General features: G+C 70.9%; 48 protein-coding genes (2 of these 48 only partly in view). 31 read left to right on the top strand and 17 right to left on the bottom strand.

Annotated elements, in window-relative coordinates; all coding sequences use genetic code 11:
* On the top strand, positions 1-745 hold the 3' portion of the coding sequence (gene trpC, locus N4G70_RS19915; RefSeq protein ID WP_261714017.1) for an indole-3-glycerol phosphate synthase TrpC. The gene continues 56 nt to the left of window position 1, outside the view; only the last 745 of its 801 coding nucleotides appear in the window; its start codon lies beyond the left edge, outside the window; it ends in the stop codon at positions 743-745.
* Positions 746-750: 5 nt separating this feature from the next.
* Here the strand turns inward: trpC and trpD are convergent, their stop codons facing one another.
* Positions 751-1,812 carry an anthranilate phosphoribosyltransferase gene (trpD, locus tag N4G70_RS19910; protein ID WP_261714016.1) on the bottom strand — a complete coding sequence of 354 codons (1,062 nt, stop codon included), beginning with the start codon at positions 1,810-1,812 and terminating at the stop codon, positions 751-753.
* A 124-nt stretch (positions 1,813-1,936) separates the two neighbouring features.
* On the opposite strand from trpD, the gene N4G70_RS19905 reads away from it, so the two are divergent.
* A complete protein-coding gene (locus N4G70_RS19905; protein ID WP_261714015.1) occupies positions 1,937-3,355 on the top strand; it encodes a PLP-dependent aminotransferase family protein in 1,419 nt (472 codons plus the stop codon).
* A 4-nt stretch (positions 3,356-3,359) separates the two neighbouring features.
* On the opposite strand, the gene N4G70_RS19900 is transcribed toward N4G70_RS19905, so the two are convergent.
* Both N4G70_RS19900 and N4G70_RS19895 read right to left on the bottom strand, forming a co-directional pair.
* Positions 3,360-3,962, bottom strand: a complete 603-nt coding sequence (locus tag N4G70_RS19900; protein ID WP_261714014.1) for an aminodeoxychorismate/anthranilate synthase component II — start codon at positions 3,960-3,962, stop codon at positions 3,360-3,362.
* On the bottom strand, positions 3,959-5,470 hold the full coding sequence (locus N4G70_RS19895) for an anthranilate synthase component I family protein (RefSeq protein ID WP_261714013.1): 1,512 nt from the start codon (positions 5,468-5,470) through the stop codon (positions 3,959-3,961). The genes N4G70_RS19900 and N4G70_RS19895 overlap by 4 nt, the downstream gene beginning before the upstream one ends.
* A gap of 278 nt (positions 5,471-5,748) precedes the next feature.
* On the opposite strand from N4G70_RS19895, the gene N4G70_RS19890 reads away from it, so the two are divergent.
* Complete coding sequence (locus N4G70_RS19890) at positions 5,749-7,152, top strand: class II 3-deoxy-7-phosphoheptulonate synthase (protein ID WP_261714012.1); 1,404 nt, start codon at positions 5,749-5,751, stop codon at positions 7,150-7,152.
* On the opposite strand, the gene N4G70_RS19885 is transcribed toward N4G70_RS19890, so the two are convergent.
* From N4G70_RS19885 to N4G70_RS19875, 3 genes are all read right to left on the bottom strand, one after another.
* On the bottom strand, positions 7,124-7,852 hold the full coding sequence (locus N4G70_RS19885; RefSeq protein WP_261714011.1) for a thioesterase II family protein: 729 nt from the start codon (positions 7,850-7,852) through the stop codon (positions 7,124-7,126). The genes N4G70_RS19890 and N4G70_RS19885 overlap by 29 nt on opposite strands.
* A 189-nt stretch (positions 7,853-8,041) precedes the next feature.
* The gene (locus N4G70_RS19880) at positions 8,042-8,239 is read right to left on the bottom strand and encodes a hypothetical protein (protein WP_261714010.1); all 198 of its coding nucleotides are present in this window, start codon (positions 8,237-8,239) and stop codon (positions 8,042-8,044) included.
* Between the two features lie 140 nt (positions 8,240-8,379).
* A complete protein-coding gene (locus N4G70_RS19875; RefSeq protein WP_261714009.1) occupies positions 8,380-9,387 on the bottom strand; it encodes an SMP-30/gluconolactonase/LRE family protein in 1,008 nt (335 codons plus the stop codon).
* 130 nt (positions 9,388-9,517) lie between these two features.
* Between N4G70_RS19875 and N4G70_RS19870 the strand changes: the two genes are divergently transcribed.
* The 9 genes from N4G70_RS19870 (at position 9,518) to N4G70_RS19830 (ending at position 18,859) form a co-directional block, all read left to right on the top strand.
* Positions 9,518-9,964: a MarR family winged helix-turn-helix transcriptional regulator gene (locus N4G70_RS19870; RefSeq protein ID WP_261714008.1), complete on the top strand. Its 447-nt coding sequence runs from the start codon at positions 9,518-9,520 to the stop codon at positions 9,962-9,964.
* 43 nt (positions 9,965-10,007) lie between these two features.
* A complete protein-coding gene (locus N4G70_RS19865) occupies positions 10,008-10,856 on the top strand; it encodes a carbon-nitrogen hydrolase family protein (RefSeq protein WP_261714007.1) in 849 nt (282 codons plus the stop codon).
* 106 nt (positions 10,857-10,962) lie between these two features.
* On the top strand, positions 10,963-12,219 hold the full coding sequence (locus N4G70_RS19860; RefSeq protein WP_261714006.1) for a DUF4190 domain-containing protein: 1,257 nt from the start codon (positions 10,963-10,965) through the stop codon (positions 12,217-12,219).
* A gap of 156 nt (positions 12,220-12,375) precedes the next feature.
* Entirely contained in the window at positions 12,376-13,128 is a 753-nt protein-coding gene (locus N4G70_RS19855; RefSeq protein ID WP_261714005.1) for a GntR family transcriptional regulator, read from the top strand.
* A 198-nt stretch (positions 13,129-13,326) separates the two neighbouring features.
* Complete coding sequence (locus tag N4G70_RS19850; RefSeq protein WP_261714004.1) at positions 13,327-13,509, top strand: SPOR domain-containing protein; 183 nt, start codon at positions 13,327-13,329, stop codon at positions 13,507-13,509.
* 88 nt (positions 13,510-13,597) lie between these two features.
* Positions 13,598-13,999, top strand: coding sequence for a (deoxy)nucleoside triphosphate pyrophosphohydrolase (locus N4G70_RS19845; protein WP_261714003.1), 402 nt, complete (start codon positions 13,598-13,600; stop codon positions 13,997-13,999).
* Between the two features lie 137 nt (positions 14,000-14,136).
* On the top strand, positions 14,137-14,541 hold the full coding sequence (locus N4G70_RS19840) for an ATP-binding protein (protein WP_261714002.1): 405 nt from the start codon (positions 14,137-14,139) through the stop codon (positions 14,539-14,541).
* Positions 14,542-14,707: 166 nt separating this feature from the next.
* On the top strand, positions 14,708-17,251 hold the full coding sequence (locus tag N4G70_RS19835) for a SpoIIE family protein phosphatase (RefSeq protein WP_261714001.1): 2,544 nt from the start codon (positions 14,708-14,710) through the stop codon (positions 17,249-17,251).
* 582 nt (positions 17,252-17,833) lie between these two features.
* The gene (locus N4G70_RS19830; RefSeq protein ID WP_399036112.1) at positions 17,834-18,859 is read left to right on the top strand and encodes a glycosyl hydrolase family 18 protein; all 1,026 of its coding nucleotides are present in this window, start codon (positions 17,834-17,836) and stop codon (positions 18,857-18,859) included.
* 7 nt (positions 18,860-18,866) lie between these two features.
* Here N4G70_RS19830 and N4G70_RS19825 read toward each other — a convergent pair whose 3' ends face one another.
* Genes N4G70_RS19825 through N4G70_RS19810 form a run of 4 tightly spaced genes read right to left on the bottom strand, consistent with a single transcriptional unit; the run spans position 18,867 to position 22,720 of the window.
* Positions 18,867-19,637, bottom strand: a complete 771-nt coding sequence (locus tag N4G70_RS19825; RefSeq protein ID WP_261714000.1) for a succinate dehydrogenase/fumarate reductase iron-sulfur subunit — start codon at positions 19,635-19,637, stop codon at positions 18,867-18,869.
* A complete protein-coding gene (locus tag N4G70_RS19820) occupies positions 19,634-21,562 on the bottom strand; it encodes a fumarate reductase/succinate dehydrogenase flavoprotein subunit (RefSeq protein ID WP_261713999.1) in 1,929 nt (642 codons plus the stop codon). The genes N4G70_RS19825 and N4G70_RS19820 overlap by 4 nt, the downstream gene beginning before the upstream one ends.
* A gap of 15 nt (positions 21,563-21,577) precedes the next feature.
* Entirely contained in the window at positions 21,578-22,408 is an 831-nt protein-coding gene (locus tag N4G70_RS19815; RefSeq protein ID WP_261713998.1) for a hypothetical protein, read from the bottom strand.
* Between the two features lie 18 nt (positions 22,409-22,426).
* Positions 22,427-22,720, bottom strand: coding sequence for a hypothetical protein (locus N4G70_RS19810; protein ID WP_261713997.1), 294 nt, complete (start codon positions 22,718-22,720; stop codon positions 22,427-22,429).
* A 319-nt stretch (positions 22,721-23,039) separates the two neighbouring features.
* On the opposite strand from N4G70_RS19810, the gene N4G70_RS19805 reads away from it, so the two are divergent.
* The 9 genes from N4G70_RS19805 to N4G70_RS19765 all read left to right on the top strand — a co-directional run bounded on the left by N4G70_RS19805 (position 23,040) and on the right by N4G70_RS19765 (position 35,925).
* Positions 23,040-25,382: an ABC transporter family substrate-binding protein gene (locus N4G70_RS19805; protein ID WP_261713996.1), complete on the top strand. Its 2,343-nt coding sequence runs from the start codon at positions 23,040-23,042 to the stop codon at positions 25,380-25,382.
* Positions 25,383-25,672: 290 nt separating this feature from the next.
* A complete protein-coding gene (gene typA / locus N4G70_RS19800) occupies positions 25,673-27,583 on the top strand; it encodes a translational GTPase TypA (RefSeq protein WP_261713995.1) in 1,911 nt (636 codons plus the stop codon).
* Positions 27,584-28,084: 501 nt separating this feature from the next.
* Positions 28,085-29,722 (top strand): ABC transporter substrate-binding protein, encoded by a 1,638-nt coding sequence (locus N4G70_RS19795; protein WP_261713994.1) that lies wholly within the window; start codon positions 28,085-28,087, stop codon positions 29,720-29,722.
* A 135-nt stretch (positions 29,723-29,857) separates the two neighbouring features.
* Positions 29,858-30,784: an ABC transporter permease gene (locus tag N4G70_RS19790; protein ID WP_261713993.1), complete on the top strand. Its 927-nt coding sequence runs from the start codon at positions 29,858-29,860 to the stop codon at positions 30,782-30,784.
* The gene (locus N4G70_RS19785) at positions 30,777-31,712 is read left to right on the top strand and encodes an ABC transporter permease (protein WP_261713992.1); all 936 of its coding nucleotides are present in this window, start codon (positions 30,777-30,779) and stop codon (positions 31,710-31,712) included. Before N4G70_RS19790 ends, N4G70_RS19785 begins: the two co-directional genes overlap by 8 nt.
* A 14-nt stretch (positions 31,713-31,726) precedes the next feature.
* Entirely contained in the window at positions 31,727-32,785 is a 1,059-nt protein-coding gene (locus N4G70_RS19780) for an ABC transporter ATP-binding protein (RefSeq protein WP_261713991.1), read from the top strand.
* Positions 32,778-33,926 carry an ABC transporter ATP-binding protein gene (locus N4G70_RS19775; RefSeq protein WP_261713990.1) on the top strand — a complete coding sequence of 383 codons (1,149 nt, stop codon included), beginning with the start codon at positions 32,778-32,780 and terminating at the stop codon, positions 33,924-33,926. The genes N4G70_RS19780 and N4G70_RS19775 overlap by 8 nt, the downstream gene beginning before the upstream one ends.
* Positions 33,927-34,193: 267 nt before the next feature.
* Positions 34,194-34,328: a hypothetical protein gene (locus N4G70_RS19770; RefSeq protein WP_261713989.1), complete on the top strand. Its 135-nt coding sequence runs from the start codon at positions 34,194-34,196 to the stop codon at positions 34,326-34,328.
* A gap of 106 nt (positions 34,329-34,434) precedes the next feature.
* Positions 34,435-35,925: an aKG-HExxH-type peptide beta-hydroxylase gene (locus N4G70_RS19765; protein ID WP_261713988.1), complete on the top strand. Its 1,491-nt coding sequence runs from the start codon at positions 34,435-34,437 to the stop codon at positions 35,923-35,925.
* A 27-nt stretch (positions 35,926-35,952) separates the two neighbouring features.
* On the opposite strand, the gene N4G70_RS19760 is transcribed toward N4G70_RS19765, so the two are convergent.
* Positions 35,953-39,231, bottom strand: a complete 3,279-nt coding sequence (locus N4G70_RS19760; RefSeq protein WP_261713987.1) for a BTAD domain-containing putative transcriptional regulator — start codon at positions 39,229-39,231, stop codon at positions 35,953-35,955.
* Positions 39,232-39,332: 101 nt separating this feature from the next.
* On the opposite strand from N4G70_RS19760, the gene N4G70_RS19755 reads away from it, so the two are divergent.
* The 6 genes from N4G70_RS19755 (at position 39,333) to N4G70_RS19730 (ending at position 45,772) form a co-directional block, all read left to right on the top strand.
* Positions 39,333-40,004 carry a response regulator transcription factor gene (locus N4G70_RS19755; protein WP_261713986.1) on the top strand — a complete coding sequence of 224 codons (672 nt, stop codon included), beginning with the start codon at positions 39,333-39,335 and terminating at the stop codon, positions 40,002-40,004.
* Positions 40,005-40,131: 127 nt separating this feature from the next.
* Positions 40,132-41,757: an ABC transporter substrate-binding protein gene (locus N4G70_RS19750; protein WP_261713985.1), complete on the top strand. Its 1,626-nt coding sequence runs from the start codon at positions 40,132-40,134 to the stop codon at positions 41,755-41,757.
* Between the two features lie 87 nt (positions 41,758-41,844).
* Positions 41,845-42,768, top strand: a complete 924-nt coding sequence (locus N4G70_RS19745; RefSeq protein WP_261713984.1) for an ABC transporter permease — start codon at positions 41,845-41,847, stop codon at positions 42,766-42,768.
* Positions 42,761-43,762: an ABC transporter permease gene (locus tag N4G70_RS19740; protein ID WP_261713983.1), complete on the top strand. Its 1,002-nt coding sequence runs from the start codon at positions 42,761-42,763 to the stop codon at positions 43,760-43,762. The genes N4G70_RS19745 and N4G70_RS19740 overlap by 8 nt, the downstream gene beginning before the upstream one ends.
* A gap of 11 nt (positions 43,763-43,773) precedes the next feature.
* Positions 43,774-44,748 carry an ABC transporter ATP-binding protein gene (locus tag N4G70_RS19735; RefSeq protein ID WP_261713982.1) on the top strand — a complete coding sequence of 325 codons (975 nt, stop codon included), beginning with the start codon at positions 43,774-43,776 and terminating at the stop codon, positions 44,746-44,748.
* The gene (locus N4G70_RS19730; protein WP_261713981.1) at positions 44,741-45,772 is read left to right on the top strand and encodes an ABC transporter ATP-binding protein; all 1,032 of its coding nucleotides are present in this window, start codon (positions 44,741-44,743) and stop codon (positions 45,770-45,772) included. Before N4G70_RS19735 ends, N4G70_RS19730 begins: the two co-directional genes overlap by 8 nt.
* 419 nt (positions 45,773-46,191) lie before the next feature.
* On the opposite strand, the gene N4G70_RS19725 is transcribed toward N4G70_RS19730, so the two are convergent.
* From N4G70_RS19725 to N4G70_RS19700, 6 genes are all read right to left on the bottom strand, one after another.
* Positions 46,192-47,322, bottom strand: a complete 1,131-nt coding sequence (locus tag N4G70_RS19725; protein ID WP_261713980.1) for an ABC transporter ATP-binding protein — start codon at positions 47,320-47,322, stop codon at positions 46,192-46,194.
* A 20-nt stretch (positions 47,323-47,342) separates the two neighbouring features.
* The gene (locus N4G70_RS19720) at positions 47,343-48,410 is read right to left on the bottom strand and encodes an ABC transporter ATP-binding protein (protein WP_261713979.1); all 1,068 of its coding nucleotides are present in this window, start codon (positions 48,408-48,410) and stop codon (positions 47,343-47,345) included.
* Positions 48,411-48,438: 28 nt separating this feature from the next.
* Positions 48,439-49,416, bottom strand: coding sequence for an ABC transporter permease (locus N4G70_RS19715; RefSeq protein WP_261713978.1), 978 nt, complete (start codon positions 49,414-49,416; stop codon positions 48,439-48,441).
* Positions 49,417-49,485: 69 nt separating this feature from the next.
* The gene (locus N4G70_RS19710) at positions 49,486-51,267 is read right to left on the bottom strand and encodes an ABC transporter substrate-binding protein (protein ID WP_261713977.1); all 1,782 of its coding nucleotides are present in this window, start codon (positions 51,265-51,267) and stop codon (positions 49,486-49,488) included.
* A 29-nt stretch (positions 51,268-51,296) separates the two neighbouring features.
* The gene (locus N4G70_RS19705; RefSeq protein ID WP_261713976.1) at positions 51,297-52,334 is read right to left on the bottom strand and encodes an ABC transporter permease; all 1,038 of its coding nucleotides are present in this window, start codon (positions 52,332-52,334) and stop codon (positions 51,297-51,299) included.
* Between the two features lie 364 nt (positions 52,335-52,698).
* The gene (locus N4G70_RS19700) at positions 52,699-54,858 is read right to left on the bottom strand and encodes a prolyl oligopeptidase family serine peptidase (protein ID WP_261713975.1); all 2,160 of its coding nucleotides are present in this window, start codon (positions 54,856-54,858) and stop codon (positions 52,699-52,701) included.
* A gap of 191 nt (positions 54,859-55,049) precedes the next feature.
* On the opposite strand from N4G70_RS19700, the gene N4G70_RS19695 reads away from it, so the two are divergent.
* From N4G70_RS19695 to N4G70_RS19680, 4 genes are all read left to right on the top strand, one after another.
* Positions 55,050-55,244, top strand: a complete 195-nt coding sequence (locus N4G70_RS19695) for a hypothetical protein (RefSeq protein ID WP_120721566.1) — start codon at positions 55,050-55,052, stop codon at positions 55,242-55,244.
* Positions 55,245-55,327: 83 nt separating this feature from the next.
* Entirely contained in the window at positions 55,328-56,215 is an 888-nt protein-coding gene (gene mshB / locus N4G70_RS19690; protein WP_261713974.1) for an N-acetyl-1-D-myo-inositol-2-amino-2-deoxy-alpha-D-glucopyranoside deacetylase, read from the top strand.
* 14 nt (positions 56,216-56,229) lie between these two features.
* Complete coding sequence (locus N4G70_RS19685) at positions 56,230-56,619, top strand: DUF6113 family protein (protein WP_261713973.1); 390 nt, start codon at positions 56,230-56,232, stop codon at positions 56,617-56,619.
* 168 nt (positions 56,620-56,787) lie between these two features.
* Positions 56,788-57,671: the start of a hypothetical protein gene (locus tag N4G70_RS19680; protein WP_261713972.1), read on the top strand. It continues 1,183 nt past the right edge of the window; the window shows 884 of its 2,067 coding nt (coding positions 1-884); it begins with the start codon at positions 56,788-56,790; its stop codon lies beyond the right edge, outside the window.

Below are 57,671 nucleotides of genomic sequence, written 5' to 3'. Positions count from 1 at the left end.
ACTCCGCCTACCGCTGGGCGAGTTGAGACGGCGGGCGGAGGCGGCCGGTCCTGCAAGGGACTGTGCGGCGCTGCTGCGCGGGACCGATGGCGTACGGGTCGTGGCGGAGGTGAAGCGGGCGAGCCCCTCCAAGGGCGCGCTCGCCGAGGTCGCGGACCCGGCCGCGCTCGCCCGCGCCTATCAGGCGGGCGGGGCCGCCGCGATCAGCGTGCTGACCGAGGGGCGCCGCTTCGGCGGCTCGCTCGACGACCTGGACGCGGTCGTCGCGCACGTCCACGTACCCCTGCTGCGCAAGGACTTCGTCGTCGACCCCTACCAGGTGTGGGAGGCGCGGGCGCACGGCGCGGAGCTCGTGCTGCTCGTCGTCGCCGCCCTGGAGCAGCCCGCCCTGACCGCGCTGCACGCCCTGGCCCTCGACATCGGGCTCACCCCGCTGGTGGAGGTGCACGACGCCTTCGAGGTGGCGCGGGCGCTGCGGGCCGGGGCGCGGGTCGTCGGCGTCAACGCCCGCGACCTGCGCACCCTCGACGTGGACCGCTCCACCTTCGCGCGGCTCGCCCCGGCCCTCCCCGAGGACGTGGTGCGGGTCGCCGAGTCCGGTGTCCGGGGCCCCGCCGATGTGCTCGCGTACGCCTCCCACGGGGCAGACGCCGTCCTGGTCGGCGAGGCGGCGGTGACCGGCGCCGACCCGAGCGCGACGGTCGCCGCGCTGGTGGCGGCGGGCCGGACCGCTCCCGCCGCCTGACCCGATCAGCCGCCCTGGGCCGCGTACTTGGCGGTCACCGAAGTCCACCGTTCCAACAGGGCCGCCGCGGCCCCCGAGTCGATCGCCTCGGCGGCCTCGGCCACGCCCTCGGCGAGCCGCCCCGCGACGGGGCGCCCGCTGGGGCGCAGGGCCGCGAGACCCGCCGCCGCCGAGAGCAGCACCGCGTCCCTGACCGGCCCGCGCGCCCCGTCGAAGACCTCCCGGGCCACCCGCGCGTTGTGCGCCCGGTCCCCGCCGCGCAGGGCGTCGGGGGAGGCGTACGCGATACCGAGGTCGCGCGGGTCGAACGACTCGCGCCGCACCCCGGACCCGACGACCGACCAGATGGTGGAGGTAGTGGTGACCGTCAGTTCGTCCATCCCGTCGTCGCCCCGGAAGACCAGCGCCGACACCTCGCGGCGGGCCAGCACCTCGGCGAGCAGCGGCGCCAGCCGGAGGTCCGCGACACCGACGGCCTGCGCGGTCGGGTCGGCGGGGTGCGCGATCGGACCCAGCGCGTTGAAGACGGTACGGATGCCCAGCTCGCGGCGCGGCGCGGCGGCGTGCCGCATCGCCGGGTGGAACAGCGAGGCGAAGCAGAAGGTGATGCCGGTCTCCTCGGCGACGGTGGCGACCACCTCGGGTTCCAGGTCGAGGGCCACCCCGAGCTCCTCCAGGACATCGGCGGAGCCGCAGGCGGAGGAGGCCGAACGGTTGCCGTGCTTGACCACCCGGGCTCCCGCGGCGGCCGCCACGACCGCCGACATGGTGGACACATTGACGCTGTTCGAGCCGTCGCCCCCCGTCCCGACGATGTCGAGGGTGGGACCGGCCACCTCCAGCGGCACCGCGTGGCGGCGCATGGAGCCCACCAGGCCCTCGATCTCGCCGACGCTCTCGCCCTTGGCGCGCAGCGCCACCAGAAAAGCGGCCAGGCGCGCGGGACCGACACTTCCCGACATCACCTGGTCCATGGCCCAGGCGCATTCCTCGGTGCTCAAATCCCTTCGTTCCAGAAGCGAGTTCAGTAATTCCGGCCAGGTACGGCCCTGCGGCTCGGCAGTCACGGGGAATCTCCTCGAACGGCGCCAGTGGACGGGTACACGACCCATTCTGTGCGGCGTGCACAGCGCCTTCCAGACCACTGGCCGACCACTCATACGGTCCAATCGGTGAAGGGGGGCGGGGCCGATGGCCCTGCACATGGCGGTGGAAGTGGTCCGGGACTCGTCGCATTCCCTGACCTCGCAGATCCAGGAATTCATCAAACGCGAAATAGCGCAGGGAATTCTGCACCCCGGCACCCGGCTGCCGTCCAGCCGCCGGCTCGCCGACGACCTCGACGTGTCCCGCAGCGTGGTCGTGGAGGCGTACGGCCAACTCGTCGCCGAGGGCTATCTGGAGGCGCTCCAGGGCGCCGGCACCCGCGTCGTACGCCATCTCGGCGCCGAGCAGCCCGTGGTGCCGGCGCTCCTCGAAGAGCCCGGACGGGGCGGCCCGCGCGAGGCGGCGCCGGCCCACCCGGTCCGCTGGGACCTGCGGCCCAGCGGCGGCAACCTCCCGGCCTTCCCCCGGCGCGAGTGGCTCGGCTGCTACCAGCGGGTCCTGCACCGGGCGGGACCCGCCGAGCACGACTACCCCTCGCTCGTCGGCGAGGCCGACCTGCGGCTCGAACTCGCGCGCTGGCTGGGCCGGTTGAGAGGGGTGTGCTCCTCGCCCGACCGGCTCATGGTGGTCGCGGGCTTCGCGCAGACGCTCGGTCTGATGTGCGCGGTGCTGCCAAGGATCGGCATCGACGCGCTCGCCGTCGAGGACCCGGGCCACCCCGGCCAGCGGCAGTTCGTGCGCGAGAGCGGGCTGCGGGCCGTGCCGGTACGGGTCGACGCCGAGGGCATCGACGTCGCGGCCCTCGCCGCGTCCGGCGCCCGCGCCGTCCTGGTCACCCCCGGCCACCAGTTCCCGACCGGTGTCACGCTCTCGGTGCGCCGCCGCGAGGCGCTGGCCCGCTGGGCCCGCGACACCGACGGCTGGATCATCGAGGACGACTACGACGGCGGCCTGTGGTACGAACGCGGCGCCCGGCCGCTCGCGTTGCAGCGCACCGACCCCGAGCGGGTCGTCTACGCCGGGACCGCCAGCAAATCCCTCGCGCCGGGGCTGCGCCTGGGCTGGCTCGCGGCGCCCCCGCCGATGCTCGACCTGCTGCTGCGGGCCCGCGCCCGACAGGACCTCGGCACCGAGACCCTCACCCAGCTCGCCTTCGCCGAACTCCTGCGCACCGGCCTCTTCGACCGCCATCTGCGCCGCCTCAACTCCCTGGGCCGCAGCCGCCGGGAGGCCCTGGAGGAGGCGGTGCGCAGACATCTGCCCGGGGCCGCCGTGCTCGGCAGGGGCGCCGGCCTGCACGCCTACCTCCAACTGCCCCGGGGCACCGACGAGGCGGCCCTGGTGGCCCGGGCCGGGCGCCGCTCCGTGCTGGTGCGCGGCGCCGCGCCCTTCCACGCCGGGCCCGGCCGCAGCGCCCCCGCCCTGGTGGTCGGCCACGCCCACCTGCCGCGCTCCGGGGTGGCCGAGGCCGTACGGGAGCTGGCGCTGGCCGCCCGCAGGTGACGGTTCAGGCCCGTACGAGCGGCCGCTCGGAGCGCCAACCGGCCGCGCCGCAAAGGAAGTTGTCCAGCATGGCGAGGCCGCCGGTGGTGGTGATGGACTCCGGGTGGAACTGCACGCCCTCGACCGGCAGGGCGCGGTGGCGCAGGCCCATCAGATAGCCGTGGTCGACGGCGACGGCCGTGGACACCAGCTCTTCGGGCAGCGGCTCCGCGACGATCAGCGAGTGGTAGCGGGTCACCTCCAGGGTGTGCCCGAGCCCCTCGAAGAGGCCGCCGCCGTCGTGCCGCACGGTGCTGGTGCGGCCGTGCATCACCTGGTCGGCGACCTCGATCCGGCCACCGTGCGCCAGCGCGATCGCCTGGTGGCCCAGACACACCCCGAGCAGCGGGACCCGCCCGGCGAACCGGTGCACCAGCTCCACATGGCCGGAGCGCGCGGGGTGGCCGGGTCCGGGGCCGAGCACCACCGCATCCGGCGCCCGGGCGGCGAGCTCGTCGGGGGTGTGCGTGTGGGACCGCACGACCTCCGTGTCCGCCCCCAGGGTGCGCAGATACTGGTCGATGATGTGCACGAAACTGTCGTAGGCGTCGATCAGAAGCACCTTCATGACGACAGCTCCTCACCGGTGAGCGCCCAGTAGGCGGCCCCCATCTTCGCCAGCGTCTCGCGCCACTCCGACTCGGGCTCCGACTGGGCCACCATGCCCGCCGAACTCTGGGTGGAGTACGTCCGGCCGTCGTACTCGACGGTGCGGATGGTCAGCGCGAGCTCGCTCCAGCCCCGTACGTCCACCAGGCCCACCGCGCCCGCGTAACTGCCCCGGCGCTCCTGCTCCAGGGTGTCGATGATCTCCATGGCGCGGACCTTGGGGGCGCCCGTCATCGTGCCGGCCGGGAAGGTGGCGCGCAGCGCCCGCCAGGTGTCGACGCCCGCTTCGAGACGGCCCGAGACCGTCGAGACGAGGTGGAAGACATGGGAGTACGTCTCCACCGCCATCAGCCGGTCCACCGGCTGGGTGCTGGGCCGGGTCACCCGCCCGATGTCGTTGCGGCACAGGTCGACCAGCATGATGTGCTCGGCCTGCTCCTTGGTGCTGGCCCGCATCTCCTTGACGCGGCGCTGGTTCTCCTCGTCGTCCGGGCCGCGCCGGGCGGTGCCGGCGATCGGCCGCATCGTGATCTCGTCGCCCTCGATCCGGTAGAACAGCTCGGGGCTCGCCCCGATGAGGGTGCGCCCGGCGCGCGGCATCAGATACATGTACGGCGAGGGGTTGCGGGCGCGCAGCCGCCGGTAGACGTCCACCGGCTCCAACGCGGTGCGCACGTCGATGCGGTGGCCGATCTGGATCTGGTAGATGTCGCCGACCCTGATGTGCTCGAGACAGCGCTCGGCCCAGCCGAGGAAGGTCTCGCGGCTCACGCTGTCGCGCACGGAGCTCGGCGCGGGCGCCTCGGGCACCGGGACCTGGGCGCCGTCGCGTCGCGCGCCCCAGGCGTGGCCCGCGGCGAGGGAGACGTCCGCGCGTCGCGGCACGTCCACGAACGCCCGGCTCTGTGCGGCCAGTTGACGCACCCCGCCGCCGACCAGGTCGTACCAGACGGTGTCCCGGAAGAGCGTGAGCGTGATGTCCGGGCCGCCCGCCGCCTTGGTGCGCCGGGGCAGCGTCTCCATGTGCCAGGCCGACTCGTACGCGAACGTCGCCAGGAACCCGAAGGCGTACGACGTGGAGGGGATGTCCGTCGCGACCTCGAAGAGCCGCTGCGCCCCGGCCAGCACGTCCCACATCTGCTCGGCGGAGCCGAAGGTCAGCCGGTGCACCCCGCCCTCGACGGTGTGGTCCGCCATCCCGGCCGCCACGGCCCGCCCGGCCAGCGCCCCGGCGATCCGCGCGGCTCCGTCGATCTCCAGACGGCCGTCGTGCACCCGGATCTCCGCGAGCCGCCCGACGCCGACGACGGCCCAACGGCGGTCCGGATCGGCGCCGTCCACGCTCTCGAAAAGGAATACGTCGTCGGCGGCCAGGTTTTCGCGCAGCCGGACGTACAGATCGAGAGGGTCATGACGCGGCAGCGCCGTATCGGTGACCCGCACACCGATCGTGGTGAATTCCGGCATGATGAACTCCTCCTGCATTCGGAACGACGGGGGCTTTGTTCGCCGACGCGGACCACTCGGCCATGCCCAGCAAATCAGCGGAACCATCGGCCCTGCCAGACCAATTGGCCGCGCCCGGTACGGACCACTCGGGATTCGCTTGACCCCGGTGGCCCGATGGGGCTGACCTGATATCGGCCCGGTTCCGGCGGGCCGCCCCGATCGTTTTCCCGTTCTCCGCTTTCCGTTTCCACCCGCTCTCCCGCTCTCCCTCCTTGTCCGCCGTATCGGAGGCAGTCATGAGAAACAGCATCTGGGACACCGCAACGCAGGCGTCCGCCGACAGCGCCGCCGAATCCTGGCGCGGCCGGCCCGCGGCTCAGCAGCCCGAGTGGCCCGACGCGGCCGAACTACGGGCCGTCACCGCCGGGTTGGAGAAGGCGCCGCCCCTGGTGTTCGCCGCCGAATGCGATCTGCTGCGCCGGCGGATGGCGGCGGTCGCCCGGGGCGAGGCCGTCCTGTTGCAAGGGGGCGACTGCGCCGAGACCTTCGCGGGCACCACGAGCGACGCCATCCACGGCAAGCTGAAGACGCTGTTGCAGATGGCCGTCGTGCTCACCCACGCCACCGCCCTGCCGGTCGTCAAGATCGGCCGGATGGCCGGGCAGTACGCCAAGCCGCGCTCCCGGAACCAGGAGGTGCGCGACGGCGTGACGCTGCCCTCCTACCGGGGCGACGCGGTCAACGGCCTCGCGTTCACCGCCGAGTCCCGCCGCCCCGACCCGGCGCGCCTTCGGGCCATGTACGAGGCCTCGACCACCACCCTCAACCTGGTGCGCGCCCTGACCACCGGCGGCTTCGCCGATCTGGGTCAAGTGCACGCCTGGAACCGGGGGTTCGTGGCCGACTCGCACGTGGGTGAGCAGTACGAGGAGCTCGCCGACGAGATCGACCGCAGCCTCGCCTTCATGAAGGCGTGCGGGGTCGACACCCGGGAGCTGGGCACCGCCGAGTTCTTCGTCGGCCACGAAGGGCTGCTCCTGGACTACGAGGCGGCCCTGACCCGCACCGAGGCCGAGTCGGGCCGTTCGTACGCCACCAGCGCCCATCTGCTGTGGATCGGCGAGCGCACCCGGGACCTGGACGGGGCACACGTCGAGTACTTCTCCCGGGTGGCCAACCCCATCGCGGTCAAGCTCGGCCCTAGCGCGGGGCCCGACACCGTCCTCGGCCTGCTCGACCGCCTCGACCCGGAGCGCGAGGCCGGCCGGCTGACCTTCGTGGTGCGGGCGGGCGCCGAACGGATCCGGGACGTGCTGCCCACCCTGGTGGAGAAGGTGCAGGCCGAGGGCGCCCAGGTCTGCTGGGTCAGCGATCCGATGCACGGCAACACGATCACCGCAGCGAGCGGGCACAAGACCCGCCGGTTCGACGCGATCCTGGACGAGGTGCGCGGCTTCGTCGAGGTGCACGACGCCCTGGGCAGTCACCCGGGCGGCATCCATGTGGAGCTCACCGGCGACGACGTCACCGAGTGCGTAGGTGGCGGCAACGCGGTGCTCGCCGAGGAGTTGCACCACCGCTACGAGACGGCGTGCGACCCCCGGCTCAACCACACTCAGTCCCTGGACCTGGCGTTCCGGCTGGCCCGGATGTACCGCGAGCGGGGCCGGGTCAACGCCCGGCCGAGGAGCCTTCGATGATCTCGAAGGGCGGGTGGTGGGCCAGATAGAAGTGGTCCCCGGGCAGCGTCCGCACCGCGAAGGCGCCCCGGGTCGTCTCCCGCCAGGCGGACGCCTGGTCGCGGGTCACCCGGGGGTCGTCCTCGCCGACCAGCGCGGTGAGCGCGCAGTCCAGCGGGGCGCGCGGGGCCGGCGCGTACGAGGAGAGCATCCGGAAGTCGGCCCCGATGTAGGGCAGGACGAACTCCACGAAGGCCGGATTGTCGAGGAGTTCGGCGTCCGTGCCGCCGAGTTCCACCAGGGCGGCCGCGATGGAGGCGTCGTCCCAGCGCGCGCCGGGATCGGGCCGCATCAACTGCGGGGCCCGCGCCCCCGAGGCGAAGAAGTGGTGCGGCGCCAGGTGGTCGTCCGCCAGGGCCACGGCCGTCTCGTACGCGACGACGGCGCCCATGCTGTGGCCGAAGAAGACGGTGGGCCGGTCGTCCTCACGCATCAAGTCGGCCGCCTCGCGGGCGATTTCACGCGCCATCGGGATCAGCTGACCGGCGGGCTCCTCCGCGATCCGCTCCGCCCGCCCCGGGTAGCACACCGCGTGCACCTCGAACCCGCCGAGCGCCTTGCCCCACTGCTGAAAGAAGTACGGCGACCCCCCGGCGTGCGGGAAGCAGACGACCCGCCGGGCCGCGAACGGCCTCGGCGCGACGCGTTGTATCCAGACCATGGGCCCCCCAGGACCGGTGCGACGGGACGGTGCATACGCGCCGTCCATGATCCAGCGGGGCACTGACCGGGACCTGACCGGGGGCTGACGGGGCGCTGACGCCGGGCCGCTCCTGGCGGGGGCACGTGAAAGCGGCGCACCCGGTGCCGCGGGTGCGCCGCTCACCTCAGGGGGGCGGAGCGTGCCTCGTCAGACGTCGTAGTCCTGGTCGAAGCGGTCCTGCTCCTCCTGCTGGGCGCGCCGGGTCTCGTCCTGGCCCGTGTCCTGGCCCTTGTCCTGGGCCTGACGGGCGCGGTCCCGCGCCTCGTCCTTCTTCGAGCCCATCGCCTGGCCGGCTCGGTCCGCGAGATCCTGCGCCTTGTCCTGGAACTGGTCCTTGATGCCCATCCGGGTTCACTCCTACGGGGTGTGAGGGGCTGGGGGCCGGGGCTGTTCCCGCGGCTCCGCCGAGCCTCGACCAGCCTGGCACGGAGGGACATTCACCGCATTCCCAGCCGTAACGGACCGTATTCGGGGCGTGGGGGGCCTCAGAAACCGCGGACGTACGCCACGGTGAACGGTGTCTCGGGGATGCCCGGACCCATCGGGCCGCCCTTGTCGAACTGGGAGCGGACCACCAGTGCGCGGCCGCCGGTGTGCACCACGGTGGTGGGGATCTGGAGGGAGTCGTCGGTGATCCGGCGCTCGAGCCGCGCCGATGTGCCGTCCGGCGAGAGGTGCCAGCGGGTGAGGGTGTCGCTCTTGTTCTGCACGGCCCACAGAGTGCCGTGTGCCAGCTCCAGGCCGTCCCCGTTCACCAAGTCGCCGCCCTGGAGCGGTACTTGGCGTATCGAGCCGTCGTGGAGGTCGATGCGGTACAGGCCGCCGCCGGTCATGTCGACGGTGAGCAGGAAGCGGCCCGCCGGGTCGGCGACGATGCCGTTGAGGGTGAAGCTGCCGGACGGGTGCGCGGGGATGGCGCCGGACAGGTCGTGGCCGACCGACAGCTCGGCTCGGCGGCCGTGCGCCTCGGCACGGGCCAGCTCGGCCGGGGTGACCCGGTAGACGACGGGCCGGACGCTGTCGGTGACATACGCGGTGCCGTCGGGCCCGATGGCCAGGTCGTTGAGGAAGCGGGCATCGGCCGCGGGGGCGTCGAAGCGGGCCAGCAGCGCGCGGGTCCGCACGTCGTACACCGCGACGCCGGCCGTGGAGTCGATCACCCACAGCCGGCCCGCCCGGTCGACCTTGAGGCCGTTGGCGGTGTGCCGCCCGTCGGCGCCCTCGGGCAGGAAGACCTGGGCGGCGCGATGGCCGGGGGTGGCCCGGTAGACGGCGCCGGTCGTGTACGAGCCGACGTAGACGTCGCCGGTGCGCGGGTCCGCGGCGATGCCCTCGGGGTAGACGCGGGCGCCCGGCAGCTGGAACGCGGTGGAGACCTTGGCCGCCCCCACCGGCGCCGCCTGGGCCGTGCCGGTGAGGGGCAGGACGGCCAGCACGGCCGCGGCGGCGGCCAGGGCGGCGGGGAGCGTGCGGCGCTGGGTCGAACGGGACACGGTGGTGCCTCTCGGTCGGTGAACGAGTCGAATGGTCGAACGGGTATGAACGTAAGTTAGAGCTCTAATGTTCGTCAATGCTCGCATCCTCGAATCGCTGCTCATGGTGGAAGGGCCGTAGCATGCGGAGATGACCTCCCTGCCCGCGGCCGAGCGGCTCGGCGCGCATCTCAAGCGGGCCGAGCAGGCCCTCAACGCGACCAAGCACGCGGTGCTCAAGCCCGCCGGCCTGACCGTGGCGCAGTACGCGGCGCTGCTTCACCTGGAGGAGAGCCCCGGCATCTCCGCCGCCGCGCTCGCCCGGCTGTGCGGGGTCACGCCGCCCACCATGAACACGGTCCTGAAGAACCTCCAGGAGCGCGGCCTGATCGAGCGCACCCCGCACGCCTGGCACCGCAACGTCCTGGAGACCCGGCTCACGGAGGCCGGGCGCACCGTCATGGCGGACGCGGACGCGCGGGCGGTGCGGGTCGAGCGGGCCTTGGCCGCCGAGTTCACCGACGCCGAACGGGAGACCCTGGTCGGCCTGTTGGGGCGCTGCGTCACCCTCCTGGAGAAGGCCAGGCCGAGCGCCTGACCGGCGGCGGTCGCCGCGCGGGCGCGCGATAGGGTCGAGGCCCGTGACCACCTTCGACCTCCCCGCGACCCCTCTTCGCGTCGCCGCCGCCCAGACCCGGTCCGTCCCCGGCGAGGTCGAGGCCAACGCGGCCGCCGCGGCCCGCACGCTGCGCGCGGCCGGAGCCTGCGGGGCGCGCGTCGTGGTGTTCCCGGAGAAGTTCCTCAGCGGCTACGAGCCCGAACTGATCCGCGCGGACCCCGAGCGCTGTGCCGTACGCCCCGGCGACCCCCGGCTCGCCCCCGTCATCGAGGCCTGCCGTGCGGGCGGGGTCACCGCCGTGGTCGGAGCGGCGGTGCGCGACGGCGGGGAGCTGTATGTCTCCGCGCTCGTCCTGGACGCGACCGGCTACGCGGGACGCTACGACAAGCAGACCCTGTTCCAGCAGGAGCGGACGCTCTACCGGCCCGGCACCGCGGGGGCCACGCTCCAAGTGGGCGACTGGCGGCTCGGGTTGGGGGTCTGCTACGACTCCGGGTTCCCCGAGCACGCCCGCGCCGCGGCGCTCGACGGCTGCCACGCGTATGTGGTCGGCGCCCTGTTCGGCGAGGGCAACGGACACCACGAGTCCCGGATCTGGTTCCCGGCGCGGGCCTTCGACAACACGGTGTACGCGGTGCTCGCCAACCACGTCGGCGTGACCGGCGGCCGGCGGGCCTGCGGCGCCAGCGCGGTGTGGGGTCCGGACGGGCGCCTGGTCGCCGAAGGCGGCCCCACCGACGAGGAGCTCGTCCTGGCCGATCTCCTCCCCGAGCGCCTGCGCGCGGCCCGCGAGGCGGAGCCCATGCTGCGCGACCTGCGTCCCCTGGCGGCCCGGGCTGGCACCGTCCTGGGGGCGGCCCCGACGGGCTGAGCGGGGCCCACCCGGCGCGAGCCCGGCGGCCGTTGCCCCGCGGGTGTCCGCGTACGATGCGCATTCGCGCAACCGTTCGCACCGCCCGACGAGGAGCACCACGCCCGTGGAGATACCGCCGCCGCCCGCACCCGGGCAGCCCCCCCAGCCGCAGCCGGGGCAGGGGTACGGCTGGCCCGCGCCGCACCAGGCGCCGGGGGGACAGCCGGGTCCCTACCCGGGGCAGCCGATGAACACCGGCCCCTGGTACCCGTATCCGGCCGCGCCGCAGCGCCCGCCGGTGAGCGGTCTGGCCATCGGGTCCCTGATCGCGGGCATCCTCTGCTGCATACCTCCGCTCGGTCTGATCCTCGGCGCGTTCGCGCTGGGGCAGATCAAGAAGAAGGGGCAGCGCGGCAAGGGCATGGCCATCACCGGCCTCGTCCTGTCGACGATCAGCACGGTGCTGCTGGCCGTCACGATCGCCTCCGGTGGATTCGCCGACGGCTGGCGCGACTTCAAGGACGGCTGGAACGACTCCGTCGCCAACTCCCGCGACACCGTCGATCTGCGCAAGGGCGACTGCTTCGACGTGCCGGGCGGCAAGCTGGAGCGCGAGGTGGTCTCGGTACGGATCGTGCCGTGCGCGGGCAAGCACGACGCCGAGGTGTCCGGCTCGTTCCGCCTGACCGACACCTCCTTCCCGGGCCAGAGCGCCATCGCGGCCCAGGCCGACAGCAAGTGCTGGAAGCTGGAGCAGGCGTACGCCATGGACCGGTGGAAGGTACCGGCCGACGCGGAGGCCTACTACTACACGCCGAGTTCGCGGAGCTGGGGGCAGGGCGACCACTCGGTCACCTGCGCCTTCGCCTCGGAGCACGGCAAGCTCACGGGCTCGGTCCGCAACGACATCACCACGCTCGACGCCGACCAGGTCGCGTTCCTCGACGCCCTGAACGCCCTGGACCGCGTGATGGCCGAGGCCCCCGACGAGGACCGGGTGGAGGACGACCTGCCGGGGTTCAACAAGTGGGCGATCAAGGTCTCCGGCACCATGGACGCCTATGTCGGCATCCTGGCGAAGCACGCCTGGCCCGCCCGGGTCTCCGGTTCCGTTCAGCCGTACATCGACGGCATGAGGATCGCGCAGAAGGAGTGGCTGAAGGCGGCCTCCGCCCTGGACGCGGACGCCTACTACCTGCACTCCGGTGCGGCGGACGCGGCGATGAAGCAGTCGGTCGAGATCGCCGCGCGCGGCGCCCTCGGCCTCGCCACCACCCCGCCCTCCACCGACGACCGCTCCGGCGGGGGCAGCGGCGGCGGGGGCGGCACCGGTGGGAGCACCGGCGGCGGTTCCGGAAGCGATGGTTCCAAAAGCGTCTGAGAAGGCCCCGGGAGGGGCAGAACGTACCCGCTGTACCGCGGGTACGCGCTGGGTAAGGGCGCTTCATCACTTCGGGTGAATGTTTGGCCTTTGCTTGCGGTCGCCAACCCACGGTTGCCACGCTGTTGCGGTCTGTCAACCTGATGGGAGTGGCCAGTGACTTTCGGTGAGCAGCCGGCCTATCTGCGCGTAGCCAGCGATCTGAGGCAGAAGATCGTGAGTGGTTCGCTGCCGCCGCACACCCGACTTCCCTCGCAGGCCAGGATCCGCGAGGAGTACGGGGTTTCGGACACCGTGGCCCTGGAGGCCCGCAAGGTGCTGATGGCCGAGGGCCTGGTCGAGGGCCGCTCGGGCTCGGGCACCTATGTGCGCGAGCGCCCGGTGCCGCGCCGGGTGTCCCGCTCCGGCTACCGGCCGACCAAGGGTGCGAGCCCGTTCCGCCAGGAGCAGGCCGAGGAGGCCGCGCGCGGCACCTGGGAGTCGCGCAGCGAGCAGGAGGAGGCGAGTGCCGAGATCGCCAAACGGCTCGGCATCCGCCCCGGCGACCGGGTCATGCGCACCCGCTACGGATTCCGTGACGCGGGCGAGCAGATGATGCTCTCCACGTCGTGGGAGCCGCTGGCGGTCACCGGCCGCAGCCCCGTGATGCTGCCCGAGGAGGGGCCGCTGGGCGGGTGCGGAGTGGTCGAGCGGATGGCCGCGATCGACATCGTGGTGGACAACGTGGTCGAGGAGGTCGGCGCGCGCCCGGGGCTCGCGGAGGAGCTCCTGGCGCTCGGCGGGGTCCCCGGCCATGTCGTCCTCGTCATCGAGCGGACGTACTACGCCTCGGGGCTCGCGGTCGAGACGGCCGACGTGGTGGTCCCGGCGGACCGCTACCGCATCGCCTACCACCTGCCGGTGAGGTAGCAGGCCCGGCCGACGGGACCAAGGGGGCGCGCCCACGGGGTGCGCCCCCTTTCGCATGTGCCGCCGTTGACCGAATTCGTATCTCTTTGTGTAAATCCATATCCGGTGAGTAAAGGTCAGGCGTAGGCTCGGGCATATGCGGATTGCGGTTTCCTGGGGATGCTTACTGACCTGCACGCCGATGCCGGGAGAGATGTGATGAACGACAGTGGCGCTGTGCTCAGCTGGCTGGTGATACGTCAGGACGACAACGGCAACCAGTACCGCGTGGGCAAGTACGCCACCCAGGCCGAGGCACAGCGCATCGCGGACAGCCTCGACGAGCGCGGCCACAAGCAGCTCTACTGGGTCGAGCACATCGGCGCCCCCGCCCAGCAGTAGTCCCCGCCCAGCGGCGACGCCCCGCCCGCCGGTGCCCCGGCCCGGCGGGATGCGGGCCCTCGGGAGCCCGCGCGTTACGCTCCGGCGCATGAACCAGACCGTGGTGGTGGCCGGGGCCGTGTACGACCGGGGGCGCCTGCTCGCCGCCCGGCGCAGCGCCCCGCCGGAGCTGGCCGGCCGCTGGGAGCTTCCCGGGGGCAAGGTGGAACCCGGCGAGAGCCCGCAGCAGGCCCTCGTCCGTGAACTCCGCGAGGAACTCGGCATCGAGACCGAGCCGCTGACCCGCATCGCGGGGGAGTGGCCGCTCGCGCCCGGCCTCGTCCTGCACGCCTGGACGGCCCGGCTGCTCGACGGCGAGGCACGTCCGCTCCAGGACCACGACGAACTGCGCTGGCTCGCGCCCGAGGAGGCCGACGCCGTCGACTGGCTGCCCCAGGACCGTCCGGCCGTGACCGAAGCCATGCGCATCCTCGCGGCCTGCCGCCCCTGAGCCCCGCGCGGTCGACTCCAGGGCCCACTCCAAGCGGCGATCGGTGCCGCCATACGCCCCACTTGGGGATAGGGCGTACCAAATTCCGGGTATGTGCCTGTTAATCGTTTTCAAACCCCCCGAACCATCGGATGCGGGTGATCGGCGTGATCGACACCTCGGGCGAGTGCGCCGAGTGGACCTTCCCTGCTGAACCGGGGGCCGTACGGACCGCCAGGCACGCCGTGCGGGGCGCCCTGCGCGACTGGCACCTGGACGCCGGGGCCGTGGACGTCGCGGTTCTCCTGGTCAGCGAGTTGGTGACCAACTCCCTGCGCTATGCCTCGGGGCCCATCGGGGTCCGGCTCGACCGGCTCGACGGCGGCACGCTGTTGGTGGAGGTCTCCGATCCCCTTCCGGATCCGCCCATCGAACGCACCGCCGGAATCGAGGACGAAGGGGGCCGTGGCATCCAGCTCGTGGCCTGTTCCGCGCTGCGCTGGGGGACCCGCCGCGGCAGAACGGGCAAGACCGTGTGGTTCGAGCTCGCTCTGCATGGTTAGAAGGAGGGAGGGACGGACGATCACGACCGGGAACGGGACCCCGCCGAGAACGGCTGGAAAAGAACGAGACCGGGATGTGATCGTGAACGCCGTGTCGGTTGGGGCCGTAGTGCTGAATACTGCGGTCAAGGCCGGTCCGGTGCGGTGAGCTGGAGGGGACGGTCGTGTGAGCGAGATACCTGAGACGGCTGGCGATGTCGTGTGGCAGAGCAGCCCGCCTGGCTCGATCTATGACTACATCCGCGTCGCCTCGTTCTCGATCGGGCCGGACGGACTGATCGAGCAGTGGAGCCTGCGGGCCGAGGAGCAGTTCGGCCTGGCCGCGGCCACCGTCATCGGCCGCGACCCCGTCGAGGCCTTCATGCCCCCGGAGCTGCGCCCGCGCGGCCACCGCCGGGTCGCCGAGATCCTCGACGGCAAGGAGTGGACGGGCGTCGTCCCGTTCCACATGCCGACGCCCGAGGGCGGCGAACGCGCCCAGGGGCTCGCCGAGCTCTACGTCATGCCGAGCCGGACGGCCACCGACGAACGCGCAGCGCTCTGTATCGTCGTGGACGTACGCGCCCTGCGCGGCATCGAGACCGACCTGGCCGCCTCGCAGGCCATTTTTGGTCAATCTCCCTATGGCTTCCTGCTCTTCGGTACGGACCTCACCGTGCTGCGGGCCAACCGCCGCTTCGCCACCGTCTTCGGCGGCGCCCCCGAGGAACACCGCGGCCACACCGTCCACGACTACCTCAGCCGCCCCGAGGCCGACCGGATGACCGCCGCGCTGCGCCGGGTCCTGGAGACCGGGGAGTCCGTCACCGATCTGCGGATAGTGGGCTCGGCGACCGGCGGCTCCGACCACCGGCACTGGTCGATCAACCTGTACCGGGTGCACAGCGGCACCGGGCGCCCCATCGGCGTCGCGGGCCTCGGCACCGATGTGACCCGCCGTCACAACGCGGCCCGCGAGGCCGCCGACGCCCGCCGCAACCTCGCCCTCCTCAACGAGGCGGGCGCCCGCATGGGCAACTCCCTCGACCTGGAGACCACCGCCCGCGAACTCCTCGACATCACCGTCCCCGGCTTCTGCGACCTGGCCTCCGTCGACCTCTACCAGGCCCTGCTGGCCGGCGACGAACCCACGGGCGGGAGCTCCGACGGGCGAGGAGAACTGCGCAGGGTCGCCTTCGCCAGCGCCGTCTCGGACGGGCCGCCCGCCGACGGGGAGGCGGAGGTGGGGGTGGGCGACCTCCACCGCTACCGGTTCCACTCCCCGTACGCGAGCGCCCTGCGCACCGCCCGGGTGCACACCGTGCGGGGCGCCGACGGCAGCCTGGTGCACACCACCCTCGCCGTCCCGATGGTCGCCCACGACACCGTCGTCGGCCTGGTGCAGTTCGCCCGCGCCAAGGGCAGCGAACCCTTCGGCGAGCGCGACCGGGCGCTCGCCACCGAGCTCGCCTCCCGCGCCGCCGTCTGCATCGACAACGCCCGCCTCTACCGCAGGGAGCACGAACGCGCGCTGATCCTCCAGCGCTCCTTGCTGCCGCCCGGCGACCCCGAGGCCGCCGGGCTCGACATCGCCTGCCGCTACCTGCCCGGCAGCGCCGAGTCCGAGGTCGGCGGCGACTGGTTCGACGTCATCGAGCTGCCGGGACACCGCACCGCGCTCGTCATCGGCGACGTCATGGGGCGCGGCCTGCGCGCCGCGGTCGCCATGGGTGAACTGCGCACCGCCGTAAGGACGTTGGCGCTGCTCGACCTCGAACCCGCCGAGGTCCTCTCGCACCTGGACGAGATCGCCCGGGGACTTGGCGCGCCCGGCGGCAGCCAGCCCGCCTCCCGGGTCGCCCACAAGTCCCGCGACGCCGACGCCGACCTGTCCGAGGTGTACCTGGCGACCTGTGTGTACGCGGTCTACGACCCGGTCACCCGGCGCTGTACGTTCGCCAACGCCGGCCACCTGCCGCCCCTCCTGGTCGAGCCCGGCGACGATCCGGGTGAGCCCGCGATGCTCCTCGACGTGCCGCCGGGGCTGCCGCTCGGGGTCGGCGGCGAACCCTTCGAGGAGGTCGAGGTCGACCTGCCCGAGGGGGCGCTGCTCGCCCTGTACACCGACGGCCTCGTCGAGTCCCGCGACCATCCGCTCGACGAGGGGCTCAACGCCTTCCGCAAGACCCTCACCGACCCCGACCGGCCCCTGGAGGACGTCTGCGACCAGGTGCTCGGCTCGCTCGACACCCGGCACGGCGAGGACGACATCGCGCTCCTCCTCGCCCGCATCCAGGGCCTCCCGGTGGACGCGGTCGGCGACTGGCGGCTGCCGCGCGAGCCCCGCTCGGTGGGCCGGGCCCGCGAGCTCGCCCGCACGCAACTGCTCGCCTGGGACCTCGGTGACCTCGTCGACACGACCGAGCTCCTGGTCAGCGAGCTCGTCACCAACGCGCTGCGCTACGGCGACGGGGAGATCCGGCTCCGGCTCCTCCGGGACCGCACGCTCGTGTGCGAGGTGTGGGACGCGGGCCTCGTCCAGCCCAGGCGTCGCCGGGCCCGCGACACGGACGAGGGCGGGCGGGGGCTTCAGCTCGTGGGTCTGCTCAGTGCGGCGTGGGGTGCGCGGCGGACCCCCCGGGGGAAGACGGTGTGGTTCGAGCTTGCGCTGCCGGACGGGGCGGGGCCTCCGGCGGAGCTGACGGAGGAACAACTCCTGAGCATGTTCTGACCCCACCCTCCGGGGGCCGCCGCGCCCCCAACCCCCCTCGTCCCTGCGGCCGTACTCGCTCTTTGCGCAGTTCCCCGCGCCCCTAACCCCTCTTCGACCCGCGGACCGTGGTCGCTCTTTGCGCAGTTCCCCGCGCCCCCAAAACCCACTTCAATCCGCGGACCGCAGGTGGTACTCGCGCAGTTCCCCGCGCCCCCAACAGCACCGCCCCCGCCCCACCGAACAGTCCCGCCGCTCCAACGGCAGCCCCCCACCGACCCACCTAGGGGCGCGGGGAACTGCGCGAGGAGCGAGCACGGTCTGGAGTCGAGAGGGGGTTTGGGGGCGCGGGGAACTGCGCGAGTACCACGCATGGTCCGCGGGTCGAAGGGGGTTTAGGGGCGCGGGGAACTGCGCGAGAAGCGACCACGGTCTGTAGCCGAGAGCGGGTTGAGGGGTGCGGGGAACTGCGCGAGGAGCGAGCACGGTCTGCAGTTGAGAGAGGGGTTAGGGGCGCGGGGAACTGCGCGAGTGGTTTGGCGGGGGCTAAGGGGGACGTAGCCTGGGGGCCGGTGGCGCGGGGAGGGGTTTGGGGTGGGCGGGATACGTCGGTGGTGGCAGGGCCGAGGGGGACGCTGGACGAGGCGGAGCCTGACCGCGGCCACCCTCACCCTCGCCCTCCTGATCGCCGGCACCGGAGCCGCCCTGCGCGCCCAGTACGCCGGCGTCCCCGGCGAGGACACCAGAACCCGCGGCCGCGACGCGTACTGGCTCGGCCACGCCTGGGTCGACGGCCGCAAGACCGAGCAGGACCTCGACGCCTTCGCCGCCAAGGTGCGCGGCAGCGGCATCAAGGACCTGTTCGTGCACACCGGCCCGCTCGACCACGACGGCACCCTGCCCGCCACCCGCTACCCCCGGGCCGCCTGGCTCGTGGCCGGCGTGCACCGCAGGCTGCCCGACGTCCGCGTACAGGCCTGGCTGGGCGACCAGTTGGCGAGCGAGGGCCCCGTGGGGCTGCGGCTCGACGACGGCGCGACCCGCACCGCCGTGGTCACCACCGCCCGCCAGGTCCTGGACAGCGCCCGCTTCGACGGCGTCCACTTCGACCTGGAGCCGCTGCCCTCGGGCGACCGGAACTACCTCGCCCTGCTCGACGCGCTGCACGCGCTGACCCGGCCGCGCGGCGCCCTGCTGTCCGTCGCCGCGCACCAGATAGACCCGCTGCCCGCCCTGCACTCGGCCGCGAACGGACTCACCGGCCACGGCAAGTGGTGGTCGCAGGCGTACTTCGCCCAGGTCGCCCGCCGCGTCGACCAGATCGCCGTGATGTCGTACGACACCGCCATGCCCGTGCAGAGCCTGTACGGCGGCTATGTCGCCCGCCAGACCGCGCTGGCCCTCCAAGTCACGCCGAAGCAGACCGACTTGCTCATGGGACTGCCGTTCTACGACGACGAGAGCATGAGCCACCACGGCTCGGCCGAGACCGTCCAGGCGGCCGTGCGCGGCGCCCGGCTCGGCCTGGCCCGCACCGACCGCCACCGCAGGACCTTCGGCCTCGCCCTGTACGTCGACTTCGCCGAGCGCGACGAGGACTGGACTGCGTATCGCAAGGGCTGGAGCTGACGCTCCGTCAGGAATCCCGGCGCCGGATCCGGCTTCCCAGCCACACCAGGGGGTCGTACTTGCGGTCCGCCGCCCGCTCCTTCAGCGGGATCAGCGCATTGTCGGTGATCCCGATGTGTTCGGGGCACACCTCCGTACAGCATTTGGTGATGTTGCAGTAGCCGAGCCCGTGTTCGTCCTGCGCGGCGCGCTTGCGGTCCAGGCCCTCCTCGGACGCCGCGTCCAGCGGGTGCATGTCCAGTTCGGCCACCCGCATCAGGAAGCGCGGACCCGCGAACGCCGCCTTGTTCTCCTCGTGGTCGCGCACCACATGGCAGGTGTCCTGGCAGAGGAAGCACTCGATGCACTTGCGGAACTCCTGCGAGCGCTCCACGTCGATCTGTGCCATCCGGTACTCGCCGGGGGCCACCCCCTTGGGCGGCACGAACGCCGGGACCTCGCGCGCCTTCGCGTAGTTGAAGGACACGTCCGTCACCAGGTCGCGTACAACGGGGAAGGCCCGCAGGGGAGTCACGGTGATGACGTCCGCCGGGTCGAACACCGACATCCGCGTCATGCACAACAGGCGGGGCCGCCCGTTGACCTCCGCGCTGCACGAACCGCACTTGCCCGCCTTGCAGTTCCAGCGCACCGCCAGATCGGGAGCCTGGGTGGCCTGGAGGCGATGGATGATGTCGAGGACCACCTCGCCGTCGTTCACCGCGACCGTGAAGTCGGTGAGCTCACCGCCGCCGGTGTCGCCCCGCCAGACCCGGAAGCTCGCATCGTACGTACTCAACTCTTCAGCTCCTCTTCGGCGAGGTACTTGACCAGCTCCTCCTTCTCGAAGAGGGAGAGCAGATCGGCGCGGACGGGCTCGGTCTCCTCGCGGGCGAGCCGGATCTGGCCGCGCTCCGACTCGGGGGGCGCCAACCCCTCGGTGGGGTCGGCGAGATGGCACAGCAGGTTCACCCGGCGCCAGGCGCGGTCCATCCCCGGCCAGTCCTCGCGGGTGTGGCCGCCGCGGCTCTCGGTGCGCTCCAGGGCGGCCCGCGCCACGCACTCGCTCACCAGAAGCATGTTGCGCAGGTCGAGCGCGAGGTGCCAGCCCGGGTTGAACTGGCGGTGCCCCTCCACCCCGGCCCGCCGGGCCCGCGCGCGCAGCTCCGCCAGCTTGCCCAGCGCCTGGCGCATCTCGCCCTCCCGGCGGATGATGCCGACCAGATCGTTCATGGCCTGCTGGAGCTCCTGGTGGAGGGTGTACGGGTTCTCGACGGGCGAGCCGTCCTCGGGGGCCTCGGCGCTGAACGGGCGCAAAGCCTCCGCGGCCGCCGTGTCGATCTGGATCTCGTCCACCGCGGGGCGCGCGGCGAGCGAGGCCGCGTACTCGGCGGCGTGCAGCCCGGCCCGCCGGCCGAACACCAGCAGGTCGGAGAGCGAGTTGCCGCCGAGCCGGTTGGAGCCGTGCATGCCGCCCGCGACCTCGCCGGCCGCGAACAGGCCCGGCACCCCGCGGGCCGCGGCGGTGTCGGAGTCGACCGCGATGCCGCCCATGACGTAGTGGCAGGTCGGCCCGACCTCCATGGACTCGGCCGTGATGTCCACGTCCGCCAGCTCCTTGAACTGGTGGTACATCGACGGCAGCCGACGCCGGATCACCTCGGCGGGCATCCGCGTGGAGACGTCGAGGAAGACCCCGCCGTGCGGGGTGCCCCGGCCCGCCTTCACCTCGGCGTTGATGGCGCGCGCCACCTCGTCGCGGGGGAGCAGCTCGGGCGGGCGGCGGTTGTGGTCGGGGTCCTCGTACCAGCGGTCGCCCTCCTCCTCGGACTCCGCGTACTTCTCCTTGAAGACGTCCGGCACGTAGTCGAACATGAACCGTCTGCCCTCGGAGTTCCGCAGCACCCCGCCGTCGCCGCGCACCGACTCGGTGACCAGGATGCCCTTCACGGACGGCGGCCAGACCATGCCGGTGGGATGGAACTGCACGAACTCCATGTTCAGCAGCGGCGCCCCGGCGAGCAGCGCCAGCGCGTGCCCGTCGCCGGTGTACTCCCAGGAGTTGGAGGTCACCTTGAAGGACTTGCCGATCCCACCGGTCGCCAGGACCACCGACGGCGCCTCCAGAACGAAGAACCGGCCGCTCTCGCGCTGGTAGCAGAAGGCGCCCGAGACGCGATCCCCCTCCTTCAACACCCGTGTGACCGTGCACTCCTGAAAGACCTTCAGGCGTGCCTCGTAGTCGCCGAACTCCCGCTTGTCCTCCTGCTGGAGGCCCACGATCTTCTGCTGAAGGGTGCGGATGAGTTCGAGTCCGGTGCGGTCGCCGACGTGCGCGAGGCGCGGGTACTCGTGGCCGCCGAAGTTGCGCTGGGAGATCCGGCCGTCGGCGGTGCGGTCGAACAGGGCGCCCCAGGTCTCCAACTCCCATACGCGCTCGGGTGCTTCGCGTGCGTGCAGCTCCGCCATCCGCCACTGGTTGAGGAACTTTCCGCCGCGCATCGTGTCGCGGAAGTGGACCTGCCAGTTGTCACCGGAGTTGACGTTGCCCATGGAGGCCGCGATGCCGCCCTCGGCCATGACGGTGTGCGCCTTGCCGAAGAGGGACTTGCAGATCACCGCCGTGCGGGCCCCGCGCTCCCGTGCCTCGATCGCGGCCCGCAGACCGGCGCCACCCGCGCCGACCACGACGACGTCCCACTGCTGCCGTTCCAGCTGAGTCATTCAGGCTGCCTTCATTCAGAAGAACCTCGGATCGTCGAACGCCCCCGTGGCGAGCAGATACACATAGAAGTCGGCGAGCGCCACGCTGATCAACGACGCCCAGGCCAGCAGCATGTGACGTTCATTCAGCTTCCCGACATAGCCCCAGAGCCGGTAGCGCACCGGGTGCTTGGAGAAGTGCCGCAGCCGGCCGCCGACGATGTGCCGGCAGGAGTGGCAGGACAGGGTGTACGTCCAGATGAGCGCGATGTTGACCAGGAACACCAGGCTGCCGAGCCCCATGTGGCCCCACCGGTAGTGCTCGTCGCGGAAGGAGAGCGCCGTGTCGTAGGTGAGGACTGCCGCGACCAGGACCGCGAAGTAGAAGAAGTACCGGTGGAGGTTCTGGAGGACGAGCGGGAAGCGGGTCTCGCCCGAGTACGTCTTGTGCGGCTCGGCCACGGCGCAGGCGGGCGGCGAGGCCCAGAAGCCCCGGTAGTACGCCTTGCGGTAGTAGTAGCAGGTCAGCCGGAAGCCGAGCGGGAAGAGCAGGATGAGGAGGGCGGGGGACAGGCCCCACCAGCTTCCGAAGACGTCCGCGTTCGGGCCGTGCCGCATGGGTGCGCAGTTGTCGGCCAGGCACGGCGAGTAGAACGGCGAGACATAGGGCGCGCGGTAGTAGTCCGCGTTCGCGAACGCCCGCCAGGTCGAGTAGACGACGAAGGCGAAGAGCCCCGCGGCGGTCACGGCCGGCGCCAGCCACCAGCGGTCGGTGCGCAGATGGCGGGGTGCGATCGCGGCGCGCGAGGCGTCATGGACGCCGGTGCGCCGCTCCGCCGGGGGAGAGGGTTCCGTGCCTGTGGCCAAGAGTGGCTCCCATGGAGGTCAGGGGGTGCGCCGGCCGCGGGACCGGGTGCTCCCGAGCCCTTCGTCGTCGGAGTCGGTCCAGAGCGAGGCGTCGTACGGGGCGTCGGGGATGGTGACCAGGTCGGGCCGGGCCGTCGCGCCCGCCGGCGCGGCCTCTCGGAGCAGGGCGAGGCTCTCGCGCAGATGGTCGGCGTCGGTCCGTACCCGCCGGATGTCCAGGCCGTGCCCGACCTGCTGCTCCAGGCGTCCGACGGTTCGTACGAGGTCGTCCAGGCAGCGCTGTGCCGCCGTCAACTCGTCGTGCAGGGACATGACGTGACTGCCTTTCGCCGGAGCGGGTGGCAATGCTCATGCGCCTGAGAGTGTCGCGCCTCACATGCGCGGTTGTGAAGGTGCGTGCACGGGGTTGTGGGGTTGCGGAATCCCGGCACGCCCTTTATCGGCCGCACTCGGCGCGCGGTGGCCGCCGAACCGTGGCCGAAAGGCGCGTTCCGCCGCACGGGTGGGGTTCGGGGCCCGCTGCGCCGTGTCGCCGCCCGGGGAGCGGGCCCGTCCTCTTCAGTGACTGGGATACGTGTGATCATCGCGAAATGGCATCAAATCCCATAAATCTGACGAAGAGGTACAAGCCATGTCCCACGTCGGTGACCCGAACGGGAGGGCGCCCCGGATCGTCGCGGCGATCCGGACCGCGGCCTCGCTCCGGTCGCGCTCCATCGCCCTGTTGACCACCGGAGTGCTCACGCTCCCCGTGCTGACCGGCTGCGGCGCCGCCGACAGCGGGACCGAGGCAGGCGCCGCGCCCCAGGACATCGGGGCCGCGGCCCGGGAGCGCGTCGCCGACGGGGGCACCCTGAAGTGGGCCGTCGACGCGATGCCCGAGACGCTCAACACCTTCCAGGCCGACGCCGACGCCACGACCCAGCGGGTCGCCCAGGCGGTGCTGCCCGCGCTGTTCACGCTGGACGAGCACGGCCGGCCACAGCGCAACGCCGACTACCTGGAGTCCGCCGAGGTCGTCCAGCGCGAGCCCAAGCAGGTCGTCCTCTACAAGCTCAACCAGAAGGCGGTGTGGAGCGACGGCCGCGAGATCGGCGCCCCCGACTTCGTCGCCCAGTGGCGCGCGCTCAGCGGCAAGGACGCGGCGTACTGGACCGCCCGCAACGCCGGATACGAGCGGATCGAGAAGATCGAGAAGGGCGCCAACGACCTGGAGGTCAAGGTCACCTTCGCCAAGCGGTACGCCGACTGGCGCTCCTTGTTCAGCCCGCTCTACCCCAAGGACGTCACCGCCGCCCCCGACGCCTTCAACGACGGCGCCCGTACCCGCCTCAAGGCGACCGCGGGCCCCTTCCGGGTCAAGGAGACCGACCGCGCCAAGGGCACCATCACGCTGGAGCGCAACCCCCGCTGGTGGGGCCGGCCCGCCAAGCTCGACACCCTCGTCCTGCAAGCCGTGCCGCGCGACAAGCGGGCCGAGGCGCTCGCCGGGGGCAGCGTCGACATCGCCGAGATCGACCGCGCCGACGCCGACCGCGTCAAGCTCGCCGAACGCGACCAGGGCCAGGCCGTCACGCACGGCCCCGCCGCCGCCATCACCCCCGCCTCCGCGCTGCGCTCCTGGGCGATCGCCCACGGCGCCGAGGACGACAAGGCCGAGGCCGAGCGGGAGGCCCGCAGGGCGAGCCGGGCCGCCGTCGAGAAGTACGCCGCCGAACAGGCCGGGCTGCGCGGCCTGGCCATCCGCAAGACCCTGGAGCCCGCCTACACCCAGCTCGCCCTCAACGGCGCCTCCGGGCCGCTGTCCGACGAGCGGGTGCGGCGCGCGGTGGCCCGCGCCCTGGACCGCCAGGAGATCGCCGAGGCCGTCCTCAAGCCGCTCGGCCTGCCGGCCCAGCCCCCCGGCAGCCACCTCGCGCTGGCCGGCCAGGACGCGTACGCGGACAGCAGCGACGCGCTGGGCAGCCACGACGAGAAGGAGGCCCGGGCGCTGCTCGCCGACGCCGGGTGGACGCCCGGCGGGGCCCGGCACAAGCCCCAGCAGGACGCCGCCAAGGCCGGCAGCAGGGCCGACTCCGAGCACGACGTCGAGGACGGCAAGCGCCAGGCCCGGGCGTCCGGCAACCACCCCAACGACGAGGGCACCTACATCGTCGGCGACGACAAGCCCGCCGGCGCGGGCTCCGGCTCCGGCGCCGGAGCCGGGACGCATGTGCTCGCCCCGGCCCGCACCGCGGCCTTCCAGCGGGCCGCGCTCCTGGACCAGGCCCGGGTCTTCGAGGCCGAGCCCGCGGACCAGGCCAGGAAGACCGACCACACCAAGACCGAGGCCCGCCTCAAGGGCGGCGCCCCCGGCGCGTACGCCCCCAAGGGCACCGCGGCCCCCGCGCCGCAGGGCGGCCCGCTCGGCAAGGACGGCAAGCCGCTCACCCTGCGCTTCGTCCTGCCCTCGGGCCCCGGCTCCGAGGCGCTGCGCAACGTGGGCGACAAAATCGTGGCCATGCTCAAGGGCGTCGGCATCAACACCGAGATCGTCAAGGTCGCCGACGACAGCTACTTCAAGGACCACATCGCCTCGGGCGACTTCGACCTGGCCCTGTACTCCTGGCCCGGCACCGCCTACCCGGCCACCGACGACCGGCCGATCTTCGCCAAGCCCGAGCCCGCGTCCGACGGCTCACTGCTCGTCGAGCAGAACTACAGCCGGGTCGGCACCGACCACATCGACCAGCTCTTCGAGCAGGCGGTCGGTGAGCTCGACGAGGACGAGGCCCGCGAGCTGGTGCAGAAGGCGGACGCCAGGATCTGGGCCGCGGCCGGCTCGATTCCGCTCTACCAGCGTCCGCAACTGGTCGCCGTGAAACCCAATGTGGCCAACGCCGGAGCCTTCGGCTTCGCCGCCCCGAACTTCCAGGACATCGGGTTCAAGAAGCCGGAAACGGCGCACAACGGATCGGCGAACAATACGAAGTAGAACGGTAAACCAGCAGGTCAGAGGCGGCCGCCCGGATCGGCCCCAAGCTCAGAACCTGCTCAATTCCCTTGCCCGCCGGCCCCGCCGGCGGGCAAGGTCGTACCTGCCCCTGACCCAGGCTCAATCACTGTGAAGACCCCTGCTCCGGATCGAGGGAATCGGCCCGGGAGGCCATCGGCGCGGCGGCCCCGTACCATGGGAGGCAGCCGTGGCCTGTCTGCCCGGCGGGCGGACGAGCACTCGACCGCGTCAGATGCCTGATCCCACGATCGAGAGAAGCGCCAGTCAGTATGCCCACGCGCCACGACATCCGTAACGTCGCCATCGTCGCCCACGTCGACCACGGCAAGACCACGCTGGTCGACGCCATGCTCAAGCAGGCCGGTGCCTTCGCCGCGCACGCCGCCGAGTCGCTCGACGACCGCATGATGGACAGCAACGACCTGGAGCGTGAGAAGGGCATCACGATCCTGGCGAAGAACACCGCCGTCAAGTACCACCCCAAGGATGGCGGCGACGTCATCACCATCAACATCATCGACACCCCGGGCCACGCCGACTTCGGCGGCGAGGTGGAGCGCGGTCTGTCGATGGTGGACGCGGTGGTTCTGCTGGTCGACGCGTCGGAGGGTCCGCTGCCGCAGACCCGCTTCGTGCTGCGCAAGGCCCTTCAGCAGCGCCTGCCCGTCATCCTGTGCATCAACAAGACGGACCGCCCCGACTCCCGGATCGACGAGGTCGTCAACGAGACGTACGACCTCTTCCTCGACCTGGACGCGGACGAGGACCAGATCGAGTTCCCGATCGTCTACGCCTGCGCCCGTGACGGCGTCGCGTCGCTGACCAAGCCGGAGAACGGCACCGTGCCGGCCGACAGCGACAACCTGGAGCCGTTCTTCTCGACGATCCTCTCGTCCGTGCCGGCCCCCGAGTACGACGAGACCGCCCCCCTCCAGGCGCACGTCACCAACCTCGACGCCGACAACTTCCTCGGCCGCATCGCGCTGCTCCGCGTCGAGCAGGGCGAGCTGCGCAAGGGCCAGACGGTCGCGTGGATCAAGCGGGACGGCACGATCTCCAACGTCCGCATCACCGAGCTGATGATGACCGAGGCGCTCACCCGCAAGCCGGCCGAGATGGCCGGCCCCGGTGACATCTGCGCGGTCGCCGGTATCCCCGACATCATGATCGGTGAGACCCTGGCCGACCCGGAGAACCCGATCGCGCTGCCGCTGATCACGGTCGACCAGCCCGCCATCTCCATGACCATCGGTACCAACACCTCGCCGCTGGTCGGCCGCGGCGGTGGTACCGGCAAGGGCGCCGACGCCAAGTCCCATGTCAAGGACCGCAAGGTGACGGCCCGTCAGGTCAAGGACCGCCTCGACCGCGAGCTCATCGGCAACGTCTCGCTGCGTGTCCTGGACACCGAGCGCCCGGACGCCTGGGAGGTCCAGGGCCGTGGTGAGCTCGCGCTCGCGATCCTCGTCGAGCAGATGCGCCGCGAGGGCTTCGAGCTGACCATCGGCAAGCCGCAGGTCGTCACCAAGCTCGTCGACGGCAAGGTGCACGAGCCCGTCGAGCGCCTCACGGTGGACGTCCCCGAGGAGCACATGGGCGCGGTCACGCAGCTCATGGGCGTCCGCAAGGGCCGCATGGACAACATGTCCAACCACGGCTCCGGCTGGGTCCGCATGGAGTTCGTCGTGCCCTCCCGCGGCCTCATCGGCTTCCGCACGGAGTTCCTGACGAACACCCGCGGCACCGGTATCGCCCACTCGATCCACGAGGGCCACGAGCCGTGGTTCGGCACCCTGACGACCCGTAACAACGGTTCGCTCGTCGCCGACCGGGCCGGTTCGGTCACCCCCTTCGCCATGATCAACCTCCAGGAGCGCGGTGTGCTGTTCACCGAGCCCGGCACGGAGGTCTACGAGGGCATGATCGTCGGTGAGAACTCGCGCGCTGACGACATGGACGTGAACATCACCAAGGAGAAGAAGCTCACCAACATGCGTGCCGCTTCCGCCGACAACACCGAGAACGTGGTGCCGGCCCGCAAGCTCTCCCTGGAGCAGTCCCTGGAGTTCTGCCGCGACGACGAGTGCGTCGAGGTGACCCCGGAGGCCGTGCGCATCCGCAAGGTCGTCCTGGACGCCAAGGAGCGCGGCCGCACCGCCTCCCGCGCCAAGCGCAACTGACGTACCCCGTACGCCCCGAAGGCCCGGCCCCGCGCGAGCGGAGCCGGGCCTTCGGCGTGGGCGGCGGAGGTTTGAACGGCGGCGTACACACGCGCGGGCGATCAAGTACAAAGGACTGTCAAAGAGGCCTCTGGATCATGGCCGCGGGGCCCTACGGTCAAGTTGTTTTACGGTGCACCCTGTTCGGATATCGACCGTCGCTCTCCGGAAGATGTGTTAACGGTCCGTTTCGGGTGTGTCTGTCTGTGCTCACTTTGTCCGGATTTCGGGCCGTTGACCGTTACTGATGTTGTCAAAACGAGACCCTTTAAGTGTGGTTTACAGCCCGGCCGTACTTAATAGTTGGCTCCATTGAGCTCGGGTCAATGGGTCACGCACTGTGGGGAGTGCCGACTCACGAGCACACTCGGGGTACTTGACGTCAAAGCGCTGTCAGGGGTGTCAGCGCGCGTAGAAGTACCCCCTCTTGTAGTAACAAGTGGACTCATGAGGAGGAAACCCATGCGTGGTGCTACGAGCGCCAAGTGGGTCGCGGGAGCGGCAATCATCGCCCTGGGCGCCACCGCTTGCGGCGGTGGCGACGGCAAGGGATCCGATGCGAAGGCCGCGGTGGACGCCAACGGCGTCTACAGCTACCAGAGCACCGAACCGCAGCACCCGCTGCAGCCGGCGAACGCGATGGAGGTCGGTGGCGGCCGCATCGTCAAGAACCTGTTCCGCGGGCTGACGGACTACGACCCGGCGACGGGCAAGCTGCGGAACCAGATGGCCGAGAAGATCGAGACCACTGACTCCCAGCACTACAAGATCACCATCAAGACCGGCTGGACCTTCCACGACGGCACTCCGGTGACCGCCGCGTCCTTCGTGGACTCGTGGAACTGGTCGGCCAACACCAAGAACAACCAGGTCAACTCCAACTGGTTCTCGGACATCGCCGGTTACACCGACGTCCACCCCGAGAAGGGCAAGGGCGACCCGACGACCGACAAGATGTCCGGTCTGAAGGCGATCGACGACAAGACGATCCAGATCGACCTCACGGCGCCGGTCTCGTACTTCCCGTACAAGCTCGGTTACACGGCCTTCTCGCCGCTGCCGAAGGCGTTCTTCACCGACCCGAAGAAGTTCGGCGAGGCGCCGGTCGGCAACGGCCCGTACCAGTTCGTCAGCTGGGAGCACAACAAGGCCGTCACGCTGAAGGCGTACGCCGGCTACAAGGGCGAGGACAAGCCGAAGAACGGCGGCATCGTCTTCAAGAACTACACCCAGGCCGAGGCTGCCTACAAGGAGCTCACCTCGGACACCCTGGACGTGCTCGACCAGGTCGACCCGACCGACCTCCCGAAGTACAAGGCGGACCTCGGCAACCGCGCCGTCGACCAGCCGATGGGTGGCATCACCTCGGTCGCCTTCGCCATGTACGACCCGGCGTGGAAGGCCCCCGAGAAGGCCAAGGTCCGCCAGGGTCTCTCGATGGCGATCGACCGCGACACCATCACCAAGACGGTGCTCCAGGGTTCGCGTCAGCCCGCCGACAGCTGGGTCGCCCCGGGTGTCGCCGGCTACAAGCAGGGCGCCTGTGGCGAGGCCTGCACGTACAACCCGGAGAAGGCCAAGCAGCTCATCAAGGACGGGGGTGGCGTCCCGAACAACAAGGTCACCATCCTCTACAACGCCGACGGCGCTCACAAGGAGTGGGTGGACGCGGTCTGCAACTCCATCCGCCAGGCCGCAGGCGTCGAGTGCACCGGCGACCCGAAGCCCGACTTCAAGACCGCCCGTGACCTCATCGACGGTCACAAGGTCACCAGCATGATGCGGTCGGCGTGGCAGCAGGACTACCCGCTGAACGCCAACTTCCTGCGCGACATCTACGGCACGGGCGCCTCGGCGAACGACTCGCTGTACTCCAGCCCGGAGTTCGACAAGTTCTCGAAGGACGCCGACAAGGCGACCAGCGTGGACCAGACGACCGCGCTGTACCAGCAGGCCGAGGGTGCGCTCGCCAAGGACATGCCGTCCATCCCGCTCTGGTACTACAAGACCAACTCGGGCTGGTCGAACAAGGTCCAGAACGTCAAGTTCGACTCCTTCGGCGACCCGGTCTTCACGCAGGTCGAGGTCAAGAAGAAGTAACCAGGTCGGCATCCGGCCCACCCCCAAGCTCCGCAATCGCGGGGCAGGCACTGTGAAGACGCGGCCGGACGCTCCCCCCTATCGTTGGGGGAGCGGTCCGGCCGCCGTCGCGCCGACCCCATCTATGGAGGCACCATGGGGCGTTATGTCGCGAGGCGACTGCTCCAGATGATCCCGGTATTCCTCGGGACGACCCTGCTCATCTTCCTGATGGTGTACGCCCTCCCGGGCGACCCCGTCAGAGCCATGTGGGGCGACAAGGCGGCCGATCCCGCCCAGCTCGCCGCCATCAAGCACCAACTGGGCCTGGACCAGCCGCTGTGGAAGCAGTACTGGGACTACATCACCAACCTGGTCCACTTCGACTTCGGTATGACCATGTCGGGCCGCAAGGTCACCGACGTGATGGGCGAGGCCCTGCCGGTCACCGTCCGGCTCGCGCTCATGGCGTTCTCCATCGAGGTCGTGCTCGGCGTCCTGCTCGGCGTTGTCTCCGGTCTGCGCCGCAACAAGCTGATGGACAAGCTCGTCCTGGTCATCACCCTCCTGGTGATCTCCGTGCCGATCTTCGTCCTCGCCTATGTGTTCCAGGCGATCTTCGCGGACGGCCTGGGATGGGTGACGCCGACCGTCCAGGACTCCATGGACCTCAGCCAGTTGATGCTGCCGGCCATCGTGCTCGGCTCGCTGTCGCTCGCGTACGTGGCCCGGCTCTCGCGCACCTCGATCGTCGAGAACCTGCGCGCGGACTACATCCGCACCGCGGTCGCCAAGGGTCTGCCCCGGCGCCGGATCATCACCCGCCACCTGCTGCGCAACTCGCTCATCCCGGTGGTGACCTTCCTCGGAACCGACCTCGGCGCCCTGATGGGCGGCGCGATCGTCACCGAGGGCATCTTCAACGTGCAGGGTGTCGGAAACGCGCTCTACCGCGCCATCAACGGCAAGGAAGGTGCGACGGTGGTCGGTTTCGTGACCGTCCTGGTCGTCGTCTACCTCCTCTCCAGCCTGATCGTCGACCTGCTCTACGCGGTCCTGGACCCGAGGATCCGGTATGCCTGACACCATCGAGAAGACCTCGGTCCCCGGATCGGCGGCCGTAAACGCCCCGGTAGACCAGGTCGACAAGCCGCGCAGCCTCTGGTCGGACGCGTGGGGCGATCTGCGCCGCCGCCCGGTCTTCGTCCTCTCGGCCCTGCTCATCCTGCTGCTGATCGCCATCTCCATCGCGCCGAGCCTGTTCACCTCGGTGGACCCGCGCGCCGGCGACCTGCGCAACCACTACCTGACCACGCCGAGCTGGAGCCATGTCTTCCAGGCCGACTGGTTCGGCTACGACGGCCAGGGCCGCAGCATCTACGCCCGTACGCTCTACGGCGCCCGGGCCTCGATCACCGTCGGCATCTGCGTGACCGCCGCGGTCACCCTGCTCGGCGGCGTCACCGGCATGGTCGCCGGTTACTTCGGCGGCTGGGTCGACACGCTGCTCTCCCGCGTCACCGACATCTTCTTCGGCATCCCGCTGCTGCTCGGCGCGCTGGTGATCCTCAACGCGTTCACCAACCGCACCGTGTGGACCGTGGTGTTCGCCCTCGCGGTGCTCGGCTGGACCCAGATGACCCGTGTGATGCGCGGTGCCGTGATCACGGCCAAGGCCGCCGACTACGTCACCGCGGCGCGTGCGCTCGGTGCCGGCACCTTCCGGATCATGCTCCGGCACATCCTGCCGAACGCCGTCGCTCCCGTGATCGTGGTCGCCACGATCGCGCTCGGCGGCTACATCGGCGCCGAGGCGACGCTGAGCTACCTCGGTATCGGTCTTCAGGACCCGACCATCAGCTGGGGCATCGACATCTCCTCGGCCAAGAACGTGATCCGTACGGCCCCGCACGCGCTGTTCTTCCCGGCGGCGATGCTGAGCCTGACCGTGCTCGCCTTCATCATGCTCGGCGACGCGGTCCGCGACGCCCTCGACCCCAAGCTGCGCTGAGGAGGGCGTACGACGTGACCACTATCGACAAGACCCTCGACGTCCCGGCACAGCGTCCCCCCGGGGACGGCGCCGGTGCGCTGCTCGAAGTCCGCGACCTGCACGTGGAGTTCCACACCCGTGAGGGTGTGGCCAAGGCGGTCAACGGTGTCAACTACTCGGTGAACGCGGGCGAGACCCTCGCCGTGCTCGGCGAGTCCGGCTCCGGCAAGTCCGTGACCGCCCAGGCGATCATGGGCATCCTCGACATGCCGCCGGGGAGGATCCCGCAGGGCGAGATCCTCTTCCACGGCCAGGACATGCTCAAGATGTCCAACGAGGAGCGCCGCAAGATCCGTGGCCAGAAGATCGCGATGATCTTCCAGGACGCGCTCTCCGCCCTCAACCCGGTGCTCAACGTCGGCTACCAGCTCGGCGAGATGTTCCAGGTGCACCAGGGCCTGTCCCGCAAGGACTCCAAGGCCAAGGCCGTCGAGCTGATGGACAAGGTCAAGATCCCGGCCGCCAAGGCCCGGGTCAACGACTACCCCCACCAGTTCTCCGGCGGTATGCGCCAGCGCATCATGATCGCCATGGCGCTGGCCCTGGAGCCGGACCTGATCATCGCGGACGAGCCGACCACCGCGCTCGACGTGACCGTCCAGGCCCAGGTCATGGACCTGCTCGCGGAGCTCCAGCGCGAGTACAACATGGGCCTGATCCTGATCACCCACGACCTCGGCGTGGTCGCCGACGTCGCGGACAAGATCGCGGTCATGTACGCGGGCCGCATCGTCGAGCAGGCCCCGGTGCACGAGATCTACAAGCGCCCCGCGCACCCGTACACCAAGGGTCTCCTCGAATCGATCCCGCGCCTGGACCAGAAGGGCCAGGAGCTGTACGCGATCAAGGGGTTGCCGCCCAACCTCCTGAACATTCCGCCGGGTTGCGCCTTCAACCCGCGCTGCCCGATGGCGCAGGACATCTGTCGCGAGGAGGTCCCGGCCCTGCTGTCGGTGACCGAGCGGGACGGGACCGATCTGGTCGGCCGCGGCAGCGCCTGCCACTTCTGGAAGGAGACGATCCATGGCTGAGCTCGACAAGAAGGACGAGGCCGTGGACGCCACCCCCAACGTCACCGACGTCATCAAGACGGATGCCTCCACGACCACCGAGGTCGAGGCCATCCTCGACGCCCCGGTCGACCGGGGTGAGCCGATCCTCCAGGTCCGCAACCTGGTCAAGCACTTCCCGCTGACCAGCGGCATCCTGTTCCGCAAGCAGATCGGCGCGGTCAAGGCCGTCGACGGCGTCTCCTTCGACCTGTACCAGGGCGAGACGCTGGGCATCGTCGGCGAGTCCGGCTGTGGCAAGTCCACCGTCGCCCGGCTCCTGATGACGCTGGAGCGGGCGACCGCCGGCGAGGTCTTCTACAAGGGCCAGGACATCACCAAGCTGTCCGGGCGCGCGCTCAAGGCGGTCCGCCGCAACATCCAGATGGTGTTCCAGGACCCGTACACCTCGCTGAACCCGCGCATGACGGTCGGCGACATCATCGGGGAGCCCTTCGACATCCACCCCGAGGTGGCCCCGAAGGGCGACCGGCGCCGCAAGGTCCAGGAGCTCCTGGACGTGGTGGGCCTCAACCCGGAGTACATCAACCGCTACCCGCACCAGTTCTCCGGCGGTCAGCGCCAGCGCATCGGCATCGCCCGGGGCCTGGCCCTGAACCCCGAGATCATCATCTGCGACGAGCCGGTCTCCGCCCTGGACGTGTCCGTCCAGGCCCAGGTCATCAACCTGATGGAGAAGCTCCAGGACGAGTTCAACCTGTCGTACCTGTTCATCGCGCACGACCTGTCGATCGTCCGGCACATCTCCGACCGGGTCGGCGTGATGTACCTCGGCAAGATGGCCGAGATCGGCACCGACCAGCAGATCTACGAGCACCCGACGCACCCCTACACCCAGGCGCTGCTCTCCGCCGTCCCGGTCCCCGACCCGGACGCGCGCGAGCACCGCGAGCGGATCATCCTCAGCGGAGACGTCCCCTCGCCCGCCAACCCGCCGTCGGGCTGCCGCTTCCGCACCCGCTGCTGGAAGGCGGAGGAGCGCTGCTCCACCGAGGTTCCGCTGCTCGCGATCCCGGAGCGCTACCAGGGCGTGGACAGCCCGGTGGCGCACGAGTCGGCGTGCCACTTCGCCGAGGAGAAGGACGTGGTCGGCGCGGCCTGACGCCGGCACCCAACGGGTGGGCCCGCGGTTCCGTCGAGGAACCGCGGGCCCACCCGTTTGTGCGTGTACGGCCGTTGGGACATCCACCGGGACATCGGGCCCTTCAGCGTGGGACAGCGGGCGCCCGACCATGGTCGGGCGGGGCAGGGACGGCCCCGCCGGGCCGCCCGGGTCAGCGTCCGCGCTGCCGGACACAGCGGTCCGACCACGCAGGTTCGATCAGACAGGGCCCGGTCCTCATCGCCCGGCCCGAGAAGGGAATCACTCATGCTGGTTCAGCTCATCGAAGCGCCCGAGTTCACCTCCGAGCTGCTCATGGAGGACGAGTCCCCGGCGCTGGCCGTGGACTCCGCCGCCGAGCGCGCCTGGGTTCCCGCCTACGCGGCGGCCCTGGCCGGCTGACGCCACCTCGCGTCACCGCACCGGTCACAACCCGCCGCCCCGCCGTGGGCCCGCGCCCGCGGCGGGGCGGCTCCCGCCGCTACGCACCAGAAGGACGGTCATTCCCTTGTCCGGAACCGTTGTCGAGAACCCGATGTCGCACCGGGCCGTGGACCGGGCCGACACCCTGCTGTCCGCACACCGCCAGTTCGGCGACTCCACCGCCATCGAGCTGCGCAACGTCGCCCGCTACCGGCTCGGTCTGACCATGCTGGCGCGCCGTGACGAGGCGTCGGCCCCGGCGCTGCGCGCGGTGGCCGCGCTGGACGACGAGCGGCTGCGCCCGCTGCTCTTCGACCCGGTGCTGCGCAACTGCTTCGAGGACGACATGGCCCGGCTGGAGAACGACGTCCTCGAACACAGCGCGCTGGGTGCGCACTTCACCCGCCACCCGGTCGACCCCGCTTCGGGCGGAGGGACCTGCGAGGCGCTCACCCACCCGATGCGACGCGCCTGGGACGCGTACGGCCCGGCCTGGATCCTCACCGGCCTGCGCCCCCGCGGCGAGTCCGAAGAGGCCCTGGGGAAGCGGTTGTTGGAGCTCTACCGCAACGCCTTCGAGGGGCGCGAGGACGCCAACCCGATCGACCCCGACGCCCCGACCCGTGAAGGGCTGCGGTCCGGCGCCGACCTGCTGGTGGCGCTCATGCCGCACACCGGCGCGAGCGTGCTGCGCCATGTCGCCCTGGTCGGCTTCACCCGCGGCGAGAGCGCGGAGGGCCCGCTCCAGTCGCTGTCCGGCGGCGACCCGCTGCCCTCCGCCGTCCTGATGGCCCCCGAACGCTGCGCCACCCCCTGGCTCGCCGCGGAGACCCTGCTGCACGAGGGCGCCCACCTCAAGCTGTTCGACGCGCTGCGGTCGGGTTCGGTGGTGGAGGACCCGGACCGCAGGGTGCCCATCCCGTGGCGCATCGACTCCTGGCGGGTCGTGCGGGTCTTCGTCGCCCTCCACTTCTACGTCCACATGCTGGTGTTCCAGGCCGCGTCGGCCGCCGCCGACGACACCCTGCGCGAGCGCTTCGGGGCCCCGCCCACGGCGGAGGACGTCGACGAGCCGAGCCCCGGCACCCCGGCCGCCCTGGAGGGGACGTACCGCACCAGCGCCGAGCGGGCCCGCTATCTCGCCGGGTGCGCCCTCGCGCTGCCGCCCGGCGCGCTCACCGACAACGGGCGCCGCTTCCTGGGCTGGCTCCTGGACACGCTGCGGCTCGTGCTCGACGACGTACCCGAGGGGAGCGTGGCTCCCGCGACGGTGCCGGACGCGACGGTGGCGGACGTGCCCGCCGGGTCGCTGACCCGGGTCGAGCCCGTGGACGCCTGTGCCCTGCCCGAGTTGGGCCAGCTCGTCGTGGCGACCGCCCACTCGGCCAAACTCCACTGGCTCAACCGCCGTTCGTGGGCGATCTACGCGCTGTGCGACGGACGCGACGGAGCCTCGCTCCGCGCCGCCTACGCGGAGCTCGCCAAGCTGCCCGCCGGATCGGACACCGTCGCGGAGCAGGTCGCCCGGAGCGTCGAGGGTCTCGCCGCGGCCGGCCTGATCACCGTCGGGGCGTAGCGGCCCGGGCCGGCCGTGCGCACGCCCTCAGGCCACGGCCGGCTCGGGTGCCCCCATGTCCCGCGCGGCGGCCCGCGCCTGCTGCGCGTAGGCGCCGCCCAACTCCCGCTCGCCCAGGGCGACATGGGCGAGCGCGAGGGTCTCCAAGGAGTGCACCGCGCCGAGCCGGTGGCCGGACTCCGACTGCACGGCCAGCGCCCGCTCGGCCCGGCGCACCGCCGAGGCGGGCCGGCCCGAGGCCAGCCGGACGCGGGCCAGCTCGGTGAGGGCCACGCCCTCCAGGACCCGGTAGCCCCAGGCGTGCGCCTGGTCGTGGGCCCGCCGGGCCGCGTCCTCGGCCCCCGCGAGGTCGCCCGACCGCAGCCGTACCTGCGCGACACCGAGCAGCGCCATCGTCTCGGTGTGCCGGGCGCCGACCTGTTCGGCGAGTTTCAGCGCGGCGCCGTAGTGCTCCTCGGCCGGGCCGAGCGCGCCGGTGGCCAGCCGGATCGAGGCCAGGGTGTGCAGCACCGCCGCCTTCAGCCGGTTCTCGCCGATCCCGGTGGCCAGGACCTCGGCGGCCCCGGTGAGGTTCAGCGCCGTCTCGAACTCGCCCTTGTCGCGGTGGAGTTCGCCGAGTGCCCGCAGCATCTCGGCCTCGCTGCCCCGGTTGCCGAGCTCGCGGTGGATGGCGAGCGCGTCGGTGAGGTCGTCCAGGGCGCCGTCGAGGTCGCCGAGCAGCAGCCGGGCCTCGCCCCGGTTGCCGATGCTCACTCCTTCGCTGCCGCGCAGCCCGATGCTTCGGCTGAGCACCAGGCACTGGCTGCTGTACGCCTCGGCCTGGCGCAAGGCGCCGAGTTCGTGGTTGAGGATGCCGGTGTTCCCGAGAATGCTCACCCGCAGGATCGCCCAGCGCCGGTCGTCCGGCAGGATCTCCAGGGCCTCGGTGTACCGGCCGACGGCCTCCTTGAGCCGTCCGGTCAGGATGTCCACCAGGCCCAGGCTGTTGAGGGCCTGCGCCGTCCCCTCGGGCCATGTCGCGCCCCGCGCCGTCCGCAGCATCCCCGTGTAGTGCAGGGCCGCTTCGTCGTACTGACCCAGACTGCGGTGGGCGTCGCCCAGGCTCATCAGGGTGGCCGCCTGCCCGGTCACATCGCCGCACTCGCGGGCCGCCTCGACCCCGGCCCGGGCCACGGAGATCCAGTCGGCCCCGGTGCGGCACAGCCAGAAGTAGCCCCGCAGGATGTCGCAGAGCCGCCAGCCCGTCCGGGCGTGGCCCCGTTCCCTGGCCTGTTGCACGGCGGCGACCAGATTGCGGTGCTCCCGCTCCAGCCAGTCCTGCGCCTCGCCCCGGTCCGCGAGCGGCGCCGCCGCCGGGTCGGGCTGCTCGACCTCGGCGACCCGCATCTTCTCCGGGTACAGCAGCCGGGCGGCCAGATCGGCGGTGGCCAGATAGTGCGCGTAGAGCCGGGCCAGGGCCGCCGCGCGCTCGGTCGGGCAGTCGTACAGCTCGGCGCACTTGCGGGCGTAGATGCGCAGCAGATCGTGGAAGACATACGCGTCGGGGCCCGGCCGGCCCAGCAGATGGGCGGCGACCAGGCGGCGCAGGGTGCGCCGGGCCCTCGGCTCGTCCCAGCCGAGCAGCGCCGCCGCCGAGCCGGCCGTGGCGATCGGACCCGGCAGCAGACCGAGGGTGCGGAACAGCCGCTGCTCGTCGGGGCTCAGCGAATCGTAGGAGAGCGAGAACACCGCCTGGAGGCTGCTGAGTTCGTCGTCCTCCACGCTGAGCGTGGAGAGCCTGCGGTCCTCCGCCGCGAGCCGGGTCACACAGTCGGCGACCGGGGTGGCGCTGTCGGAGGTGAGGGCGTTGACCGCCGCGACCCGCAGGGCCAGCGGGATGGTGCCGCACAGCTCGGCCAACTCGGCCGTCGCCTCGGGCTCGGCGGCCACCTGCCGCTCCCCGACGAGGCGTTCGAGCAGGGCCCATGCCTCGGCCGGGGCCAGGGCGTCCACCCGCAGCGGCCGGGCGCCGTCCCGTACGACCAGACCGGCCAGCCGGTCGCGGCTGGTCACCAGGACGAAACAGCCCGGCACGCCGGGCAGCAGCGGGCGCACCTGCTCGGCGTTGCGGGCGTTGTCCAGGACGATCAGCATCCTGCGGTCCGCGAGCAGCGTCCGGTAGAGGCCCATCGCCCGTTCCAGGTCGTGCGGCACGTCCTCCCACGGGATGCCGAGGGCGGAGAGGAAACGCGCGAGCGCCTCCAGGGGGGTCGCGATCCGCCCGGCCGAGTATCCGCCGAGGTCGGTGTAGAGCTGGCCGTCGGGGAACGCGTCGCGGGCCGAGTGGGCCCAGTGCAGCGCGAGCGCGGTCTTGCCGATGCCGCCCTGGCCGTCGATGGCCGTGATGACCATGGGCCCGGTGACACCCGGGTCGTGGGCCCAGGCCTCCAGTGCGCGCAACTGGTCCTCGCGGCCGGTGAACCAGGGGATGTCCGGCGGCAACTGCCGCGGTATGGACACCGGTTGGGGGCGCGGCGGAGCGAGCGTCACGGGCGCCGCCGGTGGTTTCAGCTCGGGGCTGTCGACGAGGATGGCGTGCTCCACGTCCCGCAGCCGGCGGCTGGGCTCCAGGCCGAGCTCTTCGATGAACGCCTGCCGCCCGCGCCGGTACACCTCAAGGGCCTCGGCGCGGTGCCCGGAGCGGTACAGGGCGACCATGTAGTGGGCGCGCAGCTCCTCGCGCAGCGGCGAGCGGTCCAGCTCCTGGCGCAGTTCGGTCAACACCTCGGCGTGGCGGCCCAGTTGGAGCTCGACGTCCATCAGGCTCTCGAAGGCGAACAGCCTCGCCTCTTCGAGCCGGGGCGCCTCGATCTCGGCGAGGTACGGAGAGGCGGTGCCGTCGAAGGCCCGGCCCCGCCACAGCCCCACCGCCTCGCGCAGCCGCGCCGAGGCGCCGGGAAGGTCGTCGGCCGAGCGGGCCGCGGTGGCCTGGCGTACGCGCTCCTCGAACCGCCGCACATCGACGTCCTGGGGTGGGGCGTCAAGGATGTAGCCACCGGGGGCGGTGCGCAGCAGCTCGGCTCCGGCGAGTGCCGGCGCCTCGGGCCGCAGGATCCCGCGCAGCCGGCGGACGTAGTTGTGCACGGTGGTGCGGGCCGTCTTCGGCGGCCGGGTACCCCACAGGCCGTCGATCAGATCGTCGGTGGACACCACGGTCGCGGAACGCAGCGCGAGCATCGACAGCAGCGCACGCTGCTTCGCCGCGGAGATCGGCAGCGGCAGGCCCCCGCTCAGCACTTCCTCCGGGCCCAAGACCAGGAACTCCACCGGACCCCCCACACCCCCGGCCGCCCTCCCGCGCTAGCCGCGCGATAGCCGGTCTCGACGATCCTAAGTCATCGAAAGCCGCAGGACAGGGGGAATAGATCGTGACAAAGGTGAATGACGGACTTATTCGGGTGGTTCTGGTCGAGGCCAACCCGCTGCTGAGGGTGGGCATGCGCACGGTGCTCGCCGCCGGCCACGCCCAACTGGTGGGTGAGGTGGGGGACTCCGCGGCCTGTCGTGAGGTGGTGGCGGCGACCGCGCCGGACATCGTGCTGCTCGACCTCGACCTCCCCGACCGTTCCGGCCTCGCCACCATCCGGACGCTGCTCCGCGACCACCGCGACCTCAAGGTCGTGGCGACGGCCTCCTCGGGGGAGGGCCGCGACGAACTGGTGGCGTCCGCGCTGCTGGCCGGCGCCAAGGGCTATCTGCTCAAGGACATGAACCCGGCGCTTCTGATGGACGGCCTCGACCTGGTGCACCGCGGCGGGGTGGTGCTCGGCCCCGGGGTCGGCGGCAGGTTCTCCGCCCTGCTGGGGCATCTGGTCGAGGTCAGGCGCAATGTGGTCTTCCGCTCGCTGACCGCCCGGGAGCACGACGTCCTCGACCTGGTGGCCAACGGCTTCGACAACCGGCACATCGCCCGCGCGCTGGCCCTGTCCGACAAGACCGTGCGCAACTACGTCTCCGCCGTCATCACCAAGCTCGGCGCGACCAGCCGGGGCGAGGCGATCGTGGTGGCCCGTACGGCGGGCGTCGAACGGGTGGGGTGAGGGTCCGGATGGCGGGTCGGCGAAGGGCCCCCATCCAGCCCCCGTAAAAGTGCGGTCCGCGCCGAGGTGGGGTGATATTTGGGCCTAAGTGAGACTTGGGACTCGAATGGGACTCTGGGAGGACTCCATGCGCGGAGCCACGCACGCCAAGTGGGCCGCAGGTGCGGTGGTCGTCGCCCTCGCGGCGACGGCCTGCGGTGGAGGGGGGAGCGGCGGCGGTGGCGCGGACGGCATCGTGAGCTCCTCGTGGGGCGACCCGCAGAACCCGCTGGAGCCCGCCAACACCAACGAGGTCCAGGGCGGCAAGGTCCTCGACATGCTGATGCGCGGCCTCAAGCGGTACGACCCCAAGACCGGCGAGGCCAAGAACATGCTCGCCGAGAAGATCGACACCTCGGACTCGCAGAACTTCACGGTCACCCTGAAGGACGGCTGGACGTTCTCCAACGGCGAGAAGGTCACCGCCAAGTCCTTCGTGGACGCCTGGAACTACGGGGCGAACCTGAAGAACAACCAGAAGAACGCCTCGATGTTCTCCTACATCGAGGGCTACGACCAGATCCACCCCAAGAGCGGGACGCCGAGCGGCGACACGATGTCGGGCCTGAAGGTCGTCGACGACAAGACCTTCACGGTCAAGCTCAACCAGAAGTTCTCCACCTGGCCCGACACCCTCGGCTACCCCGCGTTCGCGCCGCTGCCCCGGGCGTTCTTCGACAACCACGCGGCCTGGGTGTCCAAGCCCGTCGGCAACGGGCCGTACCTGGTGGACTCGTACACCAAGGGCTCCAAGTTGGCGATGCGCAAGTGGGCCAAGTACATGGGCGAGGACAAGGCGCAGAACGGCGGCATCGACCTCAAGGTCTACACCGACAACAACACCGCCTACACCGATCTGACGGCCGGCAACCTCGACCTCGTCGACGACGTGCCCGCATCCCAGCTCAAGAACGTGAAGGCCGACCTCGGCGACCGGTACCTCAACACCCCGGCCGGCATCATCCAGACGCTCGCCTTCCCGTACTACGACGCCGCCTGGAACACCCCGGACGCGGCCAAGGTCCGCAAGGGGATCTCGCGGGCGATCAACCGCAAGCAGATCACCGAGACCATCTTCCAGAAGACCCGTACCCCCGCCACCGACTGGACCTCGCCGGTGCTCGGCGAGGCCGGCGGCTACAAGGCAGGGCTGTGCGGGGACGCCTGCGACTACAACCCGGCCGAGGCCAAGAAGCTCATCACCGAGGGCGGCGGCATCCCCGGCGGGCAGCTCAAGATCTCGTACAACGGGGACACCGGCTCGCACAAGGAGTGGGTCGACGCGGTCTGCAACAGCATCAACAACGCGCTCGGCAACGACAAGGCGTGCGTCGGCGGTCCGGTCGGCACCTTCGCCGACTTCCGCAGCCAGATCACCCAGTCCAAGATGAGCGGCCCCTTCCGGGCCGGCTGGCAGATGGACTACCCGCTCATCCAGAACTTCCTCCAGCCGCTGTACTACACCGGCGCCTCCTCCAACGACGGCAAGTGGAGCAACCCCGAGTTCGACAAGCTGGTCGACCGGGCCAACGCCGACACCGACAAGGCCAAGGCGGTCGCCGACTTCCAGGAGGCCGAGGGCGTCGTACGCGATCAGATGGCGGCCATCCCGCTCTGGTACCAGAACGGCAGCGCCGGCTACTCGGACCGTATCTCCAATGTCTCGCTGAACCCCTTCAGCGTCCCGGTGTACGACCAGATCAAGGTCGGCTGACGCCGTCAGGGCACGGCCCGGCACGCCCCCGCCGACGGGGGCCGGGCCGTGCCCCTCGCGAGTTCCTTACGACCCCCGGAGGGCCTCATGGGACGGTATGTGATCCGGCGCCTGCTCCAGATGATCCCGGTCTTCTTCGGGGCCACGCTGCTGATCTTCCTGATGGTCAACGTGATGGGGGACCCCATCGCGGGCCTCTGCGGCGACAAGGCCTGCGACCCCGCCACCGCCGCGCAGCTCAAGAAGGAGTTCGGGCTCGACAAGCCGGTGTGGCAGCAATACCTGACGTACATGGGGAACGTGTTCACCGGCGACTTCGGCACCGCGTTCAACGGGCAGAAGGTCACCGAGCTGATGTCCACGGCCTTCCCCGTCACCATCCGGCTGACCATCGTGGCGGTCCTCTTCGAGATCGTCATCGGCATCACCCTGGGCGTGGTCACGGGGCTGCGGCGCGGCCGCCCGGTCGACACCGTCGTCCTGATGCTGACCCTCGTCGTCATCGCCATCCCGGTCTTCGTCACGGGTCTGCTGCTCCAACTGCTGCTCGGCGTCGAATGGGGGGTCATCAAGCCCACCGTCTCGCCTGAGGCCCCGTTCAACGAACTCCTCATCCCGGGGCTGGTGTTGGCGTCGGTCTCGCTGGCGTACGTCACCCGGCTCACCCGCACCTCGATCGCCGAGAACTCCCGCGCCGACTACGTCCGCACCGCCGTCGCCAAGGGCCTGCCCAGGCGCCGGGTGATCGTCAAGCATCTGCTGCGCAACTCGCTGATCCCCGTCGTCACCTTCATCGGCACCGATGTCGGCGCCCTGATGGGCGGCGCGATCGTCACCGAGCGCATCTTCAACATCCACGGCGTCGGCTACCAGCTCTACCAGGGCATCCTGCGCCAGAGCACCCAGACCGTGGTCGGGTTCGTGACCGTGCTCGTCCTGGTCTTCCTGATCGCCAACCTCATCGTCGACCTTCTGTACGCCGTACTCGACCCGAGGATCCGCTATGCCTGAGCCTTACGACGACGGAGCGATCGCCGGTACGGGGGCCGGCGGGGCGATGGACCTCGCGGCGAGCGAGGCGACGACGCTGGAGAAGACCCCGGGCGGGCCGCAGGGCACGGGCCCCGCCGAGCTGCGTCCATCAGGCGCCTCCGGCGACCGGGCGCGCTCCCTGTGGTCGGACGCCTGGCGCGACCTGCGGCGCAACCCCGTCTTCATCATCTCGGCGCTGGTCATCCTCTTCCTGGTCGTCATCTCGCTGTGGCCCTCGCTGATCGCGAGCGGCAACCCGCTCCAGTGCGAGCTGTCCAAGGCGCAGGAGGGCTCCCAGCCGGGCCACCCCTTCGGGTACAACGGGCAGGGCTGCGACGTCTACACGCGGACCGTCTACGGCGCCCGCACCTCGGTCACCGTCGGCGTGTGCACCACCGTCGGCGTCGCCCTGTTCGGCTCGTTCGTCGGCGGGCTCGCCGGGTTCTTCGGCGGCGGCTGGGACGCGCTGCTCTCCCGCGTCACCGACATCTTCTTCGGCATCCCGGTCGTCCTCGGCGGCCTGGTCTTCCTCTCGGTGGTCACCTCCTCCACCGTCTGGCCCGTCATCGGCTTCATGATCCTGCTGGGCTGGCCGCAGATCGCCCGTATCGCCCGCGGCTCCGTCATCACCGCCAAGCAGAACGACTACGTCCAGGCGGCCCGCGCGCTCGGCGCCTCCAACGCGCGGATGATGCTCCGCCACATCGCGCCCAACGCGGTCGCCCCGGTCATCGTCGTGGCAACCATCGCGCTCGGTACGTACATCGCCCTGGAGGCGACGCTGTCCTACCTCGGCGTCGGGCTGAAGCCGCCCACGGTCTCCTGGGGCATCGACATCTCGTCCGCCTCGCAGTACATCCGCAACGCCCCGCACATGCTGCTCTGGCCGGCCGGCGCGCTGGCCATCACGGTGCTCGCGTTCATCATGCTCGGCGACGCGGTGCGCGACGCCCTCGACCCCAAGCTGCGTTGAGGAGACCCGCCATGCTGCTCGAAGTACGTGATCTCCAGGTGGAGTTCAGGACGCGGGACGGGGTCGCCAAGGCGGTCAACGGGGTCGACTACTCGGTGGACGCGGGTGAGACGCTGGCCGTGCTCGGCGAGTCCGGCTCCGGCAAGTCGGTCACCGCGCAGGCCGTGATGGGCATCCTCGACATGCCGCCCGGACGGATCGGCGGCGGCGAGATCCTCTTCCGGGGCAAGGACCTCCTGAAGCTCAAGGAGGACGAACGGCGCAAGATCCGCGGCTCCGAGATGGCCATGATCTTCCAGGACGCGCTGTCCTCCCTGAACCCGGTGCTCAGCGTCGGCGACCAGCTCTCGGAGATGTTCACCGTCCACCGCGGCATGTCCCGCAAGGACGCGAAGGCCAGGGCCGTCGAGCTGATGGACCGGGTGCGCATTCCGGCGGCGAAGGAACGCGTGGGCCAGTACCCGCACCAGTTCTCCGGCGGCATGCGCCAGCGCATCATGATCGCGATGGCGATGGCCCTGGAACCGTCCCTGATCATCGCGGACGAGCCGACCACCGCCCTCGACGTGACCGTCCAGGCCCAAGTCATGGACCTGCTGGCCGAGTTGCGGCGCGAACTCGACATGGGTCTGATCCTGATCACCCACGACCTCGGCGTGGTCGCCGACGTCGCGGACAAGATCGCGGTGATGTACGCCGGCCGCATCGTCGAGCGGGCCCCGGTGCACGAGATCTACAAGCGTCCCGCGCACCCGTACACCAAGGGCCTGCTCGAATCGATCCCGCGCCTGGACCAGAAGGGCCAGGAGCTGTACGCGATCAAGGGCCTGCCGCCCAACCTGATGCACATCCCGCCGGGCTGCGCCTTCAACCCGCGCTGCCCCATGGCCCAGGACATCTGCCGCACCGAGGTGCCGCCGCTGTTCGAGGTGGGCCCCGGCCGGCAGAGCGCGTGCTTCTTCTGGAAGGAGACCCTCGATGGCTGAGGCCATTCTGGAGGTCAGGGACCTGGTCAAGCACTATCCGCTGACGCAGGGCATCCTCCTCAAGAAGCAGGTCGGCGCGGTGCGGGCCGTCGACGGGGTCTCCTTCGACCTCGCGGCCGGCGAGACGCTGGGCATCGTGGGGGAGTCCGGCTGCGGCAAGTCCACGGTCGCCCGCATGCTGGTCAATCTGGAACGCCCGACCGCGGGACGGATCTCCTACAAGGGCGAGGACATCACCCGGATGTCGGGCCGGGCCCTCAAAGCCGTGCGCCGCAACATCCAGATGGTCTTCCAGGACCCATACACCTCGCTGAACCCGCGCATGACGGTCGGCGACATCATCGGGGAGCCGTACGAGATCCACCCCGAGGTGGCCCCGAAGGGGGACCGGCGCCGCAAGGTCCAGGACCTGCTCGACGTCGTCGGGCTCAACCCCGAGTACATCAACCGCTATCCGCACCAGTTCTCCGGCGGCCAGCGCCAACGCATCGGCATCGCGCGGGGCCTAGCGCTGCGGCCCGAGATCATCGTCGCGGACGAACCGGTCTCCGCGCTCGACGTGTCGGTGCAGGCCCAGGTGGTGAACCTGCTCGACCGGCTCCAGAGCGAGTTCGCCCTCTCGTACGTGTTCATCGCCCACGACCTGTCCATCGTGCGGCACATCTCCGACCGGGTCGGCGTGATGTACCTCGGCCGGGTCGTCGAGATCGGCCGGGACGAGGAGATCTACGAGCACCCCACCCACCCCTACACCCAGGCGCTGCTGTCCGCGGCGCCGCTGCCGGACCCCTCGGCGCGCGAGCGCCGCGAGCGCATCATCCTCACCGGGGATGTGCCCTCGCCCGCCAACCCGCCGTCCGGGTGCCGCTTCCGCACGCGCTGCTGGAAGGCGCGCGAGCGGTGCGCGCAGGAGGTGCCGCTGCTGGCCGTGCCGGCCGAGTTCCGCCTCACGGAGGGGCCGGCGCGGCACCCTTCGGCGTGCCACTTCGCGGAGGAGCGGCGCGTCGTGCCTCCGGCGGGCTGACGTCTCACTGCGGGCGCGCCGTGCTGGGCCGTTCGCGCAGTTCCTCGCGCCCCTTGGACCCGTTTTTGTCTGCGGGTCGCAGGTGGCTGGTCGCGCAGTTCCTCGCGCCCCTTGAACCCGTTTTCGCCTGCGGGCCGTGGTCGCTTCTCGCGCAGTTCCCCGCGCCCCTGAATGGCTCGGCTGCGCCATCGCCGGCGACGCCGAACCCCCTAGGGGCGCGGGGAACTGCGCGAGCAGCCACGTACGGGCCGCACCAGAACACCAAGGCCCGCACACCCGTGCTGGTGGGCGAGAGGGGGCGTGGGGAACTGCGCGAGCGGCCCCGCGCGGTCTGCCAGAATGCCAAGGCCCGCGCCCGCCGGCATGCACGGGGTGTGCGGGCGCGAGCCCCGGCTCCGAGTGGAGGCATCGAACTCGGGTCAACGGGCGGTGTCCGTCGCCTCCTCGATCGCGGCGAGAGCGGGGTCGAGGACCACGTCCTCGTCCCGGGCCGCGACCGTCGGTTCCTCGGGGAAGTGGCAGGCCGTCAGATGCCCCTCCCGGTTTCCCTCGATCCGCACCAGCGCGGGCGTTTCCGCCGCGCACTTGTCCCGCGCCTTCCAGCACCGCGTACGGAAGCGGCACCCGGACGGCGGGTCCACGGGCGAGGGCACGTCCCCGGCGAGCCGGATGCGCTCGCGCCGCTCGCCCTCCTCGTCCACCACCGCCTCCGGCACCGCGGAGAGCAGCGCGTGGGTGTACGGGTGGCGGGGCCGCTGGTAGATCGACTCGCGGTCGCCGACCTCGACGATCCGGCCGAGGTACATGACGGCGACCCGCTGCGAGAAGTGCCGCACGATCGCCAGGTCGTGGGCGATGAACAGAAAGGCGATGTCCAGCTCCCGCTGGAGCTGCTGGAGCAGGTTGACGACCTGAGCCTGGATCGACACGTCGAGCGCCGAGACCGGCTCGTCGGCCACGATCAGCTTGGGTGACATGCCCAACGCTCGCGCCACGCCGATGCGTTGGCGCTGCCCGCCGGAGAACTCGTGCGGGAAGCGGTTGTAGTGCTCGGGGTTGAGGCCGACGATCTCCAGGAGCTCGCGGACCCGCCGCTCCACCCCGCCGGACGGCTTGATGCCGTTGACCACCATCGGGTTGGCGACGATGTCGCCCACGGTCTGGCGCGGATTGAGCGAGGCGTACGGATCCTGGAAGATCATCTGGATCTCGGACCTGATCGGGGCGAGCGTCCGGCGCGAGGCGTGGGTGATGTCCTGGCCGGCGTACCGGATCCGTCCGCCGGTCGGTTCGAGCAGCCGGGTGACCAGTCGGCCGGTGGTCGACTTGCCGCAGCCGGACTCGCCGACCAGGCCGAGCGTCTCGCCCCGCCCGATGTGGAAGTCGATGCCGTCCACGGCGCGTACGTCGCCGACGTGCCGTTTGAAGAGGAAGCCCATGTTGATGGGGAAGTACTTGACGAGGCCGGCCACTTCGAGCAGGGATTCCGTGCCGCCGGATCCGGTAGCGGCGTCCGGCTGCTTGACGAGGCTGGTGGCGTTCTCACTCATGACGATGTCCCGCATCCTTGTCAGCGCAGCCGGGGGCGGATCTGTTCGGTGAAGATGGATTCCTTTTGTGCATGCGTCAAGTGGCAGGCGGATCCCCGTTGTTGGGCGGCCGGCAGCTCGGGCCGTGCGGTGTGGCAGGCCCCGCCCGCCACCCGGTCGGTGAAGCCGCACCGGGGGTGGAAGGGGCAGCCCGGCGGTGGGGCGAGCAGGCTGGGCGGGGCGCCGGGGATGGGCACCAGGGGGATGTCCACCGAGGAGTCCAGGCGCGGCACCGAGCTCAGCAGGCCCCAGCTGTAGGGGTGCTGTGGGTGGTGCATGACCTCCTTGACCGTGCCGCGCTCCACGCACCGGCCCGCGTACATCACCATCACCTGGTCGGCGGTCTTGGCGATCACCCCCAGGTCATGGGTGATGATGATGATCGCCGCACCGGTCTCCTGCTGAAGGCTCTTCAGGAGGTCCAGGATCTGCGCCTGCACCGTCACGTCCAGCGCGGTGGTGGGCTCGTCGGCGATCACCAGGTCGGGGTCGCAGACCAGCGCCATCGCGATCATCGCGCGCTGGCGCATCCCGCCGGAGAACTGGTGCGGGTAGTCGTCGACGCGGAGTTCGGGCTGGGGGATGCCGACCTTGCGCAGCATGTCCACGGCCCGTGCCCGCGCCTCGCGGCGGGAGGCGCCGGTGTGCTTCATGAAGGGCTCGGCGATCTGGCGGCCCACCGTGTAGAACGGCGAGAGCGCGGCGAGCGAGTCCTGGAAGATCATCGCCATCTTCTTGCCGCGCAGCCGGTTGAGCTGCCGTTCGCTCGCTCCGGTCAGCTCCTGCCCGTCGAGCACGATCTCGCCCCGGATCGTGGTGTTGCGCGGGTTGTGCAGCCCCAGGACCGCGAGGTTGGTCACCGACTTTCCGGACCCCGACTCGCCGACGATGCCAAGGGTGGAGCCGCGTTCCAGATCGAAGGAGAGGCCGTCGACGGCCTTGACGATGCCGTCCTCGGTGGCGAAGTGGACATAGAGGTCGGTCACCGAAAGGAAGGAGGACGCCGGCGCGGCCGACGGCTCGGCGGCGCTCTGGCTCAGGGTGGACACGGATGGTTCTCCTGGAGGTCTGCGGGCGTCAGGCGAGCCTGATCCGGGGGTCGATGAAGGCGTAGGCCAGGTCCACGACGATGTTGCAGACGACGATGAGGGTGGCGCCGATGAGCATGACGGCCATCTCCAGCGGCAGATCGCTGCGGAGCACCGCCTGCACCGAGAGCAGTCCGAGGCCGTGCAGCCCGAAGGTGACCTCGGTGATGATCGCGCCGCCGAGCACCGCGCTCAGGTCCACGCCGAAGATGGTGATGATGGTGGCCATCGCGCCCCGCAGCGCGTACCGCAGAAAGACGTAGCGGGACGACATGCCCTTGGCGCGGGCCGCCCTGATGTGGTCCTCGGAGAGCTGCTCGACCATCAACGACCGTGTCTGGCGGCTGTAGTTGGACCAGAAGATCACCGACAGGACCAGACAGGGCAGGATCATCCCGGAGACCGACCCCACCGCGTCATGGGCCCAGTCCACGTCGTGGCCCCGGTCGAGCCAGCCCAGTTGGGTGGAGAAGAACAGGATCGCCAGCGGTCCGATGAAGTAGATCTGCACCGATTGCCCCAGCAACGAGGTGGCGCTCGCGACCCGGTCGAAGACGGTGCCCTGACGCCAGGCCGAGATGAGGCCGAGGGAGACGCCGACGGTCAGGAAGACCGCCGCGCCGCCGACCGCGAGGGTCAGCGTCGTCGGGTAGCTGTCGGCAATCGTTCCCCACACCGGTTGTTGATTGGCGAAGGAATAACCGAAACACGGCGCGGGACAGTCGCCGATCGGCAGATGGCGGCCGGCGAAAATACCGACCATGTAATGCCAGTACTGCGTCCAGATCGGCAGGTCGAGCCCGAGGTTCTTACGGATCAGGGCGACATTCTGCGGATCGCATTGTTTTCCACAGGAAAGCAGCGCCGGGTCGGAGGGCAGGGCGAAGAAGAGGAAATAGGTGATCATGCTGATCAGCAGCAGGATGACCATGGCACCGAGCACGCGGCGCACGAGGAAACGGAACATGGGATGGCTCTTCCGTCGCTATGCGGTTTCCCCGGCCCGTTCGGGGCCGGGGAAACCGAGCCGTACGTGCTACTGCTTCACGAAGACCGAGTTCGGGTTGATCGTCCCGTAGACCTGGTTGTAGGTGACACCGCCGAGGCCGGATCCGTGCAGGTTGAAGTACTTGTCGAAGATGAACGGAAGCTGCGAGGTGTCCGTCTGGAGCACGTACTCGGAGAGCTGCTCCCACGCGGCCGCCTGCTGCGGCAGGTCCGTGATCTGGTTGATGCGGTCGATCTCGGAGTTGACCTTCGGGTCGTTCAGGAACGAGTAGTTGTTGGTGCCGTCCGCCAGATTGCGCCCGTCCATCGTGGGCGGCACGACGGTGGAGCCGTTGGGCCAGTCGGCGCCCCAGCCGGTGCGGTACATGTCGTACGGGGTGTCCACCTTGCCCACCACGGTGTAGTACGACGTCGGGTCGATGGCCTTGCGCTCGACCTTGAACCCGGCCTTCTCCAGCGCCTTCTGGATGGTCAGCGTGACCGTGTCCCAGCGCGGGGTGTTGGCGTAGGCCAGCGAGATCTTGTACGGGGTGCTCACCCCGGCGTCCTTGAGGAGCTGAAGGGACTTCTCCGGGTCGCCCATGGGCTTGGCGAGCTTGCCGAACGGGTCGAACTTCTTCCAGCCGGCCACGGTCGGGCTCAGCAGCGTGGTGCCGAGGTCACCCTGCGCGGCGCCGCCGAAGGCCTGCTGGACCTGGGTCATCGGGAAGGCGTAGACCAGCGCCTGGCGGACCTTGGGGTCCTTGATCCGCTTGGTGTTGAGGTTGAAGACCTCGACGTAGGGCTGGTACTCGTTGACCGTGCGGCCCTTGTACTGCGGGTCCGAGGTCAGCGTCTGCATCTTCGAGGGATCCGCCGAACCCGACATGTTGATGGCGAACCTGTCGGTGCCGGTGTCGGCCGCGAGCCGGTTGGTCAGACCCGGCTCCTGGATGCCGAGCTGGAACTCCCACTTGTCGGGGTAGGCGTTGCGGATGGGGTCGGTCTTCGGGTCCCAGTTGGTGTTGCGCTCGAAGGACAGCGACTTGCCGGGCTGATAGCTCGCGATCTTGTACGGCCCGGTGGAGACCGGGTGGTTGTTGTACTTCTGCTTGTCGTCCTTGGCCTTGGGCACCGGCGAGATGTTGGGCATCGCCATCGCGTACGGGGTGTCCGCGTGCGGGGCCAGGAAGTGGAAGACGATCGTCTTGTCGTCCGGCGTGGAGATCTGCGCGTCCGGGATCTCCTTGCCGTCGTAGGGGCCCGCGTACTTCTTGCGGTAGTCGGTCCCGTACAGCCACTTCTGGACGTACTGCGGGCCTTGCGTCTCGTAGTCCGCGAAGAGCCGCTCGATGCCGTACTTGACGTCCTTCGTGGTGATCGGCGTGCCGTCCTCGAACTTGACCCCGTCCTTGAGGGTGTACGTCCAGGTCTTGGAGCCGTCGGAGGGCGTGCCCGCGTCGGTGGCGAGGTCACCGACGACGATCGTCTTGCCGGACTTCGGGTCGATCTTGTAGCCGGTCAGGGAGCGGTTGTAGAGGAGCTGCACCGAGAGCTGGTCGCTCACGTACTGCTGGCCCGGGTCCAGATAGTCGAAGCCGGCCTGGTCGAGGCTGTAGGCGGTGCCACCGGCCTTGGCGCCGTCGACCGCGACGGCGGGACCGGTGGAGTCCGCCTTGGTGCCCACGCCGAAGTTCTGGACCGCGGCCTTCTTGCCCGAGTCCGGGCCGTTGCCGCCGTCACTCGATCCGCCGCTGCTGCATGCGGCGGTCAGCGCCAGAGCCCCGACCGCGAGGACCGCGGAAACCTGGCGCGCCTTGTTTATTCTCATGTGTTCCTGCCTGTCAGGATGATCGGGCTTCAGCGCACGGTCTTGGGGTCGAGAGCGTCCCGGACCGAATCCCCGAGCAGGTTGAACGCGACGACGAAGGCGACCATCGCGATGCCGGGGAAGAACATGAAGGTGAGATCGGAGTCGTAGTACGTGGCTCCGGACTGGAAGAGCAGGCCCCAGTCCGGAGTGGGGCTGTGGACCCCGACGCCGAGGTAGGAGAGGCCCGCCTCCGCCGTGACGTTGACCGGGAGCAGCAGGGTCGACTGCACGAGGACGGTCGACCAGATGTTGGGCAGCAGCTCCTTGCGGATGATCCGCCAGCCGGAGGCGCCGCTGAGCCGGGCGGCCTCGATGAACTCGCGTTCGCGCAGCGAGAGCACCTGGGCCCTGATGAGCCGGCCGATCGTCATCCAGCCGAGGATGAGCTGCACCAGGATCAGCGCCACCACCCGTACGTAGGCCGGTTCCTCCTCGGTGGGCGAGACGAACAGCGCCACGATCACCGGGGTGAAGGCGATGAAGAACAACTGCTGGGGGAAGGACAGCATCAGGTCCGAGAAGCGGCCGACGAAGTAGTCGGCCCTGCCGCCCAGGTACCCCTGCACCAGCCCCACCAGGACCCCGATGACCACCGCGATCACGGTGACCGTGAGGGCGATGAGCAGGGACGTCCGGATGCCGTAGATCAACAGCGTGAACACGTCGCGGCCGAGCTTGGGTTCGAGGCCGAACCAGAAGTCGCCGTCGATTCCGCCGTTGGCCTTGAGCGGAATGCCGTAGCTGTTCAGCAGTCCGCGGTCCTGCCCGTAGAGCTGGTAAGGATCTTTGCCGTACAGCTTGGAGATCAGCGGGGCGGCCAGGGCGACGAAGATGAATCCGAGGACCGTAAAGGCACACAGGATTCCGACCTTGTCGCGTCTGAACCGGATCCACGCGAGACGTCCCGGGGAACGTCCGACAAGTTCACTTGTCTTTACTTCGGGACCGTCGGCCGGTTCGGGGGTGTCGCCCTCTCCGGGAAGTGGATCGGTGGGCTCCATGGCAGCTCTTGTGGAACTCGTCATTTCGCATTGCCCTCCGCGCAGGAAGGATTCCGCAGCGCCGTCGTGTCTTTTGTTGACCGGAACATTCACGGGTGCGGCGGTTCTGCGTCAAGGGGTGTGCGCGGGCCGGGGTGAACTCATCGGTTATCTTGGCCCAAGATTTCATTCTTCGGTGCGGCGGCGTGCTTGACAGCCTTCCGGCTTATCCGGAATATCGCGCTAAATGTCCATCAATTTCCGTAACGCGGGGGCGGTGCGCCATGTGCCGCGCCGATATGCGGACAGGGCGCGATGAGCACCGTACGGCCGCGGGGTGTCGCGGGCCGGCCGGGCGCCCTGGGGCGGCCCGGCCGGCCGTGGTTCGGGTGTGGTTCGGGTGTGGTGACTACGGCCGGGGGAGCCCCAACGACCGCCGCAGGAAGTCGACTTGGAGCAGCAGCAGGTTCTCGGCCACCTGCTCCTGGGGCGTCATGTGCGTCACGCCCGTCAGGGGCAGCACCTCATGGGGGTGGCCCTCCGCCAGGAGTGCGGAGGACAGGCGCAGGGTGTGGGCCACCACCACGTTGTCGTCCGCCATGCCATGGATGACCATCAGGGGGCGGTCCGGGCCGGGGGCGTCCGGGCGCACCAACTGCCCATCGGCAACAAGGGAGTTGGCGGCATAGGCGGAGGCGTTCTCGGTCGGTGTCCCGAGGTAGCGCTCCGTGTAGTGCGTGTCGTACAGCTCCCAGTCCGTGACCGGCGCCCCCGCGATCCCGGCGTGGAACACGTCGGGCCGTCGCAGCACCGCGAGCGCGGAGAGGTAGCCGCCGAACGACCAGCCCCGCATCGCCACCCGGCCGAGGTCCAGCGGGTGGGTGCCCGCCAGGCCGTGCAGCGCCTCGATCTGGTCGTCCAGGGTGAGCGTGAAGTCGTTCCTGATCGCCTTCTCCCAGCCGGGGGAGCGGCCCGGGGTGCCGCGCCCGTCGGCGACGACCACCGCGAAACCCTGGTCGGCGAACCACTGGGAGGTCAGATGCGCGTTGTGCGCGGCCACCACCCGCTGTCCGTGGGGGCCGCCGTACGGATCCATCAGTACCGGCAGTGGACCGTCCGACTCCCGGTAGTGGGACGGGAGCAGCACGGCGCACGGGATGCGCTGTGCGCCCCCTTCGGTCAGCCGGAGCCGCACCGAAAGGCCCGGCGTGGCGGCATATGACGCGATCTTGGCCAGTTCCTTGCCGTCGCGCAGCACCCGCACCTCGGCGCCGGGCCGGTCGGGCCGCGCGGAACTGAGCACGGTCACCGCCCCGCAGCGCACGGCGGAGTGGACTCCGGCGCCGTCCGAGACGCGTTCCGTACCCAGCTCATTGACGCGGTACACATGGATCTCGCCGGTCTCGGAAGCACTCGCCGCGCCGGACGGGGCCTCCGCCCCCGCGGACGCGGAGATCAGCACATCGTCGCCGCCGATGTCGAGCACCGCCCTGACGTGCAGCCGAGGCCCGGTCAGGGTCCGGTCGCCGACGGCCAGCACCCGCGCCCCGCCCTCGTCGGCGATCCGCACCAGACGTCCGTCGGGAGCCCAGGCCGGGACGCCCGGCAGGAGTTCGAGCCAGTCGGCGTCCTCGTCGACGTGCACGGTGCGGGTGGTGCCGGATGCGGGGTCCACCACCAGGTGCAGCTGGGTGCGCTGGTCGCGGGACTGGACGAGCAGCAGCGGCGACCCGTCGGGGGACCAGTGCACCCGGGCGAGATAGGGGTGGCGGGCCCGGTCCCAGACGACCTCGGTGCGGGTGCCGTCCAGCGCGTACAGGATGGGCGTGCCGGCCGCCGGATAGGCGACCCGGGCCGGCTCCTGCCCGGGGTTGGCCGGGTCCGCGATCCACCAGCGCCGCACCGGGGACTCGTCGGCCCGCGCGACCAGGAGGCGGTCGGAGTCGGGGCTCCACCAGTGGCCGCGCGAGCGGGACATCTCCTCCGCCGCGATGAACTCAGCCAGCCCGTACGTCACTTCGGCCGACTCCGGCTCGGCGAGCGCCCGGTCCCCGTCGCCCTCGGCCCCCACGACCCGCAGCGCGCCCCGCGTCACATAGGCCACATGGCGCCCGTCGGGGGAGGGCCGGGGGTCCAGCACCGGTCCCGGCACGGGCAGTTCGCGAGCGGTCCCGGCCCGCAGCTCAGCGGTGAACAGCCGTCCCGACAGGGCGAAGGCGGCCAGTTCCACGGCCGCGTCGGTGGCGTAGCCGACGATTCCGGCCGAACCCTCCCGGCTCCGCTCGCGCCGCGCCCGCTCCTGCGCCGAGAGCCGCTCCTCGCCGCCGCCGAGCAGGGCGCCGGGGTCCGCCGCGATCCGCTCCGTACCCCCGCGCACCAGGTCGAGTACCCAGAGCTGGTTGCTGCGTTCGGTGCCCGACGGCGAGCGCAGGAAGACGATCCGCTCGCCGTCCGGCGCCACGGTGAACGCACGGGGCGCACCGAGGGTGAAGCGCTGGGTGCGTGCCGAGTGCCGGGGAAACGAGAGCTGTTGGGGGTCCTCTGGGTGCCTGGAGGCGGTGGTCGTCATGAGGGGAACCTAGCCGCCCGCCCCGCGGCCCGCTCGGGCGCGAGTCACGTGCGCCCCTTGTGCGCCCGTGCCCCGATCAATGCGGTCCCACGGATAGTTATGATCCGTAGCGCTCGGTGGGTATGAACCCGCTGGCTGTACGCACGCTGCTGGGTCCGTCCGACCACCGGAACAGATGGAGGTGAACCGCCGTGGCACTCTCGATTTCGGCGGTGGTGCTGCTGGCGATCGTCGTCTTCCTGCTGGTCCGGAAATCCGGGCTGAAGGGCGGACATGCGGCGATCTGCATCCTGCTCGGCTTCTATCTGGCGAGTTCGTCCATCGCCCCCACCATCAGCCAAGTGACCAGCAACGTGGCGGGAATGATCGGCGGTATCAAGTTCTGACCCGCGAGCACGGCGGGGCCCCGTCCCGGCGGGCCACCGGATGGCGGCGGTGCCGGGCGGCCCGGGCCTCGTAGGCTGGGCCCATGTCGGAACTTCCCGCCCGCCGTCTGCTCCTGGTGCACGCGCACCCGGACGACGAGTCGATCAACAACGGCGCCACCATGGCCAAGTACGCGGCCGAGGGCGCGCACGTGGCCCTGGTCACCTGCACCCTCGGTGAGGAGGGCGAGGTCATCCCGCCGGACCTCGCCCATCTCGCGCCCGACCGCGAGGGCGGCCTCGGCGCCCACCGCATCGGTGAACTCGCCGCCGCGATGAGGGAGCTGGGCGTCACCGACCACCGCTTCCTCGGCGGCCCCGGCCGCTTTCGCGACTCCGGGATGATGGGCGTCGAGCAGAACCACCGCCCGGGCGCCTTCTGGAACACGGACGTGGACGAGGCGGCCGGGTACCTCGTAGAGGTGATCCGTTCGCTGCGCCCCCAGGTCCTGATCACCTACGACCCGGACGGCGGCTACGGCCATCCCGACCACATCCAGGCCCACCGGGTCGCGATGCGCGCCGCCGAACTGGCCGCCGACTCCGGCTACCGCGGCGACCTGGGCGAACCGCACGCCGTGGCGAAGATCTACTGGAACCGGGTGCCCCGCCCGGTCGCCGAGCGCGCCTTCGACGCGCTGCGCGCCGCGAACACGGACTTCCCGGGCATCGCCGCCATCGACGACGTACCGGGTGTCGTGGACGAGTCGGACATCACGGCAGAGATCGACGGCACCGCCTACGCCGCCGCCAAGAGCGCGGCGATGCGCGCCCACGCGACCCAGATCACCGTCCAGGGGCCCTACTTCGCGCTCTCCAACGGGCTGGGGCAGCCGATCTTCACCACCGAGTACTACCAACGGGCGGCGGGCGTCGCGGGAGTTGCGGCCGGGCGTCGCGAGAGCGACCTGTTTGAGGGCGTGGGCGAGTGAGTACACGTACGGCCATGGAGGACGCAAGGACGGGCGGGACAGCCGCCCGTATCGCGCTGTACGCGCTGCTCGTCGTCCTCGGCGCGCTCGTCGCCGTCGCGGGGGCGCTCGTGCAGACCGCCTGGTTCCCCGGCGGCCTCGCGCTGGCGCTGGGCGGAGCCGTCGGCCTGTTCTACGGCGGTACGCAACTGGTGGGCGGCCGGGGCGGAGTGGGCGCGCCCGCGGCCGGCTGGCTGGTCGCCGTCGTCCTGTTGACCACTCCGCGCCCTGAGGGCGACTTCGTGTTCGGCGCCGGAGCGGGGTCGTACGTCTTCCTCCTCGGCGGCATGCTCGCCGCTGTGATCTGCGCCACGATCGGCGGATTCACCCGACCCGGCGGCCCGGCCGCCCGACTTGGCGAGTGACGTGCGAGGGCGCCGCGACGCAGTAGGGGAGGACGGGGCGCGCCTCCTCCGGGCCGCCCCGTACGCGAGGACGGCGGCCAGTATGGTGGTGCGCGCCGCCGAGCCGCCCGTACAGAGGCACCACAAGAACGAGACCGGGTGGCGGAGCCAAACGGGAGAGAACCAGCCTTGAGTCGTGAAACTGACAGTTCGTCCTCCGGTCCCCAGGGTCGGGGTGCAGCCGGGTACCCATCGGGCACCCCGCCGTACGGAACCCCGTCGTCCGCGGGGCAGGACACTCCTGAGGTCGCTGCCGCACCGGACGAGCCCAAGACCGAGACCACGCTGACGACGCGGATCCGGATCAACATCCCGGGCTCTCGCCCCATCCCGCCGGTCGTGATGCGCACGCCGATGAGCGAGGCCGCCAAGACGGCCGACGCGGACGAGGCGAGCGAGCGCACCGGTTCGGTGCCCCGGCCCGAGGCGCCGGAGGCGGAGCCCGAGGAGCAGGGTGCCGACGGGCGGCCCACGAGCGACTGGTTCGCCCCGCGCAAGTCCCCGGCGGCGCCCGGCTCTTCGACCCCGCCGTCCGGCACGCCCCGGCCCGACCTCCCGTACTTCTCGGACGGCCCCGGCGCCGGTTCCCCCGGCGCCGACGGGCCGGGCCGCGCGGAGGGAAGCGGCGGCCCGGACGGGGCACGCCCCGCCCCGCCGTCCGGCCCGACCACGGGGCCCGTCACCGGGAACGCCGCGCTGCCCGTGCGGCCGGTCGGCAACCGCCCGGGCCAGGGCCAGGGTTCGGGCCCCCGGCCCGACGAGGGCTCGCTGTTCGGCGCGGCCCCCGACCAGCGCCCCCACCAGCGCCCCGGCCAACGGCCCGGGCAGGGGCCCGACCTGGGACGCGGCCCTGATGAAGGCCCGCGCCGGGGCGCCGACATGGGCTTCGGCCAGAACCCGCTCCAGGCTCCCGGCGGCGGCCACCCCTTCGCGCCCGGCGGCCAGGGCCCCGCCCCCGCGCTGTCCGACGACACCGCGATCCTCACCCCGCAGCCCCCGGCGCCGAGCCCGCT

Origin of the sequence: Streptomyces sp. ASQP_92 (assembly GCF_025399895.1) — a bacterium.
GTDB lineage: Bacteria > Actinomycetota > Actinomycetes > Streptomycetales > Streptomycetaceae > Streptomyces.
The sequence above is the reverse complement of the archived record's forward strand: the minus strand, read 5'-3'. Positions and strand labels throughout refer to the sequence as shown.

Excerpts from the sequence above, each read along its gene's own strand:
- N4G70_RS19905 (WP_261714015.1), top strand. The coding sequence starts at position 1,937 with ATGGCCCTGCACATGGCGGTGGAAGTGGTCCGGGACTCGTCGCATTCC.
- N4G70_RS19900 (WP_261714014.1), bottom strand. The coding sequence starts at position 3,962 with ATGAAGGTGCTTCTGATCGACGCCTACGACAGTTTCGTGCACATCATC.
- N4G70_RS19895 (WP_261714013.1), bottom strand. The coding sequence starts at position 5,470 with ATGCCGGAATTCACCACGATCGGTGTGCGGGTCACCGATACGGCGCTG.
- N4G70_RS19890 (WP_261714012.1), top strand. The coding sequence starts at position 5,749 with ATGAGAAACAGCATCTGGGACACCGCAACGCAGGCGTCCGCCGACAGC.
- N4G70_RS19885 (WP_261714011.1), bottom strand. The coding sequence starts at position 7,852 with ATGGTCTGGATACAACGCGTCGCGCCGAGGCCGTTCGCGGCCCGGCGG.
- N4G70_RS19880 (WP_261714010.1), bottom strand. The coding sequence starts at position 8,239 with ATGGGCATCAAGGACCAGTTCCAGGACAAGGCGCAGGATCTCGCGGAC.
- N4G70_RS19870 (WP_261714008.1), top strand. The coding sequence starts at position 9,518 with ATGACCTCCCTGCCCGCGGCCGAGCGGCTCGGCGCGCATCTCAAGCGG.
- N4G70_RS19850 (WP_261714004.1), top strand. The coding sequence starts at position 13,327 with ATGAACGACAGTGGCGCTGTGCTCAGCTGGCTGGTGATACGTCAGGAC.
- N4G70_RS19845 (WP_261714003.1), top strand. The coding sequence starts at position 13,598 with ATGAACCAGACCGTGGTGGTGGCCGGGGCCGTGTACGACCGGGGGCGC.
- N4G70_RS19820 (WP_261713999.1), bottom strand. The coding sequence starts at position 21,562 with ATGACTCAGCTGGAACGGCAGCAGTGGGACGTCGTCGTGGTCGGCGCG.
- N4G70_RS19810 (WP_261713997.1), bottom strand. The coding sequence starts at position 22,720 with ATGTCCCTGCACGACGAGTTGACGGCGGCACAGCGCTGCCTGGACGAC.
- N4G70_RS19805 (WP_261713996.1), top strand. The coding sequence starts at position 23,040 with ATGTCCCACGTCGGTGACCCGAACGGGAGGGCGCCCCGGATCGTCGCG.
- typA (WP_261713995.1), top strand. The coding sequence starts at position 25,673 with ATGCCCACGCGCCACGACATCCGTAACGTCGCCATCGTCGCCCACGTC.
- N4G70_RS19795 (WP_261713994.1), top strand. The coding sequence starts at position 28,085 with ATGCGTGGTGCTACGAGCGCCAAGTGGGTCGCGGGAGCGGCAATCATC.
- N4G70_RS19790 (WP_261713993.1), top strand. The coding sequence starts at position 29,858 with ATGGGGCGTTATGTCGCGAGGCGACTGCTCCAGATGATCCCGGTATTC.
- N4G70_RS19785 (WP_261713992.1), top strand. The coding sequence starts at position 30,777 with ATGCCTGACACCATCGAGAAGACCTCGGTCCCCGGATCGGCGGCCGTA.
- N4G70_RS19775 (WP_261713990.1), top strand. The coding sequence starts at position 32,778 with ATGGCTGAGCTCGACAAGAAGGACGAGGCCGTGGACGCCACCCCCAAC.
- N4G70_RS19770 (WP_261713989.1), top strand. The coding sequence starts at position 34,194 with ATGCTGGTTCAGCTCATCGAAGCGCCCGAGTTCACCTCCGAGCTGCTC.
- N4G70_RS19750 (WP_261713985.1), top strand. The coding sequence starts at position 40,132 with ATGCGCGGAGCCACGCACGCCAAGTGGGCCGCAGGTGCGGTGGTCGTC.
- N4G70_RS19745 (WP_261713984.1), top strand. The coding sequence starts at position 41,845 with ATGGGACGGTATGTGATCCGGCGCCTGCTCCAGATGATCCCGGTCTTC.
- N4G70_RS19740 (WP_261713983.1), top strand. The coding sequence starts at position 42,761 with ATGCCTGAGCCTTACGACGACGGAGCGATCGCCGGTACGGGGGCCGGC.
- N4G70_RS19735 (WP_261713982.1), top strand. The coding sequence starts at position 43,774 with ATGCTGCTCGAAGTACGTGATCTCCAGGTGGAGTTCAGGACGCGGGAC.
- N4G70_RS19730 (WP_261713981.1), top strand. The coding sequence starts at position 44,741 with ATGGCTGAGGCCATTCTGGAGGTCAGGGACCTGGTCAAGCACTATCCG.
- N4G70_RS19725 (WP_261713980.1), bottom strand. The coding sequence starts at position 47,322 with ATGAGTGAGAACGCCACCAGCCTCGTCAAGCAGCCGGACGCCGCTACC.
- N4G70_RS19715 (WP_261713978.1), bottom strand. The coding sequence starts at position 49,416 with ATGTTCCGTTTCCTCGTGCGCCGCGTGCTCGGTGCCATGGTCATCCTG.
- N4G70_RS19710 (WP_261713977.1), bottom strand. The coding sequence starts at position 51,267 with ATGAGAATAAACAAGGCGCGCCAGGTTTCCGCGGTCCTCGCGGTCGGG.
- N4G70_RS19705 (WP_261713976.1), bottom strand. The coding sequence starts at position 52,334 with ATGACGAGTTCCACAAGAGCTGCCATGGAGCCCACCGATCCACTTCCC.
- N4G70_RS19700 (WP_261713975.1), bottom strand. The coding sequence starts at position 54,858 with ATGACGACCACCGCCTCCAGGCACCCAGAGGACCCCCAACAGCTCTCG.
- mshB (WP_261713974.1), top strand. The coding sequence starts at position 55,328 with ATGTCGGAACTTCCCGCCCGCCGTCTGCTCCTGGTGCACGCGCACCCG.
- N4G70_RS19685 (WP_261713973.1), top strand. The coding sequence starts at position 56,230 with ATGGAGGACGCAAGGACGGGCGGGACAGCCGCCCGTATCGCGCTGTAC.